General features: G+C 73.1%; 47 protein-coding genes and 2 pseudogenes (1 of these 49 cut by a window edge). 30 read left to right on the forward strand and 19 right to left on the reverse strand.

Annotated elements, in window-relative coordinates; all coding sequences use genetic code 11:
* Positions 1 to 361: 361 nt before the first annotated feature.
* Positions 362 to 1723 carry a transcriptional regulator gene (locus AB0E05_RS24000; RefSeq protein ID WP_361966803.1) on the forward strand — a complete coding sequence of 454 codons (1362 nt, stop codon included), beginning with the start codon at positions 362 to 364 and terminating at the stop codon, positions 1721 to 1723.
* 77 nt (positions 1724 to 1800) lie between these two features.
* Entirely contained in the window at positions 1801 to 3279 is a 1479-nt protein-coding gene (locus AB0E05_RS24005; RefSeq protein ID WP_361966806.1) for an alpha/beta hydrolase, read from the forward strand.
* 21 nt (positions 3280 to 3300) lie between these two features.
* Here AB0E05_RS24005 and vph read toward each other — a convergent pair whose 3' ends face one another.
* The 3 genes from vph to AB0E05_RS24020 form a co-directional block, all read right to left on the reverse strand.
* The gene (gene vph / locus AB0E05_RS24010) at positions 3301 to 4158 is read right to left on the reverse strand and encodes a viomycin phosphotransferase (protein ID WP_361966809.1); all 858 of its coding nucleotides are present in this window, start codon (positions 4156 to 4158) and stop codon (positions 3301 to 3303) included.
* 59 nt (positions 4159 to 4217) lie between these two features.
* Positions 4218 to 4895 carry a class I SAM-dependent methyltransferase gene (locus tag AB0E05_RS24015; RefSeq protein ID WP_361966812.1) on the reverse strand — a complete coding sequence of 226 codons (678 nt, stop codon included), beginning with the start codon at positions 4893 to 4895 and terminating at the stop codon, positions 4218 to 4220.
* Between the two features lie 89 nt (positions 4896 to 4984).
* The gene (locus AB0E05_RS24020; RefSeq protein ID WP_361967133.1) at positions 4985 to 5473 is read right to left on the reverse strand and encodes a hypothetical protein; all 489 of its coding nucleotides are present in this window, start codon (positions 5471 to 5473) and stop codon (positions 4985 to 4987) included.
* Positions 5474 to 5620: 147 nt separating this feature from the next.
* Here AB0E05_RS24020 and AB0E05_RS24025 point away from each other — a divergent pair, with 147 nt between their 5' ends.
* Complete coding sequence (locus AB0E05_RS24025; protein WP_361966814.1) at positions 5621 to 6400, forward strand: helix-turn-helix transcriptional regulator; 780 nt, start codon at positions 5621 to 5623, stop codon at positions 6398 to 6400.
* Between the two features lie 325 nt (positions 6401 to 6725).
* Complete coding sequence (locus tag AB0E05_RS24030; RefSeq protein ID WP_361966817.1) at positions 6726 to 7499, forward strand: phosphotransferase; 774 nt, start codon at positions 6726 to 6728, stop codon at positions 7497 to 7499.
* A 1-nt stretch (position 7500) separates the two neighbouring features.
* On the opposite strand, the gene AB0E05_RS24035 is transcribed toward AB0E05_RS24030, so the two are convergent.
* Positions 7501 to 8553: a helix-turn-helix domain-containing protein gene (locus AB0E05_RS24035; protein WP_361966820.1), complete on the reverse strand. Its 1053-nt coding sequence runs from the start codon at positions 8551 to 8553 to the stop codon at positions 7501 to 7503.
* Positions 8554 to 8748: 195 nt separating this feature from the next.
* Here AB0E05_RS24035 and AB0E05_RS24040 point away from each other — a divergent pair, with 195 nt between their 5' ends.
* The 5 genes from AB0E05_RS24040 to AB0E05_RS24060 all read left to right on the forward strand — a co-directional run bounded on the left by AB0E05_RS24040 (position 8749) and on the right by AB0E05_RS24060 (position 18842).
* Complete coding sequence (locus AB0E05_RS24040) at positions 8749 to 9333, forward strand: hypothetical protein (protein WP_361966822.1); 585 nt, start codon at positions 8749 to 8751, stop codon at positions 9331 to 9333.
* A 74-nt stretch (positions 9334 to 9407) separates the two neighbouring features.
* Complete coding sequence (locus tag AB0E05_RS24045; RefSeq protein WP_361966825.1) at positions 9408 to 11378, forward strand: flotillin family protein; 1971 nt, start codon at positions 9408 to 9410, stop codon at positions 11376 to 11378.
* Positions 11379 to 11947: 569 nt separating this feature from the next.
* Entirely contained in the window at positions 11948 to 16708 is a 4761-nt protein-coding gene (locus AB0E05_RS24050; protein ID WP_361966827.1) for a DNA repair ATPase, read from the forward strand.
* 94 nt (positions 16709 to 16802) lie between these two features.
* Positions 16803 to 17825 carry an erythromycin esterase family protein gene (locus AB0E05_RS24055; protein WP_361966829.1) on the forward strand — a complete coding sequence of 341 codons (1023 nt, stop codon included), beginning with the start codon at positions 16803 to 16805 and terminating at the stop codon, positions 17823 to 17825.
* Positions 17826 to 17930: 105 nt separating this feature from the next.
* A complete protein-coding gene (locus AB0E05_RS24060) occupies positions 17931 to 18842 on the forward strand; it encodes an NAD(P)-binding domain-containing protein (protein WP_361966831.1) in 912 nt (303 codons plus the stop codon).
* Between the two features lie 76 nt (positions 18843 to 18918).
* Here AB0E05_RS24060 and AB0E05_RS24065 read toward each other — a convergent pair whose 3' ends face one another.
* Entirely contained in the window at positions 18919 to 20436 is a 1518-nt protein-coding gene (locus AB0E05_RS24065; RefSeq protein WP_361966834.1) for an alpha/beta hydrolase, read from the reverse strand.
* 201 nt (positions 20437 to 20637) lie between these two features.
* On the opposite strand from AB0E05_RS24065, the gene AB0E05_RS24070 reads away from it, so the two are divergent.
* The 3 genes from AB0E05_RS24070 to AB0E05_RS24080 all read left to right on the forward strand — a co-directional run bounded on the left by AB0E05_RS24070 (position 20638) and on the right by AB0E05_RS24080 (position 22720).
* Entirely contained in the window at positions 20638 to 21096 is a 459-nt protein-coding gene (locus AB0E05_RS24070) for a MarR family transcriptional regulator (protein WP_361966837.1), read from the forward strand.
* A gap of 180 nt (positions 21097 to 21276) precedes the next feature.
* Positions 21277 to 22329 (forward strand): trypsin-like peptidase domain-containing protein, encoded by a 1053-nt coding sequence (locus AB0E05_RS24075; RefSeq protein WP_361966839.1) that lies wholly within the window; start codon positions 21277 to 21279, stop codon positions 22327 to 22329.
* 46 nt (positions 22330 to 22375) lie between these two features.
* A complete protein-coding gene (locus AB0E05_RS24080; protein WP_361966841.1) occupies positions 22376 to 22720 on the forward strand; it encodes a VOC family protein in 345 nt (114 codons plus the stop codon).
* Positions 22721 to 22747: 27 nt separating this feature from the next.
* Here AB0E05_RS24080 and AB0E05_RS24085 read toward each other — a convergent pair whose 3' ends face one another.
* The gene (locus AB0E05_RS24085) at positions 22748 to 23551 is read right to left on the reverse strand and encodes a Clp protease N-terminal domain-containing protein (RefSeq protein WP_361966843.1); all 804 of its coding nucleotides are present in this window, start codon (positions 23549 to 23551) and stop codon (positions 22748 to 22750) included.
* A gap of 406 nt (positions 23552 to 23957) precedes the next feature.
* Here AB0E05_RS24085 and AB0E05_RS24090 point away from each other — a divergent pair, with 406 nt between their 5' ends.
* Positions 23958 to 25049, forward strand: coding sequence for a magnesium and cobalt transport protein CorA (locus tag AB0E05_RS24090; protein ID WP_361967135.1), 1092 nt, complete (start codon positions 23958 to 23960; stop codon positions 25047 to 25049).
* A gap of 19 nt (positions 25050 to 25068) precedes the next feature.
* On the opposite strand, the gene AB0E05_RS24095 is transcribed toward AB0E05_RS24090, so the two are convergent.
* Together AB0E05_RS24095 and AB0E05_RS24100 are read right to left on the reverse strand one after the other, a co-directional pair.
* The gene (locus tag AB0E05_RS24095; RefSeq protein WP_361966845.1) at positions 25069 to 25284 is read right to left on the reverse strand and encodes a hypothetical protein; all 216 of its coding nucleotides are present in this window, start codon (positions 25282 to 25284) and stop codon (positions 25069 to 25071) included.
* A gap of 171 nt (positions 25285 to 25455) precedes the next feature.
* Positions 25456 to 26199 (reverse strand): hypothetical protein, encoded by a 744-nt coding sequence (locus tag AB0E05_RS24100; RefSeq protein WP_361966847.1) that lies wholly within the window; start codon positions 26197 to 26199, stop codon positions 25456 to 25458.
* Positions 26200 to 26206: 7 nt separating this feature from the next.
* Between AB0E05_RS24100 and AB0E05_RS24105 the strand changes: the two genes are divergently transcribed.
* Positions 26207 to 26344 (forward strand): hypothetical protein, encoded by a 138-nt coding sequence (locus AB0E05_RS24105; RefSeq protein WP_361966850.1) that lies wholly within the window; start codon positions 26207 to 26209, stop codon positions 26342 to 26344.
* Between the two features lie 42 nt (positions 26345 to 26386).
* The gene (locus AB0E05_RS24110) at positions 26387 to 27187 is read left to right on the forward strand and encodes a hypothetical protein (protein WP_361966853.1); all 801 of its coding nucleotides are present in this window, start codon (positions 26387 to 26389) and stop codon (positions 27185 to 27187) included.
* On the opposite strand, the pseudogene AB0E05_RS24115 reads toward AB0E05_RS24110, so the two are convergent.
* Positions 27179 to 27588, reverse strand: a pseudogene (locus AB0E05_RS24115) (IS5 family transposase); the annotation flags it as partial. The gene AB0E05_RS24110 and the pseudogene AB0E05_RS24115 overlap by 9 nt on opposite strands.
* A gap of 36 nt (positions 27589 to 27624) precedes the next feature.
* Between AB0E05_RS24115 and AB0E05_RS24120 the strand changes: the two are divergent.
* From AB0E05_RS24120 to AB0E05_RS24160, 9 genes are all read left to right on the forward strand, one after another.
* Positions 27625 to 28254, forward strand: a complete 630-nt coding sequence (locus tag AB0E05_RS24120) for a class I SAM-dependent methyltransferase (RefSeq protein WP_361966855.1) — start codon at positions 27625 to 27627, stop codon at positions 28252 to 28254.
* Between the two features lie 508 nt (positions 28255 to 28762).
* Positions 28763 to 29236 (forward strand): CU044_2847 family protein, encoded by a 474-nt coding sequence (locus AB0E05_RS24125; protein ID WP_361966857.1) that lies wholly within the window; start codon positions 28763 to 28765, stop codon positions 29234 to 29236.
* Positions 29237 to 29239: 3 nt separating this feature from the next.
* On the forward strand, positions 29240 to 31501 hold the full coding sequence (locus tag AB0E05_RS24130) for a trypsin-like peptidase domain-containing protein (protein WP_361966860.1): 2262 nt from the start codon (positions 29240 to 29242) through the stop codon (positions 31499 to 31501).
* 79 nt (positions 31502 to 31580) lie between these two features.
* On the forward strand, positions 31581 to 32552 hold the full coding sequence (locus tag AB0E05_RS24135) for a MoxR family ATPase (protein WP_361966862.1): 972 nt from the start codon (positions 31581 to 31583) through the stop codon (positions 32550 to 32552).
* A 2-nt stretch (positions 32553 to 32554) separates the two neighbouring features.
* Complete coding sequence (locus tag AB0E05_RS24140) at positions 32555 to 36034, forward strand: SAV_2336 N-terminal domain-related protein (protein ID WP_361966864.1); 3480 nt, start codon at positions 32555 to 32557, stop codon at positions 36032 to 36034.
* A 261-nt stretch (positions 36035 to 36295) separates the two neighbouring features.
* The gene (locus AB0E05_RS24145; protein WP_361966867.1) at positions 36296 to 37384 is read left to right on the forward strand and encodes an LLM class flavin-dependent oxidoreductase; all 1089 of its coding nucleotides are present in this window, start codon (positions 36296 to 36298) and stop codon (positions 37382 to 37384) included.
* A gap of 44 nt (positions 37385 to 37428) precedes the next feature.
* Positions 37429 to 38115, forward strand: a complete 687-nt coding sequence (locus AB0E05_RS24150; RefSeq protein WP_361966869.1) for an FMN reductase — start codon at positions 37429 to 37431, stop codon at positions 38113 to 38115.
* A gap of 150 nt (positions 38116 to 38265) precedes the next feature.
* Positions 38266 to 38952, forward strand: a complete 687-nt coding sequence (locus AB0E05_RS24155; protein WP_361966871.1) for an alpha/beta fold hydrolase — start codon at positions 38266 to 38268, stop codon at positions 38950 to 38952.
* A 99-nt stretch (positions 38953 to 39051) separates the two neighbouring features.
* On the forward strand, positions 39052 to 39429 hold the full coding sequence (locus AB0E05_RS24160) for a nuclear transport factor 2 family protein (protein ID WP_361966873.1): 378 nt from the start codon (positions 39052 to 39054) through the stop codon (positions 39427 to 39429).
* Here AB0E05_RS24160 and AB0E05_RS24165 read toward each other — a convergent pair.
* Together AB0E05_RS24165 and AB0E05_RS24170 are read right to left on the reverse strand one after the other, a co-directional pair.
* A pseudogene (locus AB0E05_RS24165) lies at positions 39428 to 39573 on the reverse strand (IS630 family transposase); the annotation flags it as partial. The gene AB0E05_RS24160 and the pseudogene AB0E05_RS24165 overlap by 2 nt on opposite strands.
* A gap of 66 nt (positions 39574 to 39639) precedes the next feature.
* Positions 39640 to 40308 (reverse strand): hypothetical protein, encoded by a 669-nt coding sequence (locus AB0E05_RS24170; RefSeq protein ID WP_361966876.1) that lies wholly within the window; start codon positions 40306 to 40308, stop codon positions 39640 to 39642.
* Between the two features lie 130 nt (positions 40309 to 40438).
* On the opposite strand from AB0E05_RS24170, the gene AB0E05_RS24175 reads away from it, so the two are divergent.
* A complete protein-coding gene (locus AB0E05_RS24175; RefSeq protein ID WP_361966877.1) occupies positions 40439 to 41830 on the forward strand; it encodes a PLP-dependent aminotransferase family protein in 1392 nt (463 codons plus the stop codon).
* A 76-nt stretch (positions 41831 to 41906) separates the two neighbouring features.
* Here AB0E05_RS24175 and AB0E05_RS24180 read toward each other — a convergent pair whose 3' ends face one another.
* Positions 41907 to 42305 (reverse strand): DUF732 domain-containing protein, encoded by a 399-nt coding sequence (locus tag AB0E05_RS24180; protein WP_361966879.1) that lies wholly within the window; start codon positions 42303 to 42305, stop codon positions 41907 to 41909.
* Positions 42306 to 42458: 153 nt separating this feature from the next.
* Between AB0E05_RS24180 and AB0E05_RS24185 the strand changes: the two genes are divergently transcribed.
* A complete protein-coding gene (locus tag AB0E05_RS24185) occupies positions 42459 to 45659 on the forward strand; it encodes an AAA family ATPase (protein WP_361966881.1) in 3201 nt (1066 codons plus the stop codon).
* Positions 45660 to 45903: 244 nt separating this feature from the next.
* Here the strand turns inward: AB0E05_RS24185 and AB0E05_RS24190 are convergent, their stop codons facing one another.
* The 4 genes from AB0E05_RS24190 to AB0E05_RS24205 all read right to left on the reverse strand — a co-directional run bounded on the left by AB0E05_RS24190 (position 45904) and on the right by AB0E05_RS24205 (position 48982).
* Complete coding sequence (locus AB0E05_RS24190) at positions 45904 to 46770, reverse strand: ABC transporter permease (protein ID WP_361966884.1); 867 nt, start codon at positions 46768 to 46770, stop codon at positions 45904 to 45906.
* Complete coding sequence (locus tag AB0E05_RS24195) at positions 46767 to 47786, reverse strand: ATP-binding cassette domain-containing protein (RefSeq protein WP_361966886.1); 1020 nt, start codon at positions 47784 to 47786, stop codon at positions 46767 to 46769. The genes AB0E05_RS24190 and AB0E05_RS24195 overlap by 4 nt, the downstream gene beginning before the upstream one ends.
* Before the next feature lie 135 nt (positions 47787 to 47921).
* A complete protein-coding gene (locus AB0E05_RS24200) occupies positions 47922 to 48476 on the reverse strand; it encodes an NAD(P)H-dependent oxidoreductase (protein ID WP_361966888.1) in 555 nt (184 codons plus the stop codon).
* A 128-nt stretch (positions 48477 to 48604) separates the two neighbouring features.
* Positions 48605 to 48982: a hypothetical protein gene (locus AB0E05_RS24205; RefSeq protein WP_361966890.1), complete on the reverse strand. Its 378-nt coding sequence runs from the start codon at positions 48980 to 48982 to the stop codon at positions 48605 to 48607.
* Positions 48983 to 49218: 236 nt separating this feature from the next.
* On the opposite strand from AB0E05_RS24205, the gene AB0E05_RS24210 reads away from it, so the two are divergent.
* Both AB0E05_RS24210 and AB0E05_RS24215 read left to right on the forward strand, forming a co-directional pair.
* A complete protein-coding gene (locus AB0E05_RS24210; RefSeq protein ID WP_361966893.1) occupies positions 49219 to 50094 on the forward strand; it encodes a hypothetical protein in 876 nt (291 codons plus the stop codon).
* Positions 50095 to 50314: 220 nt separating this feature from the next.
* Positions 50315 to 51352: an endonuclease/exonuclease/phosphatase family protein gene (locus tag AB0E05_RS24215; protein ID WP_361966896.1), complete on the forward strand. Its 1038-nt coding sequence runs from the start codon at positions 50315 to 50317 to the stop codon at positions 51350 to 51352.
* Positions 51353 to 51422: 70 nt separating this feature from the next.
* On the opposite strand, the gene AB0E05_RS24220 is transcribed toward AB0E05_RS24215, so the two are convergent.
* The gene (locus AB0E05_RS24220; RefSeq protein ID WP_361966898.1) at positions 51423 to 51833 is read right to left on the reverse strand and encodes an RNA-binding S4 domain-containing protein; all 411 of its coding nucleotides are present in this window, start codon (positions 51831 to 51833) and stop codon (positions 51423 to 51425) included.
* A gap of 138 nt (positions 51834 to 51971) precedes the next feature.
* Entirely contained in the window at positions 51972 to 54038 is a 2067-nt protein-coding gene (locus AB0E05_RS24225; protein WP_361966900.1) for a PhoX family protein, read from the reverse strand.
* Between the two features lie 251 nt (positions 54039 to 54289).
* On the opposite strand from AB0E05_RS24225, the gene AB0E05_RS24230 reads away from it, so the two are divergent.
* Both AB0E05_RS24230 and AB0E05_RS24235 read left to right on the forward strand, forming a co-directional pair.
* A complete protein-coding gene (locus AB0E05_RS24230) occupies positions 54290 to 54754 on the forward strand; it encodes a DUF3574 domain-containing protein (protein WP_361966903.1) in 465 nt (154 codons plus the stop codon).
* Between the two features lie 244 nt (positions 54755 to 54998).
* The gene (locus tag AB0E05_RS24235) at positions 54999 to 56954 is read left to right on the forward strand and encodes a VWA domain-containing protein (protein ID WP_361966905.1); all 1956 of its coding nucleotides are present in this window, start codon (positions 54999 to 55001) and stop codon (positions 56952 to 56954) included.
* On the opposite strand, the gene AB0E05_RS24240 is transcribed toward AB0E05_RS24235, so the two are convergent.
* Positions 56935 to 57109, reverse strand: partial view of an ATP-binding protein gene (locus AB0E05_RS24240; RefSeq protein ID WP_361966907.1) — the 3' portion only. The gene runs 1184 nt beyond the window's last position; 175 of the gene's 1359 nt are visible here — the last part of the coding sequence; its start codon lies beyond the right edge, outside the window — the gene reads right to left on this strand; the stop codon is at positions 56935 to 56937. The genes AB0E05_RS24235 and AB0E05_RS24240 overlap by 20 nt on opposite strands.

Genomic DNA, 57109 nt, shown 5'->3' on the forward strand with positions numbered 1-57109 from the left:
CCGATCTTCGACCTCGTCGACTACGGCGTCGTGGGCGACCTCCACACCGTCGTCCCCCAACTCACCGACGACATCAACACCCGCAAGAACTGAACGACTCGCACGGCACAAGGGGCTCCACCGTCACGTACGGGTGGGGCCCCTCGGTGTGACGACGCACGGACTCCCGCCCCCTTCCGATACGCCAACCAGCGAAGGGGCGAGTCAGCCGCTCCATCGGTACTGTCGCTGTGCCTCGACAGGGCCGGAAGGAGGTACGCCGTGTCCAGGTGCACCCTGGGCGTTACCAGGTGTTACCACCCCGGGGCCGTTCGGCTGAGACGCGCATCGGACGAGCCCGCAGTCGGGGCACCATGGAGGGGTGAGTAGCGACGCGCACCCGCTTGTCTACCTGCTTCGTCTCAACAGCTGGTCAGCGAATGACTACTTGGCGCGCCTGGACCGCGTGCACCAGCAGCTCGGTTACGGGCCGATCGTGCGGGACCGCAAGAGGATCACGCGGTGGACCCGGCACGGCGTCACGCCCGACCGGCACGCGCAGAAGGCGATGGCGGCTCTGCACGGCATCCCGGCGTACGAGATCGTCTCCCGGCCCTGGCCCGAGTGGTTGAAGGTCGCCTGCATCCGGGACAGGGACCTACTTGACGCGCCGTGGACACCCGAGGCGACTATGGAGTTGGCCGACCGCGTCGCCACCACCGGAGGTTCCATGGACCGCAGGGGATTCCTGGTCGTCACCGGCGTGACACCCGTGCTCGGGGGGAGCGCCATCGCCACGACTGTCGAGGCGAGCGAACAGGGCCGTCGCATCGGCGCCAGTACGTCCGCGGTGTTCGAGCAGTCGTTGGAGGCGCTGCGACGCCAGGACGACCTCCTCGGATCCGGCCAGGTCCATGCGTCCGCCCGGGCCCAACTCCAGTTGATCATCAGGACGCTGAAGAACACCGCGTATACCGAAACCACTGGTCGACGGTTGTACAGCGCCGCGGCCGAGGCGGCACGGATCTGCGGATGGACGGCGCACGACTCCGGGCATCACGGGTTGGCGGAGGAGTACTACCTCGTAGCGCTACGCGCAGCGGCTTCCGCCGGTGACCACGTGACCACTGCCAACACCTTGGCCTTCTGGTCCGGGCTGCGTTCCTCATCCGGCGATCCCCGCAGTGCGTCCGATCTCGTGACGCATGCTCTCCGCCGAACCACCAGAATCGGCTCCCCCAGGATGACGGCAATGCTCTACACCAAGCTTGCTCGCGCTCATTCCCATGCAGGTGAGCAACGCGCCTCAGCTCATGCGCTGAACACTGCATTCGACGCTTATGACAGCGTTCGCGACTGCCGTCCAGAGGAAGATCCAGACTGCGTCTACTGGATGGACTTGGGTGAGCTGTACATGCAAGCCGGCTCCTGTGAACTCAGCCTCGGCCGCCCCCAAGCCTCATTGAGGCACTTCACAGCAGCGGCATCTGACCTGCGGACCGCTGATGCCCACGACGAAGATGCCTTCCCCCGCGACGCCGTCATCTACCTCGCCCGCGAAGCCGAGGCCCGGGTCGCCCTGGGCGATCTCGACGGTGCCGTCGACACCGCCCGACGCGCCGTCGACAGCATGGGCGGCGTCTCCTCGGCACGGGGCACCTCCAGCCTGACCGACCTGCGAGCGAAGCTCGCGGTGCGGCGCGAGGTGCCCCTCGTACGGGACTTCCTGGAGCAGACCGCCTGAAGGGCCCATTGCCCCGGTTACGTTCCCGTCATCAACCCATCGCCCCGCCACCACGTGCGCCCGCCACAGTGGCGCGCATGAAACCGACCACCCGCGCACACTCCGGCCCCCGGGCCGGGCGTCAGGCCCTGCCCGTACTCCTGGCCCTGTCCGCCTCGGCCGCGTTGGCCGCGCCCGCCTCCGCCGCCGCCCAGACGGGCACCGCGGCACCGCCGGCCATCACCTGGGGCGCCTGCGTCAAGCCCGGGCCCGAGTTCCCCGACCCCAGCCCGAACGCGGAGTGCGGGACCCTGAAGGTGCCCGTGGACTGGTCCAAGCCGAACGGGGCGAAGACCGAGGTGCACCTCGTGCGGCACCGGGCCACCGACCCGAAGAAGCGGATCGGGGCGCTGCTCGTCAACCCGGGTGGGCCGGGGGCGTCCGGGGTCGAGAGCGTCATGTACTCGGGGACGGTGTTCGGGACGTACTCCCCGAAGCTGCTCAAGCGCTTCGACCTGATCGGGTTCGACCCGCGCGGCATAGACCGCAGCAACAGGGTGCAGTGCGACGAGACCATCGCCGACAAGATGCCGAAGCGGCCCCGCAACGCCGCCGAGTTCGAGAAGCTGCGCACCCTCAACGCCAAGATGGCCAAGAGCTGCCTCGCCGACGGCGGGCAGCTCGCCGCGCACATGGACGGGGTGAGCGTCGCGCGGGACATGGACGCGATCCGGGCCGCGCTCGGGGAGCGGAAGATCAGCTTCCTGGGGCATTCGTACGGCACGGTGCTCGGGGAGCGGTACGCGCGGCTGTTCCCGGAGCGGCTGCGGGCGCTGGCGCTCGACAGCGCCGTGGACACGGTCCGGCCGACCGCCGAGCGGCTCCTGACGGACGGCGCCGTCACCCTCAACAACGTCGCGAAGAAGCTCGCGGCCTGGTGCGAGACGGACGCGTCGTGCGCGCTGAAGGGTCAGGACGTGACGGCCGTCATCGGCGAGCTGTACGCCCGCGCCGACGCCGGCACCCTCCGCGTGCCCGGGCCCGACGGCCCGACGACGACCAAGGTCAGCTCCGACCGACTCGCCGCCTTCCTCACCCGGATGCTCTCCGACTACGCCCCGGAGGGGGCGGCCCGGGACCTGGCCGCGCTCCAGTCCGGAAAGGGCGAGGTGTACTTCGCCGAGGACTACCACGACCCGGTCAAGCAGCTCGTGCTCTGCCGTGACTTCGACTTCCGCATCCGGGACTACGCCGAGTACCGGGCGATCAGCGAGCGCGTCGCGAAGGCCGCACCGCACGTCCGCTACGACGACCAGGCTCTCGATTTCGCCCTCGGCTGCCAGGGCTGGCCCATGGCCCCCAAGCCCCAGCCCACCCAGGCCAAGGGCGCCCTGCCGCCCGTCCTCGTCGTGAACGCGACCCACGATGCGGCGACCCCGCTGCCGGGCGCCCGGCGCACCGCGGACGCCTTCCCGAAGGCGTCCCTGCTGGCCGTGGACACCGTGGGCCACGTGCTCTACGGCGACTTGGCGACGCGCCCCGCGATCGAGAACTACCTGATCAGCCCGAAGGGCTGAGCCCGTCGCGCCGCGGGCTGGTCAGCGGTAGCCGGCCAGCCCGTCGGCGAGTTCCGCGGCGTCGCCGTCGCGCTCGGCGTACCACGCCTGTTGGAGGGCGAACGTGCCGCGGATGGCCGCGATGCGTGCGGTCGTCGCCCCGTCGTCCCACCCGCCGAGCGCGAGCACCCGGCCCAGCAGGGCGTCCCCGTGACTCGCCCCGACCGCGGCGAGGTCTTCGGCCGGATCGCCCAGGCCGACCTCGTCCCAGTCGATGACCCCGCTCAGGCGCGGCAGCCCGTTCGCCGTCTCCCAGAGCACGTTCTCCCCACCGAGGTCGCCGTGGACCACGGCGGACGTGAGACGGGGCAGGGCGTCGAGCGCGGCGAGTTCACGGGCGGCCCGCTCCTGACCGGCCGCGGACATCAGCGGGAACAGCCGGGTGCGCACGTCGACCGCGAACCGCTGCCACTCCCCCTCGGGCGCGGCCCGCAGCGCCCCGCGCACCTCCCCGTCGGCGCCCGCCGCGGCGAGCCCGCGGAGGAGTTCGACGTACTGCCGCGCCACCGCCTCCGCGACCGCGGGGTCCCGCAGCGCCTCCGCGTCCAAGGGCGCCCCGGGGACCCGGCTCATCACCACGTACGACGCCTCCTCCGCCAGCAGCCGCGGGGTCCGGAAGCCGAGGTCCACCCCGTCGAGCACGCGCAACACCGCGGCCCGCTCGGGCAGCCGCCCCGCCGCGGCCTCCGTCCGCGCGAAGCACACCACCCGCTCCGCGCCGACCACCACACGGTGGAACTGGCCTTCGTGGACGGCGAGTCGATCCGGCGCGTCGTGCGGGAGGAGCCCGCTCAGCAGGGGACGGTGGGGCGCCAGTACATCCGTGTCGTGGGAGTTCATGACCCCCATGGGACCGCACGGGCGCCGCTCCCGGCCACCGGGTTCCGCCCCGGGCGGACCTAGGGTCTGACGCCCCGGACGATCAGGGTGCCGGTGCGCCGACTTCCCGAGGGCGGGGCGAGCACGGACGCCGACACGTCCACGTAGCCGTGTTCCTTGAGGATCACCGCCCACGCGTCGGGTTCGTAGTCCCATCGCTTGACGACAGCGGGGTCCTCTTCGGGCCCGCGCGGGATGTAGGACGCCTGGCAGCCATAGCACCCTTCCACCGGAGGCCGCTGGGAGAAGGCGAACACTCCGCCCGGCTTGAGGCTTGCACGGACGGTCGGCAGCAGTGGACCGGGGTCGGTGAACCAGGCGGCGCCGAACACGCTGTAGATCGCGTCGAAGACCGTGAAGGCGTCTCCGAGGTAGGCCAGGGCATCGGCCTGGTGGAGTTCCATCCCGTCCACGCCCGGCCACCGTTCGCGCGCCTTGTCGAGCTGCCGTGTGGAGAGATCGACGCCCACGGCCTTCATGCCGAGCGCGGCGAGGTGCGCGACGTTCCCCCCCGAGCCGCACCCGAGGTCGAGCGCGCAGTCTCCGACGCCGAGGTCGAGCAACTCGGCCCCCGGACCGTGGTCCGGGTACTGGGTCCAGTTGAACCACGTGGCCTCGCCCTTGGCGTTGGTCGTCCGCCGCTGCGGCTTGCTCTGCGAGTAGGTGTCCCATGCGGTACTGCGAGCGTCAATCACCATCTGTCCGATCTCTTCCACGGCGACAGCCGCCCGGCACGATACCGGGCGGCTGAAGCCTTGGTGGGTCAGTCGCTCGGCCTGTGGCGGGGCTACTTCGCGACGGGACTGTCGGAGCAGCCCGCGTAGCTCTGGGTGCAGTCGGCAGCGCCGTCGATCGGCCAGAACTCCGGGTCCACGTCGAAGCCGGCCGATCGGATCATCTCGGCTGTCCGACGCAAGGCGGCCCGTCCAGCAGCGGGGTCGTGGCCGTTGTTGCGGTCGGGAACGTGATGGATGAACCCGCCGCCGAGCGCCTCGCAGAACGCGGCGTAGTGCTTGGTGTGGAGCACGAGTGCGTGCCAGAAAAGGTCCACCCGAAGGCTGGGCGAGACCCTTTCCGTGGTGTTCGCGGCGACGGCGAGGAAGGCCGCCACCTGGTTGACGCCGCGCTCGGCCTGGTCGTCGGTCATCTCCGGCCAGAAGTCCTCCCGGACCATCGTGATGACGTCGACCCTCAGTGCCGGAGTGATGAGTCCATACACGGTCTTCGTCGTGTCGGTGATCGTCACGGCTGTGCCTTCCTGGTCGATGAGGAACATCGGGGGCACGCATGATGTTCCCTCCATCAGTCGGTCGGAACGACGACACTTCTGACGTCGTCCGAGCGTCACTCAGGGGGTGTCTATGACACCCCACAGGCGTCATTCCGGTGTCATTGCCTGGCTGTTCGGTCTAGCGTTGACGTCATGACGACGAACGCCTTAGTGCCGAATGACGTGCTGCGGGCCGTGCGCATGGGCCTGCGGCTGAGCCAGGACGAGTTCGCCAAGGCGCTCCGCCAGGCCGGTGCGGACCTGGGCGAGCGGAACGAGGCTTCCAAGCGGCTGGTGCAACGCTGGGAGTCCGGGACGAGCAAGACTCCCCGGGGCGTGTACGCCAGGGCCTTGGAACGGGTCACGGGCCGTCCGGTCGAAGAACTGGGGTTCGCCCTCCCGGTGCCGGCGGCGCGTGTCCACGCGGACGGGAAGGGAGGACATGACATGGAGACGGGTGCAACCGGTGTCGCTTCGGCCGCCGTAGGAGCGCAACCCACCGCGCAGACGGGTGCGGAGACGTTTTCGGGAGTGTGGCTCAGCGGATACGAATTCTTCTCTTCGAGCCGGGGCGACTCGTACGAGGGAAAGCACTACGTCGTGATCGTCCAGCACGAGAACAGGCTGACCGTTCAGAGCCTGCCCGGAGCGAGCAGCAATCCTGACAGCCCCCTCACTCTGGACCTGACCGTTGACCGCAACGTGGTCACGGGGACGTGGGTCGAGCAGACTGCCACAGACGGCTACTACAACGGGGCCCGCTACCACGGCGCCGTTCAGCTGTTGGTCGAGCCGACCGGCCGGCGCATGGCTGGGAAGTGGGTCGGCTTCGGCAAGGACTTCGACGTGAACACCGGCCCCTGGGAACTGCGGCTGGTGGACCGGTCCACGAGCAAGGCGACGCTGGAGAGGTACAGCCGGCCGCCGGGTTGAGGCGACGCTCAAGCCACGTGAAGAACCCAAGCATCCCTGCCCCGTCCGGCGGCGGCATGACGGCACAATCGGGCGGGGCTCCGCGCTGTTCGGAGGACCCGACGGGTACCTGGTGGGACCACGTGTGCCGGTGTGACGGCGCCACCGAACGCGGTGCTCGGGTGCGCCGGCGGGCGCGGGAGGCGCACACCTGAACGGCGGGCCGTAACCGAGCAAGAGGCGCACGGGGTGCGTACCACTCGACGGACAATGGGACCGCGAAGGCGCACGGGCTCCGGTGCCGTCCCACGGGCGGCGCCGGGGTCGACACGAGAGGAAAGAGCGCATGCCTGAGGGCGTCGGGTGGGAAGGGCTTCCCGCCGGCTTACGGGAGCAGGTCGAGGAGCGGACCGGGCGGGTGGTGGAGGCGACCGCCGTCGGCGAAGGGCTCGGCGGGTCCCTCGCCGCCGTCGTGCGCACCGAACGGCAGGGGCGGCTCTTCCTCAAGGGCGTACGGGACGACGACGGTGAGCGGGCCGCGGCGCTTGCGTACGAGCAGGTCGTCAACCGGGCCGTGGCCGGGGTGGGGCCGAGCGTGCGGCACGTGGTGCGGGGTTCGGGGTGGCTGGTGCTCGCGTTCATCCACGTCGACGGGCGGCACGCCGACTTCCGGCCGGGGACCGGCGACCTGGCCGCGGTGCACTCCGTGGTCAAGCGCATGGCGCGGTTGAAGGCGCCGCGCGGGGTCGTCGTACCGGCGCTCGTCGAGCGGTACGCGGGGCGCCTCGGGCCGCGGGACGCCCGACTGCTGGCCGGAGAGACGCTGCTGCACACCGACGTACGGCCGCGGAACGTGCTCATCGGGCACGCCGGCGGGCACGCGTACGTCGTCGACTGGGCGCGGGCCGCGACCGGGCCCGCCTGGGTCGATCCGGCGCAGACCGCGGTGGCGCTGATGACGGCGGGGCAGCCCGTCGACGACGCGCTCGGCTGGCTCGCCACGGTCCCGGCGTGGCAGCGGGCGGACCCGGCGGCCGTACGGGCCTTCGTCGACGCCGCAGGCGACGTCGGGGGCGACGGGGGCGGGGGCGACCGCCACCGGCATTTGTTGGACGGGTAGTTCACAGCTCCTGTTCCGGCCAGTCCAAGAGCCGCGCGCCGATGACCGCCGTCTGGAGCGTGTAGCGGTGCACGGGGTCGCTCGGGTCCGCGCCGGTCAGCTTGCGGATGCGGTCCAGGCGGTACGTCATGGCCCGCACGCTCAGCGAGAGCCGGCGCGCGGCCTCCGCCGAGACGCAGCCGGTGTCGAAGTACGCGGTGAGCGTGTCGAGCAGCGGGCGGGCGCCGCCGCGGGCCGACTTCAGCGGGCCGAGCACCGAGCGGACCAGGTCGGCCATCGCCTGGCGGTCGCGGGTGAGCACGGGATAGACCAGCAGGTCCGCGGCGTGCAGCACGGGGGCGTCGAGGTCCATGCGGGCGGCCAGGTCCAGGGCGTTCAGGGCCTCCTCGTACGAGTGGACGACGCCGCCGGCGCCGGGGTGGGCGCGGCCGATGGCGACCTGGCCGCCGTCCATCGCCGCGTACGCCTGCTTGGCGAAGAACCGCAGCACGTCGCCCCGGTCGCCGGGAGCGATGCAGATCACCCGGCCGTCCTTGGTGGTGAGCAGGATGTGGCGGTCTCCGAAGCGGGTCAGCAGGGACGTCTCGATGCCGCGGGTCACGGGGTAGCCGTCGTCGTACGGCTCGGCGCCCTGCGCCACGGCGACCGCGTGCGCCTGGGAGAGCAGCAGGCCGAAGCGTTCGGCGCGCTCGGCGACGCGGCCGAGGTCGCTGCGGCCGTACAGCAGGTCGTCGATGAACTCCCGACGGGCCGCCTCCTCCTGGCGCACGGCCAGGCGCTGGGCCCGTTCGTGGCCCTCGGCGAACGCGTCGACGGCCTCTTCGACGGTGGCGAGGAGGTCGCCGGCGGCGGCCCGGGGCAGTTCGGGGACGACGGAACGGGCGAGCGCGAGTTGGGCGCGGACCGCGGCGCGCAGGCCGAGGCCGGCTTCCGCGGCGCGTTCGCCGCGGGCCCGCAGCAGGGCGCGTTCGTCCCGGCTGAGGCGGCGCCCGGTCGCGCAGGCGTCCGTCAGGATCCCGGCGTATCCGTCGAGGTGGTCTTCCGGCAGTTGCATGATCGTTTCCCCCGCTCTGTGCACATCCGGCATTAAGAAAGCGTAAAGACTGCCGGCGAGCGGCAGTGTGGGTGGGGGGCTCACCGGGGCAAGATGGACCTCGTTGGCCGGGTACGGGAAGCGGCCGAGAGCCGACGCGGAGACCGCGGAGGGCCGGTCGGGAAACCGACGGGCGGGGGAAGAAGGGGGACCATCATGAATGCGTTCATGGCAGCCGCCATCGGGTTCCCCACGCTCTTCCTGACCGCCGCCCTCGTCGTCGTCATCGGCTTCTGGCTGCTGGTCCTCCTCGGCGCCGTCGACCACGAGGGCTTCGACGTCGACGTCGACGCGCACGCCCTCCACCTCGGCGGGGTGCCGATCGCCGTCTCGGGCTCCCTGCTGATCGCCGTCGCCTGGTTCCTGAGCCTGGCCAGCGGCGTGCTGCTCCTCGACGCCGACGAGGGCGGCGCGGACGCCGTGCTGCCGCTCGGCTTCGCCGCCCTCGGCTGGTCCCTGGTCGGCGCGTGGGCGCTGGTGCGGCTGCTCGTACGACCGCTGGCGAAGCTCTTCCCCGACGAACCCGGGCCGTCCCGGCAGGACTTCATCGGGCTGACCTGCACCATCCGTACGGGACGAGTGGACGGGCGCTTCGGCCAGGCGGAGGTCACCGCGCGGGACGGCTCCACGGCGCTCGTCCAGGTCCGACAGACCGATGCGTACGCGCTCGTGAGCGGCAGCACCGGGCTGCTGTACGCGTACGACGAAGCCGGCGAGTTCTTCTGGGTCGCGCCCTACTAGGGCTCCCACCAGGGTCTTCCTGCGGGCAGCCGCCGCCCCGCCTCCTTCTGAATTCACACGTGAGGTACCCCACCATGGACGCCATCACCCTGGGCGTCGGCGTGTTGATCGCCGTCGTCCTCGTCATCGCCGTCGTCGTCGTGCTCGTCGTCAGCCGGCTCTTCCGCAAGGTCGAGCAGGGCAAGGCGCTCATCGTCTCCAAGATGCGGACCGTCAACGTCACCTTCACCGGGCAGGTCGTGCTGCCCGTGCTGCACAAGGCCGAGGTCATGGACATCTCGGTGAAGACCATCGACATCTCCCGCACCGGCCGGGACGGACTGATCTGCCGGGACAACATCCGCGCCGACATCCGCATCTCGTTCTTCGTCCGCGTCAACAAGACCGTCGAGGACGTCGTGAAGGTCGCCCAGGCCATCGGCACCGCCCGGGCCAGCGACCAGGGCACCCTCCAGGACCTCTTCAACGCGAAGTTCTCCGAGGCGCTGAAGACCGTCGGCAAGCAGCTCGACTTCACGGACCTGTACACCAAGCGGGACGAGTTCCGGGACCGGATCATCCAGGTCATCGGCACCGACCTGAACGGCTACAGCCTGGAGGACGCGGCGATCGACTACCTGGAGCAGACGCCGCTCGCCCAGCTCGACAAGGACAACATCCTCGACGCACAGGGCATCCGCAAGATCACGGAGCTGACGGCCGTGGAGCACGTGCGCACCAACGAGTTCCAGCGGCACGAGGAGAAGGAGATCACCCGCCAGAACGTGGACGCGCGGGAGGCCATCCTGGAGCTGGAGCGCCGCCAGGCCGACGCCGAGATCAAGCAGCGCCGCGAGATCGAGACCGTACGGGCCCGGGAGGAGGCCGAGACGGCGCGGGTGGTCGAGGAGGAGCGGCTGCGGGCGCAGGGCGCGTTCATCAAGACCGAGGAAGTACTGGGCGTCCAGCGGGAGAACCAGGCCCGCGAGGTCGCCGTCGCCGCGAAGAACCGCGAGCGGGTGATCGCGATCGAGAGCGAGCGGATCGAGAAGGACCGGCTCCTCGAAGTCATCGCCCGGGACCGGGAGACCGAACTGACCCGGATCTCCGCGGACAAGGAGGTCGAGGCCGAGCGCCGCGAGATCGCCGAGGTGATCCGGGAGCGCGTCGCGGTCGACCGCACGGTGGCCGAGCAGGAGGAGTCCATCAAGCGGCTGCGCGCCGTCGAGGAGGCCGAGCGGCATCGGCAGGCCGTGGTCATCGCGGCGGAGGCAGAAGCGCAGGAGCGGCTGGTCAAGGACATCAAGGCGGCGGAGGCGGCGGAGCAGGCCGCGGTGCACCGGGCGGCGGAGGAGATGACGCTCGCCGAGGCCCGCACCAAGGCCGCGGACCTCGACGCCCGCGCCAAGATCCGCCTCGCGGAGGGCGTGCGCGCCGAAGCCGCGGCGGCCGGGCTCGCGGCGGTGTCCGTCCGCGAGAAGGAGGCCGACGCGATCGAGAAGGCCGGCCGCGCGGAGGCCACGGCGCTGGCCGAGCGCCTCAAGGCGGAGGCGACCGGCATCACCGAGAAGGCCGCGGCGATGGCGGCACTGGACGAGGCGTCCCGGGCGCACGAGGAGTACCGCCTGCGGCTGGAGGCGGAGAAGGACGTCCGCCTCGCGGGCCTCGAAGTCCAGCGGGAGATCGCGCAGGCACAGGCGCAGGTGCTCGCGACGGGCCTGGAGAACGCGGACATCGACATCGTCGGCGGTGAGTCCGTCTTCTTCGACCGGCTGGTCGGAGCGGTGTCGCTGGGCAAGGGCGTGGACGCGTTCGTCGAAGGCTCCACGACGGCACGGACCCTGGCCGAACCGTGGCTCGACGGCTCGCGCTCCTTCGCGGAGGACGCGACGTCCGTCCTTAGCTCGGTCTCCACGTCCGACGTCCAGAACCTGACGGTGTCCGCGCTCCTGACGAAGCTGATGCGGTCGGGTGGGGCGGCGGGGGCCGGCGTGGAGGCGCAGCTCGGCGAACTGCTGAACGCTGCGCGCGGCAACGGCAACGGCAACGGCAACGGTTCGGGGTGACCCGTTCCTCGACTCCGCCGCTGCCGCGCGGGGGGCGGCAGCGGCGGGCTTCGACGGGGCGCGCTCGATGCGCGCCCCACCGGGGCGTCTGCGGTTGCTGCGTGTGCCCGGCGCCCCTGGACGTACCCGCCGTTCCTCTGCGAGAGCGTTGGTCTCTGCGGGTGTGTTGTGGCTGTTCGCGCAGTTCCGCCCCCTACGCCCAGAGGGCGTGGGGGGACCCCCAGCGCCCCCAAACCCCGCCGTTCCCCTGCGGGAGCGCTGGTCACTGCGGCCCGGTGGTGGGTTGCTCGCGCAGTTCCCCGCGCCCCTGATTGCCCACGCCCTGCGGGCGTAGGGAAACCATGTGCGACTCGCAGATGACCGACGGGGGAGCGAGTCAGGGGCGCCGGGGGTCCCCCACTCCCTCTGGGCGTAGGTGGGGGTTCCCCCATACCCGCAAGGCACAGGGGGAGGAACTGCGCGAGCAATCCACCACCGGGCCGCAGAGGCCAACGCTCCCGCGGGGAGACGCCGCCCGGGGCACACAGCACACACACCACACCGCACCGGCGTGCGAGACAGGAGGGGTCATGGGGAGCGACACCGGAGACACCGGGAACTACGACGTGTTGCGCACGCGGCTGCGGCGCGGCGCAGCCGAGTTGCAGCGCCGCGCCGACGCGCTCAACTCCAGCCGCACCAACGCGTTCGGCGCCGCCGAACTGCGCCTCGCCCGGACCGCACCGCTGCGGAGCGACGCCCCCGCCACCCCCCGCGACGCCGTCGCGGTCGGCGGCGCGCTGCTCATCGCATGGGACCCGCCCGCCGCGCTGTCGCCGGAGACCTCCGTCGGGGACGTGTTCGCGCTGTACGACCGGGAGTTGCAGCGGCTGCCCGAGGACGCCGTCCCGGGCCTCCTCGACGACCCCGCGTTCCACGCGGAGTTCGCGGCGCTGTGCCGCTACTTCCGGGGTGCCCGCCTGGAGCGGCTGCGCGTCACGGGCGAAAGGCTGCTCGCCGTCTTCCGGACCGGGGAGAAGGACGTGCGCGTGCTGCGCTGGTCGCTGGCGCCCCGCGGGTTCTTGGACGCGCGCGGCGAGCGCGACCTCGCCGACGCGCCGCCGGCGCAGGACGTGGTGTGGACGGAGACCAGCCGCGACGACCACGTGCCGGGGCGCCATCCGCACGTGCGCGTCACGGACGGGGTGTTCGTCGCCGTGACGGGCGGCGCGCTGACGGTGAAGACCGTGGACGACACGGACGCGCCGGACGGCGTGCACGCCGAGCCCGTGGACGACCCGTCGCAGGCCCTCGCGGACGCGGAGGTCGCATGGGCACGCGTGGGCACGCTGGTGCTGCTGCGGGTGCGCCCGTACAACGAGGACGTCGTGCGGCACCTGGTGGTCGACACGCTCACCTCGTCCGTGGTGCGTCTGGACGGCGTCGGGGAGTCCTGCCGTCGCCTCCCCGACGACCAGGGCGTCGTCTTCCCCGGCGGCTACTGCCTGACCAACGGCACGGTGCGCACGTTCGAGACCGTCGACGCCAAGAGCGCGCACGAGCCGCTGGAGTTCGAGCGCGCGGTGCACTCGCCCGGGGGCGAGAACGTGCTGTACGTGTTCCGCGGCGACGGCCGGAGTCGGCTGCTGCCGTACGACACGATCCGCGAGGAGGTCGCGGCGCCGCTCGCCTGCGACGCGTACGCCCTCTTCGACGACGGGTCGCTCCTCGCCCTGCACGGCGCCGACGAGCCGTCCCGGGTCCACCAGGTGCGGCTGTGGGAGAGCCCGTACGTCGCCGAGACGCATCCGCTGCCCGCCGTCGACGGCCCGCTCGCCCGCATCGGCAACGCCGACCTGGTGCGGGGCGTCGCGGACGCGTTCGCGCTGGCGCGCCGGGCCGCGGCCGTCGGGGACGCCGAGGGGACGCCCACGGTCGAGCTGTACGAGGCGCTGGTCGCGGACTGCGAGCGGACCGCTGACCGCTACCCGTGGCTGGGCGACGCCGAGGTCGGCGATCTGCGCACCCCGCTGACCGAACTGCGCGGGACCGCGGGGCGGGCGCTGGAGGAGTTCGCGACCGTGCGGGCGCTGACGGCCTCGGCGGCGGAGGCGCTCGCCGAGGCCGCGGCGACCGTGGCGCGTCTGGTGCGCCGCATCCGCGGCGAGGCGCCGGCGTCCGCGGAGGAGTGGATCGCGCGGATCACCGAACTGCGCGCAGCCCGCGGCCGGTTGGTGACGCTGAAGGAGATGCGGTACGCGGACGTCGCGGCGATCGACGCGCTCGCGGGGGACGTCGAGGCGGACACCGCGTCCGCCGCGCGCCGGGCGGTGGCGTTCCTCCAACGGGAGGAGGCGTTCGCCGGCTACGCCGAGGAGGTCGCGGCGCTCGCGGACCGGGCCGCCGCGCTGACGACCGCGGCCGAGGCGGAGGAGGTCGTGGCGCGGCTGGACGAACGTGCCGCGGGGCTGCGCACGTTGACGGAGGTCGTGACCGGTCTTGAGGTGGCGGACGCGACCGTGCGCACCGGCATCCTGGAGCGGGTCGCCGGTGTCGTCGGCGCGGTGAACCGGGCCCGCGCCACGCTCGTGGGCCGCCGTCGGGAGCTGGCGGAGCAGGAGGGCCGGGCCGAGTTCACCGCCGAGTTCGCGTTGCTGGCGCAGTCGGTGACGGGCGCGTTGGCCGCCGCGACGACGCCCGAGGAGTGCGACGGGCAGCTCACCCGGCTGCTGCTGCACCTGGAGGACCTGGAGTCCCGGTTCGCCGACCACGACGGTTTCCTCGCGCAGATCGCCGAGCAGCGCTCGGAGGTGTACGAGGCGTTCTCGGCGCGCCGCCAGGCGCTCCAGGACGACCGGGCGCGGCGCACGGAGCGGCTGGCGCAGTCCGCGGAGCGGGCGGTGGAGACGGTGGCGCGGCGGGCCGCGGCGCTGCCGGACGCGGACGCCGTCCACACGTACTTCGGCTCCGATCCGATGGTGGCCCGCATCCGGCGCACCGCGGACGAGTTGCGGGCGCTCGGGGACGCGGTGCGTGCGGAGGAGCTGGCGGGACGGCTGAAGGTGGCCCGGCAGGAGGCGGTTCGGGCGCTGCGGGACCGCCTGGAGCTGTTCGCGGACGGCGGGGACACGATCCGGCTGGGCCGGCACCGCTTCGCGGTGACCGCGCAGGAGCCGGAGCTGACCCTCGTGCCGCGCGGCGACGGCATGGCGTACGCGCTGACGGGCACGGACTTCCGGGCGCCGGTGAAGGGCGAGGAGTTCGCGGCGGCCCGACCGTATTGGACGCGGTCGCTGCCGTCGGAGTCGCCCGACGTGTACCGGGCCGAGCACCTGGCGGCGCGGCTGCTGCCGGCGGCGGTGGCGGGCGGGGACCCGGCCGGTTTGGTGGCGCGGGCGGTGGCCGACGCGTACGACGAGGGCTACGAGCGCGGGGTGCACGACCACGACGCGGAGGCGCTGCTGCGGGCCGTGACGGGGCTGTGGCGCACGGCCGGGCTGCTGCGCTTCCCCGGCGGGGAGCGGGCGCGGGCGCAGCTGTTCTGGGCCGGGCTCGCCGACGCGGCCGTACGGGAGCGGTGGGCGCGGCAGGCGCGGTCGCTGGTGGCGGCGCGGGAGCGGTTCGGTCCGTCGTCGGCGCTGGCCGCGCTGCACGCCGAACTCACCGACGCGGTGGGCTCCTCGGTCGCCGCGGAGTACCTGGTGGAGGAGTTGGCGACGGGCGAGTCCTTCGCGACGGGCGGCGCGGCGAGGGAGTTGCTGGCCGGTTTCCACGACGCGGTCGACGAGTCGTACGACGTACGGGACGTGCTGGACGCCCTGGACGCGGGTGAGGCGCGGCGGCTGGTGGAGGGCTGGCTGGGCGCGTACGCGACGGACGCCGAGCCGGACGTGGTCGCGGAGGCGGTGGCGCTGGAGCTGTGTCCGAAGCTGGAGCGGTACGACGTGGCGGCGGCGCAGGTCGCGACGGTGACGGGGCTGCTCGGCGACCACCCCCGGTTGCGGCAGGGCTCCTTGACGGTGCGGCTGGACGAGTTCCTGACCCGTACCGCCGACTTCGCCGCCCGGGAGGTGCCGGGCTTCCGGGCGTACCAGAAGCTGCGGACCGCGCTGGTGGCGGCGGAGCGGGAGCGGCTGCGGCTGGCCGAGCACCGGCCGCGGGTGATGAGCGCGTTCGTCCGCAACAGGCTGGTGGACGAGGTGTACCTGCCGCTGGTCGGCGACAGCCTCGCCCGGCAGATCGGTGCGGCCGGCGACGACAAGCGCACCGACAGCGGCGGGCTGCTGCTCCTGCTGTCGCCGCCGGGCTACGGCAAGACGACGCTGGTGGAGTACGTCGCCCAGCGGCTCGGGCTGCTGCTGGTGAAGGTCGACGGGCCGGCGCTGGGCCGGGACACGGTCTCGCTGGACCCGGCGCAGGCGCCGGACGCCGCGGCGCGTGCCGAGTTGGAGAAGGTGGAGTTCGCGCTGACGGCGGGGAACAACGTGCTGCTGTACCTGGACGACATCCAGCACACCTCGCCGGAGCTGTTGCAGCGCTTCATCCCGCTGTGCGACGCGAGCCGGCGGCTCGGCGGCCGGGACCTGCGGGGCAAGCGGTTCGCGGTGTGCATGGCGGGCAATCCGTACACCGAGTCGGGGGAGCGCTTCCGGCTGCCGGACATGTTGGCGAACCGGGCGGACGTGTGGGACCTGGGCGACGTGCTGACGGGCCGTGAGGAGGCGTTCGAGCTGAGCTTCGTCGAGAACGCCCTGACCTCGCACCCGCTGCTGGCGCCGCTCGCGGGGCGTGGACGGGGCGACGTGGAGCTGTTGGTGCGGCTGGCGGCGGGCGATGCGTCGGCCGACCGCGGCGGGCTGGTGCACCCGTACGAGCCGGGCGAGTTGACGCAGGTCGTGGACGTGCTGCGGCACGTGCTGGCGGCGCGGCGCACGGTCCTCGCGGTGAACGCGGCGTACATCGCGTCGGCGGGCGTTTCGGAGGCGGCCCGCACCGAGCCGCCGTTCCGGCTCCAGGGGTCGTACCGCGACATGAACCGGATCGTGCAGCGGCTGAGTCCGGCGATGAACGACGCGGAGCTGACCGCGGTGGTCACCGACCACTACACGGCGGAGGCGCGGGCGCTGCCGGGCGACACCGAGGCGAACGTGTTGAAGCTGGCGGAGCTGCGGGGTGCGTTGGACGGGCCGGGCGCGGCGCGCTGGGCGGCGGTGAAGGAGGCGTACGGACGGGCGAGGGCGCGGGAGCGGGACCCGTTCGGGGAGTTGGCGGAGCGGATCGCGGCGGTGGAGGCGGCGATCGTGCGGGCGACGGAGCGTTCCCGGCCGGTGCTGCGGGACCCCAGGGCTTGACCTCAGGTTTGGTTGATGTCCGAGGCTCCTGGTGCGGCGTCGGCCGCGGCCGGGGCTCGCCCCGGCACCGCTCGCGTACACCGAGGAGTCCACGATGTCCGCCCAGGTCAACCAAGTCCCCCCGCTCGCCCGGCAGGTCGTCCCGTGGATCGAGGGGCGCGCCCACCCGCTCACCACGTTCGACCCGTCGGCGCCGCTGACCGACCTCCGGCCGCTGGTGCCGTTGGTCGGCGACGCCTCAGTGGTGGCGCTCGGCGCCGCGTCCCGCCAGACGCACGAGCTGTCCGCACTCGCGCACCGAGCCGTACGGCTGCTCGTGGAGGAAGCGGGGTTCCGCGCCGTCGCGTTGGAGGGGGACGACGCGGCACGGGTCGGGCTCGACGCGTACGTCAGCACCGGGGCGGGCGACCCGCGGGCGCTGTTGGCGGGGGCCCGGTCGTTCTGGCGCTCGCAGGAAGTGCTCGACCTCGTCGAGTGGATGCGCTCGTACAACGTTCAGCACCCCGACGACCCCGTTCGGTTCACCGCGACGGTGCCCGGCGCGGAGCCCTCGCCCCCGGAGGAGGGCCTGGCCGGCATCGAGCGGGACCTGGCGCACCACGTCATCCGCTGGCACGAGCACCCCGGGAACAAGGGCGCCAAGGTCGTCTACTGGGGCGGGCTCGTGCACACAGCGAACGGCGACCCGCGGACGCTCGCGCCCTCCTCGCCGCCGCTGACCCACCGGAACGCGGGCGGCTGGCTGCGTCGGCACCACGGGCCCGGTTACGTCTCGGTCGGCCTCACCTTCCACCACGGCACCGTCGTCGCGCCCGGCCCCGGCGCCGAGCGCGTCACCGCCCGGGTCCCGGCGCCGCCCGCGGAGTTCGCCGAGGCGGTCTTGGGGAGCGCGGAGCCCGCCGCTTACCTGCTGGACCTGCGCGGTGACGGGCCCGCGCCCGTGGCGGCCTGGCTCGACGGCGCCACCAGGACGCGGTTCGTCGGCCCCGGCTTCACCGCCGTCGACCACGCCGAACACCACATGACGGGCGGATCGCTACGGGACTGGTTCGACGCGGTCGTCCACGTCCAGGAGGTCACCCCGGACCGACCGCTCACCGACTCGCTCACGAACTGACGCCGACCAAGCCCTCCTCTAGATAGAACGCTCGCTCTAGCGCCGTGCTACTGTCGCGTCAGTGCTCTAAATAGAGCGCTCATTCTAGAGCCGAGGGAGACAGCCATGCCTGCCACCGCCGCGACCACCGCTGCCAGCACCGCCCGCCCCGTCACCGTCATCGGGCTCGGCCCCATGGGTCAGGCCATGGTCCGCACCTTCCTGGACCGGGGACACGAGGTGACCGTCTGGAACAGGACCCCGTCGCGCGCCGAACCCCTCGTCGAGCAGGGCGCCGTGCTCGCCGCGAACGTCAAGGACGCCCTGCGCGCCAACGAGTTGGTGGTCCTCAGCCTGACCGACTACGACGCGATGTACGCGATCCTCGACCCGGCCGCCGACGCGCTCGCCGGCCGGGTCGTCGTCAACCTCAGCTCCGACACCCCCGAGAAGACCCGCGAGGGCGCCCGCTGGCTCGCCGGCCACGGCGCGACGATGCTCACCGGCGGGGTCGCCAGCTCACCGTCCGGCATCGGCGACACCGAGAACATGAACACCTTCTACAGCGGGCCGAGCGCCGCCTTCGAGCGGCACCGGGACACCCTGGGCGTGCTCACCCGCCCCGACTACCTAGGTGAGGAGCCCGGCCTCGCCGCGCTGATGTACCAGCTCGGCATGGGCATGTTCTGGACGTCGATGCTCAGCATGCTCCAGTCCGTCGCCCTCGCGGACGCCCACGGTCTCAAGGCCGCCGACATCCTCGACCACGCCAGGGCCACCCTCGGCAGCCTGGAGTCCTTCACCGCCTTCTACGCGGAGCGGATCGACGCGGGGAACCACGAGGGCGACGTGGACCGGCTGGCGATGGGGGTCGCCAGCACCGAGCACGTGCTGCACACGATGGCCGACGCGGGCGTGGACACCACTCTGCCGTCGACCGTCGTGGAGCTCTTCCGCCGCGGCATGGCCGCCGGTCACGCGGCGGACAGCTTCTCCAGCCTGCTGGAGGTGCTGAAGGCGGACCGCCCCGCCGCGTGACGACGGGCCGCATGACCGCCCCACCGCATGACCGCCCCGCCGCGTGACCGTGCGACCATCCGACGCGCGGGGGCGGTCAGCCCGGGCAGGAGACGTCCCGCGCGGGCCGCTTCCCCGTCGTCAGGAACTCGGTCACCGTCCGGTCGCCGCAGGCGTTGCCCGTCCCCACGTACACCGCGTGCCCGCCCTTCTCGACGGTGACCATCCGGGCCCGGTCGCCCAGCGCCCGCCGCATCTCCAGGGCACCGAAGTGCGGCGTCGCAGGGTCGCGCCGGTTCTGGATCATCAGGATGTTGGAGGGCCCGTCCGACGTGATGCGGGTGGGCTCCTCCCGCTGGTCGTTCTTCCAGAAGGCGCAGGGGGTGATGTTCTGCGGCAGGCCGCCGGTGAGCGGATGGCGCGCCCGGTCGACGGCCACGGCCCGCTCGTACCCGGCCACCGACTCAGGCCAGTTCGACACGTCGTTGCAGACGACGCCGATCGACACGGCCACGTCGGCGTCCGGCAGCGGCTTCGTCTGGACCGGGTCGAGCACCGGCACGCCGGCCGGCTCGTGCGCGGCCTTGATCAGCTTCGCGAGGCCCTCGAACCGCGCGTCGTCGTAGAGCGCGTCCAGCACCGACTGGCGCAGCCCGTTGCCGGTCAGCTCCAGCTTCGGATCGGCCGTCGGCTTCGGCTGCCGGTCGAGGCGCGCCATCAGGTCGACGACCAGCTTCCGCACCTCCTCGGGGCTCTCGCCGAGCCGCAGCGTGGACCCCCGCGCCGGGTCCGACGCCCAGGCGGCGAAGTCGGGGAACCGCTCATCCACCGCACGGGACATGTTCGCCAACCAGCCGCGGGCCACCCTGCGGTGGTCCGGGTCGCCGCTGCTGTCCAGCACCACGCGGTCGGTGCGGTGCGGGAACTTCTGCGCGTACACCGCCGTGACGTACGTCCCGTACGAGATGGACCAGATCGACAACTTGCGCTCGCCGAGCGCCTGCCGCAGCCGGTCGATGTCCCGCGCCTCGTTCGCACTGCTCAAACTGCGCAGCACCGCACCGCCGTTGCGCGCGCACAGCTCGGCCGTGCGCGCGGACCGCTCCGCGCTCTCCTTGATGGAGCCGTCGGCGCCGGGCCAGAAGCGCACGGACGTCAAGTACCGATCGGCATCGGGAAGTCCGCACTCCGCCTTGGTGCTGCCGCCGACCCCGCGCGGATCCAGACTCACCAGGTCGTACGCGTCGCCCACCTGCTGCCGCAGGGCCGCGGCCTTCTGGGTCAGCCGCTGCACCCCGGAGGAGCCCGGCCCGCCGGGGACGATCAGGAGCGTGCCGCGCCGCTCGCCCGGGTCCTCGCTGCGCACCCGCGACACGGCGACGGACGCCTTCGGGCCGTCCGGATCCCGGTAGTCCAGCGGCACTTCCAACGTGGCGCACTCCTGCGTCGCCGGCCCGCCGGGCTGGGCGCACGCCTTCCACGCGAGGGCCGGCGCGGCCGCCCCGACGGGCGCGCGGGGCGTGCTCGCACCGGCGACCCCGGTGGCTCCGGTGAGGGTCGTGACGCCGGTGACGACGGAGAGGGTCAGGGCTGCTGCCTTGTAGTGAGTGGCCATGGTCCAAGGGTGATCGCCCGTGCCGTCCCGGCCCATCCGGCGACCCCGTGTGCGTCGAGGGGGGTTAACCCCCGGCCCGGGAAGTCCGGAGTGACCCTCAACACACTTGATCTCAACCACAGTTGAGGTTCTACGGTGCGGGAGGAGCCCGCCGACCGCGGCGGGCGAGGCCGGTGCGGCGCAAGCGGAAGAGGTGGCGTGATGGAGTACTCGCACAAGGACGCGGACCTGGTCGACCAGCCGGTCGGGTACTGGACGTGGGCCGCGAACAAGACGCTGCTGGCGTACGCCAGGGGCCGGCTCGCGGCGATCGGGGTCACCCAGCCGCAGTGGTGGGTGCTCCACCAGGTGCTGCACGCCGAGGACGGCGCCACCCGCGCCGAGGTGATCACCGCCCAGCAGGCCAACCTCGACGTCGGCGCCGGCGGCCTCGCCCCCGACGTCGACCTCCTGGTGGAACGGAAGTTGCTCGTCCAGGACGCGGACGGCCGGCTGCGCCTCACCGACGAGGGCCGCGCCCTGCACCGCCGCGCCGCCGAGACCCAGCGCGCCAACCGGGAGCGGGTGCACGCGGACGTCTCCGACGAGGAGTACCTGATCGCGCTGAAGGTGCTCCAGCGGATGATCCACAACGCGGGCGGGGACGTGTCACGGCCCTGACCGGGGTCGCCCGGGGTCGCCCGGGGGCCGCTTGGACCGCGGTTGCGTCACGCGTGTGCGCGAATCCGCACACGTGTGTCACGGGACGTCGACAGACCAGGCTGAGCAGGCGGAATCCCTCCTCCCGCCGCGCAGACTGGCAACCGTTCGCCGCCCGCACCAGCCGAGGAGACCGCCGCCATGACCGAGACATCGCCTTCCGTGACCCGGCGCCTGCGCGGCCCGGCCACGGGACTCGTCGTGGCCGGTACGGCCCTGGTCCTCGCCGCCCCGGTGCCGGCGATGGCCGCCACCGCCCAGGCGGACGCCACCGCGGCGAACCCGGTCTCCGTCCTGACGTACTCCGCGAAGGAGCGCCGGGACGCCCTCGCCTACTGGACGCCCGCCCGCATCAAGGCCGTCGGCAAGTCCGTGGACCTCGGGCCGACGGGGCCGATGGCGAAGCCGTGGCAGGGCACCGCGCTGAAGTCCGTGGGACGGCTCTTCTTCGTCAACGCGCGGGGCTCCGACACCTGGTGCACGGCCACGGCCGTCACCAGCGCCAACAAGTCCGCCGTCATGACCGCCGCGCACTGCGTGCGCCGGGGCTCCTCCCCCGTCAACACCAACACCACGATGGTGTTCGTGCCCGGCTACGCCAAGGGCAAGGCGCCGCACGGCGCGTTCGCGGTCCGCACCGTCGCGTCCCCGCGCACCTGGGAGGAGGAGTCCACCAACGACGTCGCCGCGCTCACCGTCGACGCCAACAAGGACGGCCGCAAGCTCACCGACGCCGTGGGCGGCCTGCCCGTCTCCTTCAACCGCCCCGTCGGCAGCACCGTCTCCGCCTTCGGCTACTCCGCCACCCGCCCGCAACGCGGCGAGCAGCTCCTGAGGTGCACCGGCAGGACCAAGAAGGAGGACGGCACCCAGGTCATCCCCTGCGACATGACCGGCGGCTCCAGCGGCGGCCCGTGGCTGGCCGACTTCGACGCCGCCACCGGCAAGGGCGTCCTCGTCTCCGTCAACGGATCGCTGGACTCCATGACCCCGACCAAGATGTACGGCGAAGTGCTCGGCGCCACGGCCAAGAAGGTGTACGACCGCGCGGCCCAGACCCCGGCCAAGCCCTCCCCCAAGCCCAAGCCCGGGGCCACTCCCGGGGCCACTCCCGGCGCCGCTCCCGGGGCCGAGGACTCGCGCCGCACGGCGTGGGAGCGCCTGATCGGCTCGTGGTGGTCAAAGCTGGTGTGACCGACCGACGCCACGGTCGGCACCTCGACCGCACCTGGAGGACGGCATGTCCCTGGACCTCTTCGCCGGCATCCCCGTCACCGACTTCACCACGGCGCTGTCCTGGTACGAACGGCTCCTCGGCAGCCAGCCCTCGTTCCTGCCGAACGACGTCGAAGCGGTGTGGGAGCTGGCCGAGCACCGCTACGTGTACATCGTGCAGGACCCCGAACGGGCCGGAAACGCCCTGGTGCTGTCGTTCGTCTCCGACCTCGACGCCCGGGTCGCGGGAGCCGCCGGCCGGGGCATCGCGCCCGCGCGGCGCGAGACGTACGAAGGCGGCGTGACCAAGGTCGTCTACCGGGACCCCGACGGCAACGAAATCAGCCTCGGCGGCGCCCCGACGACCTGAACCGCCGCCCGAGAGACTGCGGGCCCGCTACCCCGCGGGCCGCGGCCCGTACCGGAAGCGGCGGCCCATCAAGTTGCGCGGGGGCGGGGTGTGCGCGGACAGGACGTGGCGCACGACGTCGGGGGACACGTCCAGTTCGGTGAGGGCCACGCACGCGCGCGAGGACGGGTCGGCGAGGAGGACCGCGAGCAGGTGGTGGGTGCCGACGACCACCGGGGTGCCTTCCGGGGTGGTCTCCACGGCGTGCAGCTCCGCCGCCGCCACCGCGGTCCTGGCCGGCGCCGAGTAGCCCTGGAGCAGTACGTCCCGCGGCCTGGGGTCGGCCATGCGCAGCCACGCCCTCCGCACCCGCTCGCGCGTCACGCCCAGGGAGCCCAGGACCGTGGCCGCGGTGCCGTCGACCCTCAGCAGGCCCTCCAGCAGGTGGTCGGTGTCCACGTCCGGGCCGCGCCCCTCCACGGTGGCCCGGTGCGCCGCGGTCAGGGCGGCCACCAGCTCCGCGCTCCTGGTGACGCCGGGCGCCGGGTCCTGGAGGAAGACCTGGCCCCGGTCGTACTCGTGGCGCGCCTGCTGCTCGGTGAGGCCGAGGCGTTCGCCGATCTCCGCCCAGGAGTGGTCGGCCTGGACGGCGTCCTGCACCGCCTTGTGGAAGGCCGTCTCCATCTGCACGGTCAGGTCCCACGCGGTGCTGATGACGATGTCGAGCCGGTCGAGGGCGTCCAGCTCGGCGAGGAGTTCTCCCTCGTCCTCGCCCAGTGCCTCGTCGATCCAGTTCCCCGAGTGCTCGTCGTCGTCGAAGGGGTCCGGGAGGTCCGGGTCGCTGCTGCTCACGGCGTCACCGTACGGTCGTCGCCCGGCGACGCCAAGGGACGAGGAGCGTCCGAATCGTGCAAGACGCGCCCTGACCGGCGGCCTACCGTCCCGGTATGGGCACACCGCGTCCCGGCCGGACAGCCTCGCCCGGGCGTGGTTCAGCGCTGCGGAGATGGCGCGCGGCCTGCGCCACCCGGCCTCCCAGCAGCAGGAGGACGGCGGGTGGCCGATCCGCTGGGCGCACTGGACCGCCACGACCGAGGTGGAGGCGCGCCCCGGGGTGACACTCGCCGCGCTGCTGACCCTGCGCGCGCACGCGGCCCTCCGAGCGCGCCGCGTATCCGGCTCCCGACCTGGGCACAACTCCTCCACCAGTCGGCCGTCAGTGGGAGACTGGCACGTCCCGAAGGAGCCCACCGTGCCGATGATCCGGACGCTTCGGCGCGCGATGCGCCGTGCGCACCGCCGCCGTCCCGTCGACCTCTCCCACCCCGCCCGCTCGCCGCTCGGCAGCGCCGTGGTGAACTGCGTCGTGTACGCGGACGGCGTGCGCCAGCGGTGCGACGGCGACGCCCGCGAGGCGCTGCGGCAGGTCCGCAAGAGGGGCCGGGGCTTCGTGTGGGTGGGGCTGCACGAGCCCACCGAGGTGGAGTTCGCGGTGTTCACCGAGGTGTTCGGGCTGCATCCGCTCGCCGTCGAGGACGCCGTCCACGCCCATCAGCGGCCCAAGGTCGAGCGGTACGGGGACACCCTGTTCGCGGTCCTCAAGCCCTGTGTGTACGTGGCGCACGCCGAACTCACCGCGACCAGCGAGGTCGTCGACACCGGCGAGTTGATGGTCTTCGCCGGACCCGACTTCGTGATCACCGTGCGGCACGGGCGGCACGGCTCGCTCGGGCCGCTGCGCGAGGCCCTGGAGGAGCACCCCGCGCAGCTCGCCAAGGGGCCGGCCGCCGTGCTGCACGCCATCGCCGACCAGGTCGTGGACGACTACCTGGCCGTGGTGGACGCCGTCCAGGAGGACGTGGACGCGGTGGAGAACGCCGTCTTCAGCGCGTCCGCCGGCCGCGCCGACGCGGGCCGGATCTACCAGCTCAAGCGGGAACTCCTGGAGCTGAAGCGGGCGTCGGGGCCGCTGGAGCGCCCGCTGCTCGCGCTCGCCACGCAGCAGCCGCCCGCCGCGCCGATCAGCGCCGCGATCCAGCCGTACTTCCGGGACGTCGTCGACCACCTCGCGCGGGTGGGCGAGCAGATCGCCGCGTACGACGGGCTGTTGGACTCGATCCTCCAGGCGCACCTGGCGCAGGTGACCGTCGCCCAGAACGAGGACATGCGCAAGATCACGGCGTGGGCGGCGATCATCGCCGTGCCCACGATGGTCTGCGGCGTCTACGGAATGAACTTCGACCACATGCCGGAGCTGCGCTGGACGTACGGATATCCGCTGGTCCTCGGCGTCATGGCGACGGCCTGCTGCGTCATCCACCGGGCCTTCAAGCGCAACGGCTGGCTGTAGGTCGTGTCCCGCCGCCCCGCTATATCACCGTGACGAACAGGCTCAGCGACACGACGGCCGCCCCGCACCCGTAGAGCGCGAGCGCCAGCGAACGGGCCTCGTCCGACGGGTCCGTACGGCCCGCGCTCGACAGGCGGAGCGCGGCGACACCCAGCAGCAGCAGCGCCATGACGGTGAGCGCGGCGACGGTCATTCCGGCGCCGGCCTGCACCGCGGCGATCAAGGATTCCCTCACCCGGCGAACGTCTCACGGCCGGTCGGAGCCCGCATGCCGGCTTAGTCCGTACCGGTGGGGCGGTGCCTCAGACACGGGGGAAGCCGTGCGCACAGCACCCCTGTCCGGCCCTGATGCTCCTGTGGGTGAACGATCAGACAAACGTCTCATTCATCAGTCCAAGTGATAGTGCTACCTGTGTCCTGGCTTGCGCCCATAACGTGCTGATGTGGCCCGATGGGAGCAGTTGAGCGCACTGGTGGCCGCGACGGTCCTCCTCGGTGCGCAGGGGGTGGGTGTGGCCGTCGCCACGGGTGGGGACCCGGGGGGAGGTGGGGGACGTGAGTCCGTAGCTGTGAGCGTGTCCAAGGCGCCGTGGTCGCAGTCGTCCCGGCCCGCCCCTTCGGCGTCGCCGCTGGCCTCACCAGCCGTACGTACGGACGCCGTTCTGCCGTACGCGGTCAGCCGACCGTGGCCGGTGCCGTCGTTCCACGTCTCCGTCGACGCGCGCGTGGACGTGCCGGGCGTCGTGTGCGCCTCGGCCGCGGTCTCCGCGTCCGGGCCGCGTCCGGTGCGGGTGTCCGTGAAGGTGTCGGTGCAGGTGCTGCGCGGGTGCCCGACCAAGCCGCCGAAGCCCACGCCGTCCCCGACGCCGAAGCCGACTCCCACGCCGACCCCCACGCCTTCGCCGACGCCGACTCCGTCGCCGACCCCCAGCCCGACGCCCTCGCCTTCGCCGACGCCGACGCCGACGCCGACGCCGACGCCGACGCCGACGCCGACCCCGCCTTCACCTCCGCCTTCGTCGAGCCCGCCCGTCGCACCCGCGGCTCCGGGGCCGGACGTCGCACCCGCCCCCGTGCCGGTGCCGGTCGTCGTCCCGTCCCGTACGGCGCCCCGTCCCGCGCCAGCGCCACCGCGCGTCCAGCCGATCACCCGGACCGTGCAGCCCGTACGGGCCCACCGGCCGCTCCCGGCGAAGCCGCGGCACGACGGGATGTCGATCGTCGTCCTGATGCTGGTCACCACCACGCCGGCCGTGCTCGCCGCGGCGCTGCTCAAGCCCCGCCGGGGCCGCTGACGGCCCGGGCGCCGCCCGCCCCCCTGAAGTACGGAGACACCCATGTCCGAATGGCTGGTCCTGGCCATCGTGATGGCCGCGGCGTGCGCCGTCGTGCTCGCCGTCACCCTGCTCAACCACCGCAGACGCCGCACCAGTGCCGCGCTTGCCGGCGACGGCGACCGCGCCGGGGTGGAGACCCCGGACGTGCTGGAGTACATGACGATGATGGTCGGCGTCGTGTACGCGATCGTCCTCGGCCTCGCCATCGCCGGCGTCTGGGAGGCGCGCAGCGCCGCGCAGGACGACGCCCGGCGGGAGGCGCAGGCACTGCACGAGGTGGTGCAGCGCGCGGAGGTCTTCCCCGCCGACTTCCGCGCGGCGCTCCGCGACGACGTGGACGCGTACGTCACGCACGTCGTGCGCCAGGAGTGGCCGCGGATGGTCGAGGGCCGGGAGGTGAACGGGCGGGGCGCGGAGCTGCTCGCGGAGGTCCGCTCGGACGTCGCGCAGCACACCCCCGCGAACGAGTTGGAGGCGCACGCGTACCAGCCCATGCTGGACCAGGTCGCGGTCGCGGACGCGGCACGCAACTCACGGGTGGCGAGCGCGGGGGCGACGCTGCCGGGGGTGGTGTGGTTCGGCCTGATCATCGGCGCGCTGGTGACGGTCGGCCTGATCTTCACCATGAACATCGGCCGCAGCTACCAGGAACTGCTGCTGGCCGGCTTCTTCACCGCACTGATCGCCTTCCTGCTGTTCCTGGTCTGGGACTTCGACGCACCCTTCGGCCGCTCGGGCACGGACTCCGCGGACGTCTTCCGCGCGCTGTTCCCGTCGGTGTCGTCCCCGTCAACGGGCTAGGGCCTGACGCGCCTGCGAGCGGCCCGGATCTTCCGGTTCGTCCCCGTCCGCGGCCCCTTTTTGCGGGCGCCGGCCGCGTGCTGGTGAGTTCGGTTGATCGTGGAGTCGACAGCGACGGTCCACTCCACCCTGCCCATCGCGTCGTGGCGGACCTGGACGTGTTCCAGCAGCTTTGCCCAGGTCCCGTCCGCTTCCCGGCGGGCGAACCGCTCGTAGACGGTCTGCCAGGGACCGTACCGCTCGGGCAGATCGCGCCACGGGGCCCTGGTCCGCAGCCGCCACAGCACCCCGTTGACCACCTGCCGGTGATCACCCCACGGACGACCGCGTCCGCCCGCCCGCGGGAACAAGGGCTCCATTCGCTCCCACGCCGCATCCGTCAGCTCACCTCGACCTGCCACAAGATCAATGATCAGACCGGCTATAGGCTCCCGCCTGTGGCGAATCATCAAGACGAGACCAGGGCGGCCTACGACGGAGTCGTCGAACTGTACGCATCACTGTTCGCGGACCGGCTGGAGGCATGGCCGCTTACCCGGGCCATGATCGGCACCTTCGCCGAACTGGTTCGCGCGACAGGCAACCTGCAGACAGCGGACGTCGGGTGCGGTCCTGGACATCTGACGGCCATGCTGCACGAACTGGGCCTGGACGCCTTCGGACTCGACCTCTCCCCTGGCATGGTCGATCATGCCCAGCGGGCCCATCCGGCACTGCGCTTCCAGGAGGCGCGGATGGAGTCCCTGCCGATCGAGGACGGCGTACTCGGCGGCGTACTGGCCCACTACTCGATGATCCACACCCCTCCGGGAGAACTCCCGAAGCTGCTCGCCGAGCAGGTACGCGTCCTGATTCCGGGTGGCCTGCTCCTGGTCTCGTTCTTCGGGACCGACGGACCAGAGCCGGTCCAGTTCGACCACAAGGTGACACCTGCCTACAGCTGGCCGGCAGACCGCCTCGCCGAACTGCTGGCCGATGCCGGGCTTGTTCCCTTCGCCAGGCTGCTCCACGACCCGGTCTCTGAACGGGGCTTCCTCGACGCCCACCTGCTGGCCCGCCGTTCGTAGGTCCTGCTCGGCGATGCCCGCCGGGTGGTCGACGCACCTCCGGGCTGCCAGCCAGGCGGGCGCTCGCTGACCCGACGAGAATGGTCAGACAGGCCCCGGCGCGTTTGCCCCGGCCGCGCCTATGCGGCCTCACCGCAAGACGGTGGTGGGCGCCGCCCGTAGGGTGTGGCACCCCCGGACAACCTCGCCGTTGCGCTACGGGAACGTTGGTCTCCGCGGCCCGGTGGTGGGCTGTTCGCACGGTTCCGCCCCCCCCGCCCCAAGGGCGTGGGGGCCCCTAGCGCCCCTGATGCGCTGCCCCTGCCATTCGTCTGCGGGGCCAGGGAGGAGGTTGGGGGCGCGGGGAACTGCGCGACAAACCCACCACCGGGCCGCGGGGACCAACGCTCCCGCAGGGAAGCGGCGAGGTTGTTCACATGGCGCAGGACTTCCGCAACGGAACTGAATCCAGGGCGCGTTGTCGCGCGGTTTCGGCCATGTGCGACGCAGTCGCCGCGCACAATGGAGTGTGGCCCACTCCGCTGAACTCCAGTTCCCGGACGGCACCCCCGTCCGCTTCCTCCTCGCGCCCGCGGCGACCGACGCGTACGACGACGTCAGCGACGACGCGTACGAGGTCGCCGAGGAGGACCTGCCCGACGGCATGGGCCCCTCCGTGCCCGTCGCCCGCGGCGACTCCCGCGGGGCGTGGCGGAGGCGGCCCGCCGGCGAGGTCGTCGCGGACGTCGCCACGACCGCCCTGCGCGGCACCCTCCGGCCCCTCGGGCCGCTCCTCCAGGAAGTGCACGACGCCGTCAGCGCCGCGCCGGTGCCGCCGTCGGAGATCACCGTGACGCTCGGGGTGCAGGTGGGGCAGGACCTGAAGTTGGGGATCGTCGGCGGCACGGGCAAGGCGCACCTCACGGTCACCGCCACCTGGTCACCCGCAGGCCAAGCCGCAGGCACCCGCAGGGGCGCTGCCGACGCGTCCCCGCCGGAGTGACACGTGGGCTGGTTCCGGATACCCGACGCCCAGACCACGGAAGACCCCCTCGCGTGTCTGGCGACCGTGCACCGGGTGGCGGGCGGAAAGGCGGCCGGCGGCGGGGTGCTCCTGGACGCGCGTTCCGTGCTGACCTGCGCCCACGTCGTCAACGACGCCCTCGGCAGGCCGCTGTTCGAGCCGCGGGCGCCCGGCCCGGACGAGCTGCGGCTGACGGTGCAGGGCAAGCACGGCTTGACGGCGTACTCCGCCCGCGTCTCGCACTGGATCCCGCCCCGCCCCGTCACGGGCGCCGGCGCCGTGCGCGAAGGGACCCGCGAGTGGCTCGGTGACCTCGCCGTACTCCGTTTCGAGGCCGAACCGGGCTACGACCGGGGCCCGCAGCGCTTCGCCCAGCGGCTGCCCATGGAGCAGGGGCGGCTCGTGCGGTCCTGGCACGGCAGCGGGAACAAGTCGACCTTCGCCACGATGCGGGTGGAGTACGTCGCCGGCGCCGTGGGGTACTTCGACGGCGAGCCCACCGGGATGGCCGTCGGCCGCGGCTACAGCGGCGGCCCGATCTGGTCGCTCCGCGACGGCGCCGTGGTCGGCGTCCTCATCGGCCACTTCATGCCCCCGGGCAGCGACGGCCCGGAGCCCGCGCCGCACAGCCCGCAGCACCTGATCCGCCGTAGCTGGGGCGCGCCCTGGCAGCACGTCGAGGCCGAGCTGCGCGCCGTGGGCGCCCTCGCGCCGGACCTCGCGGCCGGCGGACACGACGCGGACGACGCCGACCCGGCGCGGCAGTTGCTCGTACGGGCGCTGGGCGACGTGCTGCCGTCGAGCAGCAGCCTGTCGGACCTCGGGCGGCAGCTCGCCCGCGCCTTCGGCGGCACCGGGGCCAGCGAGATCACGCCGCCCACCGTGGCGGAGTTCGCGGACTTCCTGCTGGCGCAGCCGCGCGCGCTCGCCCACTTCACGGAGTCGATCCGGCGCTCCGACCCCGGCGCCTCGGACCGGCTCCTGGCCGCGGGGCGGCTGTCGCCGGTGCCGCTGCTGCTCTCGCCCGGGGAGTACGACCGGCTGCACGTACTGCTGCGCGAGACCGACCGAAGCGTACGGATCCGGTTCGCCGAGGCGGCGCGGGCCGCGCTCCCGCTGACGGCGTCGTTCCCGGTCGCGGGGGACGAACCGACGGCGCCGGGCGGCGGGGGCGACGACGGCGCGCCGGTCGAGGTGGACGGCGCCGCGGGCGGCGTCGGGGCCGTCGGCCGGGCGCAGACGCTGGACGAGCTGATCGACCGGCTGGAGCGGCTGCACGGCGACGGTCGTTCCGAGGACGGCCCGCGGGTGCCGGCGCTGCTGCGGTTCGTCGAGTACCTGGGCGTGCTGTGCACGGCGCCGCAGTACGCGCGGCTGCGGATGTGGTCGGACCGGGTCGCGTCCCGGCTCGGGATCCCCCACTCGGCGCTGAAGGAGCGGCGCGGCGACGCCCAGGAGTGGGGCAGGGCGCTGCGGGAGCGCACGGGCCGGGTGCGGGTGCTGGTGCAGGTCACGCCGAACGGCCGGGACCGGTACCGGCTGCGGATCTGGTGCGACGAGGGCGCGGGGCCGCGGCAGGTGTCGACCGCGTCCACCGGTTCGTACGCTGGTCCGGAGGCGGCGCGGGAGCTGCTGCGCGTCCTGGAGACCCTGGATCCGGCGGCGGTCGCGGCGCAACGGCCGCTGGTGGAGGTGCTGGTGGACCGGACGGGGCTGAACCTGCCGATCGACGAGTGGGAGGGGATGAGCCCCGGGGAGATCGTGCCCGGCGTGCTGGGGGCGGAGTTCCCGCTGGTCGTGCACTGCCCGGAACTGTTGCGGCGGCACGAGCGTTTCCTTCCCGACTGGCGTAGGAGATGGCAGCAGTTGGACTCGGGGACGACCCTGGTGTTCTCCGACACCGGTCTCGACGCCCGCGCCATTTACGCCACCTTGATGGACCGGTTGGACGCGGTGCGGGTCTCGGTGGACGTGCCCGCCGCGCTGCGCGACGACATCGTGCAGGTGTGCCTCGCGGTGGGGGTGCCGGTGGTGGTGTGGGACCGCGAGCGCGGGGAGACGTCGCACGCGGTCGGCGAGATGGCCGACGTCGCCACCCGCGAACTGCCCGACGGGGTCCGCTCGTACCGGGCCAAGACGATGCAGCGCCCCCGGGAGTACACCGGCCGGCCCGTCCTCGCCTGGGCCGACGCCGACCGGACCGTACCCCGGCTGCATCTGTCCGAGCCGACGGAGGGCGGATGAGGGCGCGCGGCGGGGCGGAGCCGCGGGCGAGCAGAGCCGACACGGCCGATAAAAGAGGGACGGACAGGGGAGAGAGCGCATGAGCAGCACACCCGGCGCCGCCGACTGGCGGCTGTTCCGCGGGGACGGCCGGCCGCGGCCCGTCGTCTTCCCGCAGGCCCCGCCGTGGCGCCGCTTCACGCCCGAGGCCCGCGCGGCCACCGACGGCGCCGCCCGCGCCGCGCTGCCGTATCTGATCGAGCCCCGCCACGCCGACGTGGTGAACGCGGCGCTGCACCTGCGCCGTCCACTGCTGGTCACCGGCCCGGCCGGGACGGGCAAGTCGTCCCTGGCGCGGGCGGTGGCGCACGAGTTGAGCCTGGGCGAGCTGCTGCGCTGGCCGGTGAACAGCCGCTCCACGGTCCGCGACGCCCTCTATCAGTACGACGCGATCGGCCGGCTGCGGGAGACCACGCTCAGCCGGGACCGGGGCGCGGCGGAGCCGTCGATCGGCACGTTCGTACGCCTCGGTCCGCTCGGCACCGCCCTGGTGCCCGCGCCGTCCCCGCGGGCCCTGCTGATCGACGAGATGGACAAGGGCGACGTCGACCTGCCGAACGACCTGCTGACGGTCTTCGAGGAGGGCGTCTTCGACGTCCCCGAGCTGACCCGGCTGCCGGAGGACCAGACGGACGTGGAGGTGCAGACCGCGGACCGGCGCGGCGCCGTCCTGGTGCACCGGGGCGTGGTGCAGTGCTCCGAGTTCCCCGTCGTCGTCATCACCAGCAACGGCGAACGCGACTTCCCGCCCGCCTTCCTGCGCCGCTGCATCCGGCTCGACCTGGAGGTGCCGGGCGAGGAGCGGCTGCGCGCCATCGTCGCGGCGCACCTGGGCGAGGAGGCGCTGCGGGAGGCGGACGACCTGATCGAACGGTTCCTCCAGCGGCGGGCGCCCGGGGAGCTGGCCACGGACCAGTTGCTGAACGCGGTGTTCCTGCGCAGCGGCGGGGTCGACCTGGACGCGGACGGGCTGCTGGACGCCGTGCTGCACCAGCTCACCGGGGCGATGTAGCCGTGTCGGGCGGGGGCGGCCAAGGAGGCGGCCAAGGGGACGGGCCCGCAGTCGGCGCGGTCGACCCGGCGGGCGAGCGGCTGACCGCGGCGCTGCGGGTGCTCCGCGCCTGCGGCCACGACCTGGACGCGGACCAGGTCCTCGACGTCCTGTGGCTCGCCCGGCTGCTGCCCCCGTCCGATGCTCGCGCCCCGCTCGTCCCCGTACGCCCGTCGCCCGTCGCGGCGCCCGACCCCGTCGAGCCGGGCGGCAGGGACGACACGGCGGAGGAGGCCGTCCCGCCCGCGCCCGACCCCGAAGACCTGCCCGATCTGACGGCGCCCTCGCTGTACGCCGCGGCCCAGCCCAAGCCCGTGCCGGACGTGGAGCTGTGGCGCGCCGCGGACCGGCCCCGGCCGGCGCTCCCCGTCCGGGTGCCCGAACGGAAGGCACTGGCCCAGCAGTTGGAGCTGGGGCGGGCGCTGCGTCCGTTGCGCCGGCGGCTGGCCAGTCGGGACCGGCTGGAGATCGACGTGGAGCGCACGGTCTCCGCGCTCGCCGAGACCCGGGTGCCGGACGTGGTGCAGCGCCCGGTCCGGGAGCGCTGGCTCCATCTCGTCCTCCTCGTCGACGACGGCCTGTCGATGCTGCTGTGGCACCGGCTCGGCGCGGAGCTGCGCACCCTGCTGGAGCGCCTCGGCGCCTTCGCGTCGCTCCGGGTCCACGGCCTGGACACCCGCGCCCCGGACGGCCCCCGGCTGCGCGCCCGCCCCTTCCGCCGGGACAGCCCCGAGCTGCCGACGAGCAGCGTCAACGACCCCTCGGGCCGCACCCTGGTCCTGGTCGTCAGCGACGGCATGGGCGCGGCCTGGCGCCGCGGCGACATGCACCGGCTGCTGGAGCTGTGGGCCGCCCGCGGCCCGGTGTCGGTGCTGCACACCCTGCCGCCCGAGATGTGGGAGGCGTCGGGCGTCACCGCCGACCGCTGGCAGGCGACGACCCTGCGCAGCGGCGGCGCCAACACCTCCTGGCAGATCGCCGACCCGGTCCTGCCGCGCGGCCTCGCCGACTTCGACGGCGTACCGGTCCCGGTGCTGGAGCCGACGGTGGAGGCGCTGGGCCGGTGGGCGCATCTGCTGGTCTCCCCCGGCGCCACGGTCGAGCTGCCGCTGCTGGCCCGCCCGAGCCGGCGGGCCCCGGTCGCCCCCGGCCGTGCCGCGCAGGGCCCCCAGCACTTCAAGGACGCGGCGACCCCGGAGGCGTACCGGCTCGCGGCGCATCTGGCGGCGGTCGCCCCGCTGTCCGTCCCGGTGATGCGGCTGGTGCAGGGCGCCGTGCCGTGGCCGGCGCGGACGTCGCACCTGGCGGAGGTGTTCCTCGGCGGTCTGCTGCGTCCGCACCCGGCGCCGGTGCCGGAGCCGGTGCCCGCCAAGCACCGGGTGTTCGACTTCACGGCCGAGTCGAAGGCGGCGCTGCTGGACGCGGTGCCGCAGGCGGAGCTGTTGCGCACGGGCCGCACCATCGGCCGGCAGTTGGAGCGGTTGGCGGGGCGTTCGCCGGACTTCCCGGCCTGGCTGGCGCATCCGGCGGGCGGCGCGGAGGTCGCCGGCGGACAGCGGCCGTTCACAAACGTGGAGCGCCGGCTGTTGAGCCGCTTCGGCGTGGCGGTGGACCGCCCCGAAGCGGACGGGCCGGCGACGGCGGACCCTTCGGCCGGCGCGCGGCCGATGGCCGCCGCGGAGCACGGCTGGGAGCCCCTGCTGCCCGACGACCCGACCCGGCTGGGGCAGTTCCGCCTCACCGGACGGCGGCGCGGCCGGCGCACGATCGTGTACCGGGGGTACGACGAGGTCGGCGCGGCGGTGGTCGTGCGCGTCCCCCGCCCCGACCTGCCCGCCGCCGCCCGGCTGATCGAGACGGAGGCGGAGGCGCTGCACCGGCTCGACGGGCGGTACGCGCCGCAGTTGCTCGGCGCCAGCCTCAGCGGCTCTCCGCCGTGGCTGGCGATGACGCCCGTCGAGGAGTCGGACCCGCCGGCGCAGCCGCTGCGGCTCAGTGACCTGGTGGACCGGGCGACGCCCACCGCCGCCGCCCCCTTCGACAAGCTCGCCGGGCTGTACGCGGCCTGGCAGTTGGCCACCGCGCTGGACGTCTGCCACGTCAACGGGCTGGTGCCGGCCGGGCTGGGCGCGGAGAGCGTGTTCGTGCTGCGCCGCTCGATCGTCCTGGGCGACCTGTCGGACTGTGCGATCGACGGGGAGTACGCGGGCAGCGGCCCGGTGCCCACCCCGTACGACAACGTGCTCGCGCTGGGCGACCTGCTGCGGCTGATCAGCAGCCGGGCCGGCCTTGAGGTGCGGGGGCTGCCGGAGGGCATGCACGTGTGGCAGGGCCCCACCTGGGACGCGCTGCGGCTGATGGTGCTGCGCTGTCTCGACCCGGACCCGCGCGAGCGACCCACGCCGGGCGAGGTGGCCGGGCTGCTCTCGCAGTACCTGGCGACCGCCCGGGTGCAGGGCGTCGGCGGGGTGGGCGCGACCGCGCCGCCGAAGGGTGCGGGCAGGGACGACGCGGCGGCCCGGCTGCCGTTCGCCCCGCTGCGCGTCGAGCCGCGGGAGGACCTGCTGCCGCTGCGCCGCTTCGGCCGGCGCGGGGTCCAGCAGCGCGGCCGGCGCGGCGAGGAGGACCAGGCGCGGCTGACGGCGCTGCGCACGCCGCTGGCGTACGGCCGACGCGTGACGCTCGTCGGCCCGGCGGGCGACGAGCGGGGGGCCCTGACGGTCGCGCTGGGCTCCCTGCTCGCGGCGGTGCGGGGCGAGCCGGTGCTGGCGGTGGACGGCTCCCCCGCAGAGGGGGCGCTGGCGCGGTTCCTGCGCGCGCGCAACGAAGCGTCCTGGAAGGACCTGGCGGCGCTGCCGCCGGACGCGTCGTACGAGGACGTCCGCGGCTGCGCCACGGTCCTGCCGTCCGGCCTCGAAGTGGTGGCGCACCGCCGCTCCGGCTACTTCGGCGTGAACCCGGGGCACGCCCAGGAGTACATGCGCGTCCTCGCGATGACCGCGCCGCACTACGCGTTCGTCCTCACGGACTGGGCCCCGCCGGCCCTGGACCAGACGGCGGACGTGGTGCTGAACCACACGGACCGGCTGGTGCTGTGGTGCCGGGACGACCGCTTCTCGCGCGATGAGACCGTGCGGAAGCTGGCGCGGCTGCGGGACGCGGGCCACGGGGCACTGGCGGACGGGGCGGTCGTGGCGCTCGGGACCAACGCCAAGGGGCGGCCGTACGACGCGTACGAGCCGGACGACTTCGCGCAGGACGCGGGGATCCCGGCCGCGTCGATGGCGACCGTGCCCGCCGATCCGGTGTTGGTGCACGCCGGGTACGCGCTCGGGGGGATGCAGCCGGCGACGGTGCGCGCGCTCCTGGACCTGGCGCGGCTCCTGGTCGACGGCGCCGCTGACGCCGGGGACGCCGGGGACGCCGGAGAAGCGGCGGACTGAGGCCGGTCGCGGTCTGTGGCGGGGTGGCGACAAAGGGCGTGCGCCGCTCTGTCGTCGAGCCGGGTCCGCGGATCACCGGGATCCGCCCGTACCACCTCTGACCTGTGAGGATGCTGATCCTTCAGCCGGGCCGACAGGCGCCGGGACACCCCCGGGCACACCCTGGAATAGACGCGAGGGGGTCCCCGTTGTAGGGTTTAGTTCAAAGTTCAACTAATGAATCCGGGGCAGCCCGGAGGCTGCACGCGAGAGGTGAGCTTCATGCAGTTCGGCATCTTCACCGTCGGCGACGTCACGACCGACCCGACCAACGGCCACACGCCGAGCGAGCACGAGCGGATCAAGGCGACCCTGGCCATCGCGCAGAAGGTCGAGGAGGTCGGCCTGGACGTCTTCGCGACCGGCGAGCACCACAACCCGCCGTTCGTGCCCTCGTCCCCCACGACCCTGCTCGGCTACGTCGCGGCCCGGACCGAGAAGCTGATCCTGTCCACCTCGACCACCCTGATCACCACCAACGACCCGGTGAAGATCGCCGAGGACTACGCGTACCTCCAGCACCTCGCGGACGGGCGCGTGGACCTGATGATGGGCCGCGGCAACACCGGCCCCGTCTATCCGTGGTTCGGCCAGGACATCCGGCAGGGCATCCCGCTCGCCATCGAGAACTACGCGCTCCTCCACAGGCTGTGGAGGGAGGACGTGGTCGACTGGGAGGGCAAGTTCCGCACGCCGCTCCAGTCCTTCACGTCGACCCCGCGCCCGCTGGACGGCGTCCCGCCGTTCGTCTGGCACGGCTCCATCCGCTCCCCGGAGATCGCCGAGCAGGCCGCGTACTACGGCGACGGCTTCTTCCACAACAACATCTTCTGGCCCATGAGCCACACCAAGAAGATGGTCGACCTGTACCGCAAGCGGTACGCCCACTACGGGCACGGCACGCCGGAACAGGCGATCGTCGGACTCGGCGGACAGGTGTACATGCGGAAGAACTCGCAGGACGCGGTGAAGGAGTTCCGTCCGTACTTCGACAACGCGCCGGTGTACGGGCACGGCCCGTCGCTGGAGGAGTTCAGCGAGCAGACGCCGCTGACGGTGGGCTCCCCGCAGCAGGTGATCGAGCGGACGCTGTCCTTCCGCGACGCCGTCGGGGACTACCAGCGCCAGCTGTTCCTGATGGACCACGCGGGACTGCCGCTGAAGACGGTGCTGGAGCAGTTGGACATCCTCGGCGAGGAGGTCGTGCCGGTGCTGCGCAAGGAGTTCGCGAGCCTGCGGCCGGCAGGAGTGCCGGAGACGGCGCCGCTGCACCCGGCGGTGCGGGGCGCGGGCGAGCCCGCGAAGGCGTGACGGCGCCCCGTCACGTACGAGAAACCTGAGGAGAGTAGAGAGTCATGACCCTGAAGCTGGTGGCCGTATCGGCCGGTCTGAGCGTGCCGTCCTCGACGCGTCTGCTCGCCGACCGGCTGACCGAGTCCGTACGCGGCTTCCTGGGCGAACTCCCGGGCGCCGGGGACGCCTCCGAGGTCGACGTGCGCGTCATCGAACTGCGCGAACTGGCCGTGGCGATCGCGAACCACCTGGTCACCGGCTTCCCGTCGGCGGACCTGGAGGAGGCGATCGACGCGGTCACGGAGGCGGACGGCCTGATCGCCGTGACGCCCGTCTTCTCCGCGTCGTACAGCGGCCTCTTCAAGTCCTTCTTCGACCTGATCGACCCCGACGCGCTCACCGGCAAGCCGGTGCTGGCGGGCGCGACGGGCGGCACGCCCCGCCACTCGCTGGTGCTGGAGCACGCGCTGCGACCGCTCTTCGCCTACCTGCGGGCGGATGTCATCCCGACGGCCGTGTACGCGGCGTCGGAGGACTGGGGCGGCAACGGCGACCCGCTGACGGACACGCTCCCGACCCGCATCACCCGCGCCGGCCGCCAGTTGGCGCAGGCGATGCTGGACGCCGCGAAGTCCCCGACCGCGGCATCGCCCGCGGAACCGGACCTGAGCGCCCTCCTCAGCGCGGTCTCCCCGCGCCGCGGATCCGGCACGGACGGCGCACCGCTGGACCCGCTGCCGTCGGCCTGACCAGCCTCGGTTCGGCCGAGGGGATGTCGGCCCCGGTCTCCAACGGCCCCGTGGGCCCTGGAGACCGGGGTCGTTCGGTTCGGCGGTTCGGCGGTTCGGCCGCTGGTGAACGCCGGCCCCCGGCCGCCCCCGTTCACCTATCGTCCGACCATGGCTGATCAACGCGCGGTCGACGTCGGCGGCATCCGGCTGGCCTATCGGACGTCCGGCCCGCCGGACGCCCCGCCGCTCGTCCTGCTGCACGCGCTGGGCGAGGACGCCACCGACTGGGACGCGGTCCTCCCCGCCCTCGCCCGAAGCCACCGGACGTACGCCCTCGACCTCCGCGGCCACGGCCGCAGCGACTGGCCGGGCGCGTACTCCCTCGAACTCATGCGGGCCGACGTGCTCGGCTTCCTGGACGTCCTGGGACTCGCCCGGGTGGATCTGATCGGCCACTCCCTGGGCGGGGTCGTGTCCTACCTGCTGGCCCAGGACCACCCCCACCGGATCCACCGCCTCGTCCTGGAGGACGCCCCGCTCCCCCGCCCCCGAGAGCCGACCACCCCGACCAGGCCGGACGGCGCCCTCACCTTCGACTGGGACATGGTGCTGGCCGTCAGGCGCCAACTCGACCGGCCCGCCCCCGACTGGCTGGCGCGCCTCGCCCACATCACCGCCAAGACCCTGGTGCTCGCCGGCGGCCCGGCCAGCCACGTCTCCCAAGACGGCCTCGCCGAACTCGCCCGCCGCATCCCCGACGGCCGCATGACCACCATCCCGGCCGGCCACCTGATCCACCGCGAGGCGCCGAAGGAGTTCACGGAGGCGGTCTCGGCGTTCCTGGCGGACGCCTGACCGAGGTGGGCGCTCCAGGGCCGTGACCGGGATGGTTCGCCGTGACCGGAAGGCGGCTCGTGGGGCGAGTGCACGCGAGACGGCTGGTATTACTGGGGCATGCAGGAAGAGACCGCACGCTCCGCGATCGACATGTTCATCTCTGCGTTCAACGCCTCGGACGACAGTTATGTGACCGCCCTGCTCTCCCAGTCCCTGACCTCGGACGTGGTCTTCTGGGGACCTTTGGGTCGCAGCGAAGGAATCGCGGCGGTCGAGCGGTTCGTGCTGGACATCCGGCGCCACCCGGCGGGGACCGGCACGATGGTGCGCTGCTCAGCGGTGGACATGCCCGACGAATGGGCCCGGTACCAGTGGGTCTTCACCACGCCTGACGGAGACCCCCTCCTGGCGGGAACGGACGTCGTCCATCTGCGACGGAGCCTCATCGACCAGGTCATCGTCTTCGCGGGGGAGATCGAGCCGTCCGCCTCCTGACCGGCACCCGGTTCCCGGCTGCCGCGGCGAGCAGCATCATCGCGCGCCGGTAGCGCACCGAACTCGTGCTGCCCGGGCGCACGACCTGCCGCAGCTTCCGCCCCTCCTGGCGGTCAGTCTGCGGACACGGACAGGCTCAGCCACCGCACCTCCAGCAGCCGGGGCGCGATCGCCCGTCGTGCGGCGAGGAGCCCGGCGTCCACCCGGTGTTCACGGCGTTCGGCACGCCGACGCCGTCCTCCGGTCGCGCAGCGGGCCCGGTCCGGGCGCCGGCAGCCGGACCGTCACCCGTGGCAGGAAGAACCCGACGAGGGGTCCCGTGCCCAGGACGACGAGCACGGTGCCGAAGCCGACGGTGCCGCCCAGCAGCCAGCCGGCGCTGGCGACGGACACCTCGATGCCCGTGCGGACCGCGGCGACGGGGAGGCGGGTGAGGCGGACGAGCCCGGTCATGATGCCGTCGCGCGGGCCCGAGCCGAACTGCGCGCCGAGGTAGAGCGCGTCGAAGAAGGCCAGGGCGACGAGGCCGAGCAGCAGGTAGCCGAGTTGTGCGGGGGCGCCCTGCGGGGCGGGGAGCACGGCGGCGGTGGCGTCCGCGGCGAAGCCGACGACGGCGACGTTGAGGAGCGTGCCGACCCCCGGCAGCTCCCGCAGCGGGATCCACGCGAGGAGGACCAGTACGGAGATCAGGTTCGTCGCCCAGCCGAACGAGATCCCCAGGGTGCCGGCGGTGCCCTCGGTGAGCACGTTCCAGCCCGCGGCTCCGAGCCCGGACTGGACGAGCGTCATCACCGCCGCCCCGTACCCCACCAGGCCGATCAGCAGCTGGGGGATCCGGCGGGCCTTCCGCCCGGCCCTGACCTGCGCGGATGCGGTCATGCGCAGGAGTACGGGCCGGTCGGGGGACGACGGGGAGCAGGAGCGTCGAGGGGGCGCGGGAGGTGTCATGGAGCAACCCTGCGAACGATCTGGCCTTCGATTCCATAGCCAGATCGCCTACCCTGGTCCGGTGAAGATCAGTGCGCACGCGGTGGCCCGGATGCTGGGGAGCTGGCAGGAAGGCGCCGGGCCGGCGCACCAGCGCCTCTCCGACCGGCTCCGGCTGCTGATCCTGGACGGCCGCCTCTCCCTCGGCGCAGCCCTCCCCGGCGAGCGCGACCTGGCCGCGGCGCTCGGCACCAGCAGGACGACCGTCGGCGCCGCGTACAGCACCCTGGTCGACCACGGGTACCTCGCCACCCGGGCGCGGGCCAGGGCGACCGTACGGCTGCCCGACGACGCGCCGCCGCAGCGCCGGGCGGGTGGGGCGCCGTCCACGATCGACCTGTCGTTCGCCGCGCCTCCCGCGCCGAACGAGATCCTCCACGCCGCGTTCGCGACGGCCCTCGAACAGCTCCCGCGACACTTCGCCCGCCACGGCTACGACCGGTACGGCACCGCCGAGCTACGAGAAGCGGTCGCCGACTGGTACGGGCGCCGGGGGCTGCCCACCCGCCCCGACCACGTCCTGGTCACCAACGGCGCCCAACACGCGCTGGCGCTGCTCGCGCGCACGCTCCTGGCGCCGCGCGACAAGGTCCTGATCGACCACCCGACCTATCCGCACGCCATCACGACGTTCACCGAGGTACGGGCCCGGCTGCTGCCCGTCGCGGTGACGCCGTCCGGCTGGGACGCCGCACAGCTCCGCGCCGCGGGGCGGGCCGCGCACCTGGCGTATCTGATCCCCGACTTCCACAACCCGACCGGGCTGTGCATGTCCGCGAGCGTGCGCCGCGGCCTCAAGCTGGCGTGCCCCACCGTCGTCGACGAGACGATGGCCGACCTGGCGCTGGACGGGACGGAACCGGAGCCCTTCGCGCTGCACGCACCCGCCGCCATCAGCGTCGGCTCGGTCTCCAAGAGCATCTGGGGCGGTCTGCGCATCGGTTGGATCCGCGCCGCGCCCGCCGTCCTGGAGCGGGTCGAACGGGCCCGTTCCGCAACGGACCTCGGCACCCCCGTCGTCGAACAGCTCGCCACCGCCGTCCTCTTGAACCAACGACAGACCCGCCGGCCCGAAGCGCTCGACCGGTTGAGGGCGCAACGGGACGCGCTACGACAGGCCGTCGCCGCGCACCTGCCCGACGTGGACGCGCCGGAACCGCCCGGCGGGCTGACGGTCTGGGCCACGTTCCCCGAGCCCGTCAGCTCACGGCTGGCGGCCCTCGCGCCCGACCACGGGGTGACGATCGCGGCCGGCCCGCGCTTCGGCGTCGGCGGCGCCTTCGAACGTCACGTACGCCTCCCGTACACGCTCCCCGCGGAGCAGCTCACGCGCGCGGTGCACGGACTCGCCCGCGCACGCCAGGCGCTCGTCGGGGGCGCGACCGGACGGCACACGCCCGCGCCCGTCGCGTGACGGCACCGGGCCGCGGCAGGCGGCCTCACGGGGCTCAGGGGCCTCAGGGCCTCACGAACTCACGGGCTCACGGGGCTCAGGGGCAGAACGACTTCTTCACCGCCGCCACGATCGCCGCGGCCTGCTCATCGGTGAGCTTCGGCACCGCGCTGCCCTCGAACCGCGCCTTCGTGTTGGGCTGCACCGCCTTCTTGCTCTTGCCGTGCTTGATGTCGTTGCACACCTTGCGCGCCCTGCTCACCGCCCGGTCCTCCTTCGCGACGAGCCCGGCGTCCACCGCCTTCAACGCACGCAGCAACGCCGTGCGCTGCTGCGCGGTCGGCGTCGGCACCCCGCTGCCCGGCTTCACCGACGCCCCCGCGGACCCCTTCGCCGCGGGGGTGCCGGCGGCGGCGTCATCGTCGTCGCCCGGCGAGGTCACCCACACCAGCGCGAGGACGGCGATCCCGATAATGATCCACGTTTTCCGGTCCACGCCGCCCCCAATCACCCGACCCTGTGAGCCCATTACACACAGCGCACGCACCGTGCACAGGGCGCACGCGACAGCGCGCCGGAGCAAGGGGCTGGCGCGGGCCGGGCATTTTTCCCGGGGCGATTGTCAGTGGGGCCTCCTATCGTTTGGGGCATGACCCCTGCACTGATCGGGCGGGCGCTCCCCACCCGCGTCCTCCGCACCGAAATCGGCCGGGTCACCGACAGCCACGGGGGCCTCGTGCTGGTCACGGGCGAGGCGGGCATCGGCAAGACGTCCCTCGTCACGGACGCCGCCGACGAAGCCAGACGGCGCGGTGCGCTCGTGCTCGGCGGCTCCTGCTGGGACTCCGACAGCGCCCCGGGGTACTGGCCGTGGGTCCAGGTCATGCGCGGACTGCGGCGCGCCGTCGGCGACGGCTGGCCCCGCATCGAGAAGGCCGCGGAGGGACGCCTCGCCACACTGCTGGGCGAAGAGGTCGCCCGCGTCGCGCCCGGCGAGGCCGCGGACGCCTTCCCGCTCTACGACGCCGTGACGACCGCCCTGGTCACGGCCGCGCAGCAGCGCCCCGTCGTGGTCGTCCTGGACGATCTGCACTGGGCCGACCCGGCCACCCTCAAGCTGCTCGAATTCATCGCGCGCCACGCCTGGTTCGAGCGGGTCCTGCTCATCGGGACGTACCGGGACGCCGAAGTGGAGGCCGCCGACCACCCGTTGCGCCCGCTGATCCTGCCGCTCGCCGCGCGTGCCACCGCCACGGTCACGCTCACCGGCCTCGACCGGGCGGACGTCGGCGCGCTGATAGCGCTGTTCGCCGGCAGCGAGCCGGAGGCCGCCCTGGTCGACGAGGTCCACCGGCGCTCCGGCGGCAATCCCTTCTTCATCGAGCAGACCGTGCGGAACTGGGCCGGCGGCAGCCCCTTCGGCACCGTCGCGCCCGGCGTGCGCGAAGCCGTGCGGCGACGGCTCGCGCTGCTGCCGGCGGCGGTCGTCGAGCTGCTGGACGTCGCGGCCGTGCTGGGGCGGGAGTTCCACCGCCAGGTGCTGGCCGCCGCCTCCGGGGTCCCCGTGGCGCACGCCGAGCGGCTGCTGGAGCGGGCGACCGCCGCCCGGCTGGTCACCGTCGGCAGCGCCGGCCGGTTCGCCTTCGTCCACGACCTCGTCCGGGAAACGCTCTACGACGAACTGGACGAGCAGCAGCGCCGAGCCCGTCACGCCTCCGTCGTACGGGCCGTGGAGGGCTCCTCCGCGCTCCGGGCCAAGCTGCTCCCCGCCGACGTCGCGCGCCACGCGTACCTCGCCGGCCCCGAGCTGGACCGCAAGGCCCGGGTCGCCCTGCTGACGGAGGCCGCCGAGGACGCTTCGGGCCGACTGGCGTCCGAGGAGGCCGTGGCGCACTACCGCCGCGCCCTGGAGGTCACGGGCGACGACGACGTCCAGCGGGCCACCCTCATCCGGCTCAGCATCGCCACCGAGATGCACCACCACGGCGACGAGGAAGGCTGGCGCATCTACGAGGAAGCCATCGCGCACGCCCGCCGCGAGCGCGATCCGGAGCTGCTGGCCCGGGTCGCCATCACGATCCACCAGAACGACTTCACCGCGGGCGGCGCCTTCGGCACGGGCAGGCGCAGCGTCGAGCTGCTGCGCGAGGCGCACCGGGCGCTGATCGGCGACGACGGGGAGCCGGTCGCCCGGCTGTCGGTGGAGGAGGTCGCCCAGGACCTGGCCGTACGGATCACGGCCCTGGCCCGCCGCGCGGACGACGACGACACCCTCGGCTTCTCCCTCTGGGCCCGGCACGACTCCATCTGGGGCCTCGGCACCGCCCGCGAGCGGCTGGCCCTCACCGACGAGATGGCGGCCGTCGCCCGGCGCACGCACAACCGCGACATGGAGATGCACGCCACCTCGATGCGCTGGGTCACCCTGCTGGAGCTGGGCGATCCGAGCTACTTCGAGCAACTGCGCTCCTTCAACGGCCTGGTGGGCCGGCTGGGGCAACGCCGCTTCGAGCTCTCCCGCGCCATCGACAACTCCCTCATCTCCGCCTTCACCGGCCGGTTCACCGACGCCGTGGACCTGCTGTCGGCGGCCAGCGCGCTCAAACGGGACCACCCCACCTTCGGCTACGTCACCTCCCACATGCAGTGGTCGCTCTTCCTGCTCCAGGGGCGTTACGAGGAAGCCCGGATCCTGCTGGCGGAGATGAACGACCTGGGCCACCCCTATCCGCAGATCGGCATCGGCATCACCGCCGTCGAGACCGGGGACACCGCCCTCGCCCTGCGGATGCACGAGGAGCTGGCGGCGCTGTCCGAGCCGGTGCCGCGGCTCTTCGCACCCCTCCAGATGCGGCTGCGCGCCCAGGCCGCGGCGGCTTCCGGCGACCCGGCCCGGGTGGAGGACGCCCGGGCGGCCCTCGCACCGCACGCCGGCGAGTGGCTCGTCTCCCTCTACGGCTGTGACCTCAGCGGTCCGGTGGACCTGTGGCGGGGGCTGCTGGAGGCGGCCCGGGGCGACCGGGCCGCGGCCGTCGCCGCGCTGACGTCCGCCGCGGAGTCCGCCGACCGGATGCGGGCCCGGCCCTGGGCGCTGCGCTCCCGTGCCGCCCTCGTCGACGTCCTCGGCGAGGACGCCCCCGCCGACCTGGTCACCACCGTCCAACGGGCCGCCGAAGAGCTACAGATGACGCACCTCCTCCGCCCCCGCCGCCCCGCCCCGGTGGCCGCGCCGGCGCCTGCGCCCGGATCCGGACCTGAGCCGGCCGTGGCGGACCGTCCGGCCGCGGACGTCTCGGACGGCCCGTCCGCGCAGTTCCATCGGGAGGGCGCCGTATGGGCGTTGGTCTTCGAGGGCCGGGTGGCGCACATGCCGGACGCCAAGGGCCTACGGGACCTGCACGCCCTGCTGACCCACGCCGGTGACGACCTGTCCGCCGTCCACCTGCTCGCCCCCGAAGGCGGCGCCGAGGTGATCGCCGCCCGCGGCCTCGGCGGCGACCCCGTCCTCGACGAGGAGGCCAAGGCCCGCTACCGCCGTCGGCTGGAACGGCTGGACGAGGAGATCGACCACGCGGCCGACCTGGGCGACGAACGCCGCGCCGCCGAGTACAGCCGCGAACGGGACGCGCTGCTCGACGAGTTGCGCACCGCCGCCGGCCTCGGCGGCCGTACGCGTCGACTGGGCGACGAGGCCGAGCGCGCCCGCAAGACGGTCACGGCCCGGATCCGCGACGCCCTGCGCCGCATGCAGCGCCTCCACCCCGAACTGGCCGGGCACCTCAAGGAGTCGGTGACCACCGGCGCGCACTGCTCCTACCGTCCCGCCCGCCCGGTCCACTGGCGGCTCTGACCTTCCCGGAAGTGTCTGGGTGCGCCCCTGCTCGCTGCGACAACCACCCCCGATCGTGTGTATGATCTTCCTGTAACTCCGGTTCACCGAACTTCGGTTCAACGACTGGACGTCACGCGTCTGTGGTCCAAGGAAAGACGCCCATCTGCCGATGGGAAATGTAGGTGCAAGGCCTGCCGGGCGCTCCATATGCGAAGGCCCCCTCTTCGGAGGGGGCCTTCGTCGTGCCAGGGCACGCCCCGTCCTACTTGCGGTTGTACAGCCGCATCGTGATCGCCCCGAAGACGACCGTCAGCGCGCCGGCCCACCCGAGCGACCACGCTATGTCCGCCGCGGGCCACTCGCCGGCCATCAGTTCGCGGACCGCCGTGGAGACGTGCGTCACCGGGCTGTTGTTGACGAACGCCTGGAGCCAGCCGGGCATGGTCTTCGGGTCGACGAAGATGTTGCTCATGAAGGTCAGCGGGAAGAGGACCATCATGCTGACGCCCATCACCGACTTCTCGCTGCGCAGCAGCAGGCCGAACATCGTCCAGGTCCAGGAGAAGCCGAAGGCGAAGACCATCAGCAGCAGGATGCCGAGCACCACGCCGACGATTCCGCCGTCCGGTCGGTAGCCGACGATCATGCCGACGCCCAGCATCACGACCGAGGCGATGACGTAGCGCACGAGGTCGCCGAGGAGGTAGCCCACCATCGGGGCCGGCCGCCAGATCGGCAGCGTGCGGAAGCGGTCGAAGACGCCCTTCTCGATGTCGGTGTTGACCGCGACGCCGGTGTACATGGTGATCATGACGATGCTCATCGTCAGGATGCCGGGGAGCAGGAACTGGATGTACTCCTGCGTGGAGCCGGCCAGCGCACCTCCGAAGAGGTACGTGTACATCAGCACCATCATGATCGGGAACGCCGTCACGTCGAACAGCTGCTCCGGGACGTGCTTGATCTTGAGCATCGCCCGCCAGCCGAAGGTGACCGAGGCGGAGAGCGCGCTGGGCTTCGGTGGTCGCTCCTGGCCCACCAGCACCGAGGCGAGGTGCTCGGCCCTGGGGGCTTCGAGGGAGATCTCGTCGAGGTCCTTGGTCGCCTTGGTGGTCGTCGCGGTGCTCATGCTGCCGCCCCCTTCGTCACGGTCGCTGCGGTGGTGGTGTCGGTCGCGGCGCGCGTGGCGCCCTTGTCGGTCAGGGCGAGGAAGACCTCGTCCAGGCTGGGCTGGCCCAGGGAGAAGTTGTCGACGGTGATGCCGGCGCGGGCCAGCTCGGCGAGCGCCCGGCCGGCCTGCTCGGCCGCGTCCTGTCCGGAGTCGGAGCCGCCGGCGCGGGCGGTCAGGGCGACCGGGTCCGAGTCCAGCTGTACCTCGCCGCCCAGCACGGCGCTGAGCAGTCGCTCGGCGTCCGGTCGCTGGGCCGCGTCGCGCAGCCGGACGTGGACCGCGCCCGAGCCGACCGACGCCTTCAGCTCGCCCTTGGTGCCCTCGGCGATGACCTTGCCGTGGTCGATCACGGCGATCCGGGACGCCAGCTGGTCGGCCTCGTCCAGGTACTGCGTGGTCAGCAGCACGGTCGTGCCCTGGGAGACGACGGCGCGGACGATGTCCCAGACCTGGCTGCGGCTGCGGGGGTCGAGCCCGGTGGTGGGCTCGTCGAGGAAGAGCAGGTCGGGGGTGTTCAGGATGGAGGCGGCGATGTCGATCCGGCGCCGCATGCCGCCCGAGTAGTTCTTGATCTGCCGGTCGCCGGCCTCGGTGAGGCCGAAGGCGTCCAGCAGCTGCTCGGAACGGATGCGGGCGGCGGCCTTGGAGTGGCCGAGGAGCCTGCCCAGCAGGATCAGGTTCTCCGTGCCGGTGAGGTCCTCGTCGACGGACGCGTACTGCCCGGTGAGGCTCACCCGGCTGCGGACCTCGTTCGCCTGGGTGAGGACGTCCTTGCCGAAGATGCGTGCCTCGCCGCCGTCGGGGCGCAGCAGGGTGGCGAGCATCTTGACCGTGGTGGTCTTCCCGGCGCCGTTGGGGCCGAGGACGCCGTAGACCGTGCCGGCGGGCACGGTGAGGTCGACGCCGTCCACGGCGCGGTTCTCACCGAAGGTCTTCACCAGACCCTTGGTCTCGATTGCCAGCTCTGTACTCATGCGTCAGTCCTTGTTCCTTCTGGTCCTCAAAAATCGAAAACATCTTCGGTGTGATGGCGGGAGGTGGACTCGGCCAGTTGCCGAAACTCATCGGTCGCCCGGCACGACGGATCGCCGCAGCCCTGGGCGTACCCCCTAGGAGGCGTACGGGCGGACGGCCCGTGCCTCACGAAGGGCGATGCCCCACCAGCCGAGCTGGTCGAGCATCAGGGCGACCGCACGGTCGCGGTCGTCCCAGGGCTCGTCGAGGAGGTCGATCGCCACTCCGTTGCGCAGGGTCACGGTGTGCAGCTCCGCGAAGACCGAGCGCAGGTGCTCAACCGCATGTATCCCGCACGAACCATGCCCATAGCTTACGAAAGCGACAGGCTTGGCGTGCCACTCGTCGTACGCGTAGTCGATGGCCTGCTTGAGCGAGGCGGGATACGAGCGGTTGTACTCCGGGGTGACGATCACGAATGCCTCGGCGCTGGCGATCCGGTCGGTGAACGCCTGCATCGGGGCGGTGGCGTGCCGGGGGTAGTGCGCGGGGAAGTCGAAGTCGATCAGGTCGATGACCGACAGCTCCAGGTCCGTGCGCGCGGATGCCCGCTCGGTGAACCAGTCGCCTATCTTCCCGCCGACCCGCTCGTCCCGCGTGCTTCCGATGATGACGGCCACCTGGAGCGGCGCCGTGCCCCCGTCGTCCATGTCCGTACCTCCCTTCACCCGGGAGGCGCTAGACATGCTCGCGCGGTCGCCAGATCGGATCTGGCGACCGCGCGAGATGCGCACTGACGGCTCGGTCAGGGCCGGGTCGGGACCCTGGCGCGGCCAGATCAGGGCTCGCGGGTGTGGAAGACGTAGAACGCCGCCGCCCCGATCGCCCCGCCGACGATGAGTCCGAGCACCGCCGAGCCGTAGACGCTGTCGCCGGTCAGGCTGTGCAGGAACCCCACCGCGGCGCCGCCCAGCGCGCCGTACGCCGTCGCGCGCACCTCCTGGAGGAGGGAGCCCTGGATCCTGCCCAGGCCGAAGACCAGCGCGGTGAAGACGATCCCGGCGACCACCCCGTACAGGACGTCCCACCAGGTCACCGGGGAGCCGGTGCGGTGGAGGAAGCCCGCGTAGAAGCCGAAGAGCAGGCCCAGGCCGAGAGGTACGGCCCACTGGAGGGATCCGTGGTGGCGCATCGGCGCCGTTGCGTGCGTGGCCATGGCGGAAGCTCCTTCCGTACCGCCGGGGCAGGTCGGTGCGCCGCGCCGCGCGCCGCGCGCTCGCCGCCTCCGCGCGTTCCTCCTCCAAGAGCACACCCGCGCCCCGCACCCGGCAACTCGGCCCGGTGCGTCGCCCGACCGGCGGATGGCCCGACCGGCGGTCCCACCGGGCGCGGGCGCGCCCGACCGGCGGCGCACCGCTCGCGCCCGGCGGCGGCCCCGCATTCCCTGGAGGAGTGCGGAGCTTCCTCTCGACCGTGCTGATCGTCCTCGTCGCCGTCCTGACCCCGCTGAGCGCACTCGCCGTCTGGGCCGACCGGGAGATCGGCGACACCGACGGATACGTCACCGCCATGGCTCCGCTCGCTTCGGACCGGGACGTGGAGGACGCGGTCGCCGACCGGGTCACCGACGAGGTGATGAAGGAGTTCGCGACGTCGGACGCCGCGGACGAGGTGCGGAGCCTGGTGCACGACGCCGTGCTCTCCTTCGCCGGCACGGACGCGTACCGGACGGCCTGGAACACGGTGAACCAGGCGGCCCACACCGCCGTCGAGAAGGCGCTGACCAGCTACGAGGGCGAGACGGCCAGCGTCGACCTGGCCCCGGTGATCGAACAGCTCAAAGCACAGCTCAGCAAGGACGGGGTGCCGTACGCGCACGAGATCCCGGTGGGCGACGCCACGATCACCGTCCTGGACCACGACACGCTCGGCTCGGCGCGCGAGGTGTTCGACACGCTCCAGCTCGCCGGCGTCTGGCTGCCGCTGCTGACGTTGCTGCTGATGCTCTCGGTGCTGCTGGTCGCCCGGCACCGGCTCCCGGAACTCGCGCTGTCGCTCGCCGCGGGCGGTCTGCTGCTCCTGCTCGCCGTGGCGCTGGCCCGCTTCCTCGCCCTGAACGACCTCCCGCTGCGGGTGAACCGCCCCGCGGCCGACGCCGCCTTCGACGCACTGACCGCGACGCTGCGGCTCACCGCGTGGTGCCTGATGACGGCCGGCGTGCTGGTGGCGGCGCTGGTCCGGCGCGGCCGGCGCAGGAGGGCCGGTGCGCGCCCGGCGGTCGGTGCGGGCTCAGGAGTTGAGGACTCCGTTCCGCATACGGCGAGTTGACGCCACGGCGGGGACAGCGGGAACGATCTCGTCGAAACTGAAGTCATCACAGGTGAGGACAGAGCGGCACAGACGCAGCAGACACCGCAGACAGCCGCAGGAAGTCACAGACACCGCGACACCGCATGACCTGAACACCGCACGACCCAAGCACCGCAAGCACAGTCGACACATCACATACCGCAGACAGCACAGACGACACAGACAGCCGGAGGCCGGAGTGGACAGCGCCATCTCGACGGCGGCGGACGCCGCCGCGCAGCGGGACGTCGACGCCCCTGGCGAGCGCCCGCAGGGCGGTGGCGGCCGTCGGGTGGCCGCCTGGTTCTCCGCCCTGCTGCTGCTCGTGCCGACGGTGGTGGTGGCCTGCCGGGTCGCCGACACCGACGCCACGACACCCATCCCCCAGCTGTTGGCCTTCCTGCCCTGGCTGCTGGTGCCCGCCGGCGCGGCCCTGCTGCTCGCGCTCCTCGCCCGGTGGCGTACGGGCATGATCTGGGCCGCCGCGGTGCTCGCGGTCGCCGGCTGGTTCGTGCGGCCGTACGACACCGGGCTCACCGAGAAGCCTTCGGGCAAGGTCATAGCGGGCGTCGAAGTCCTGACGTCCAATGTGGAGTTCGGGAACGCGACGGAGGACCTGCTCGCCGCCATCAAGCGCGAGCAGCCCGACCTGGTGTTCGTCCAGGAGTGCGCGGAGGAGTGCTCCGAGGGCCTGGCCCGGGAGATACCGCTGGCCGACTACCCCCATCGGAACGTCGTCGAGGGCAAGCTCGCCTTCGGCTCGGCCATCCTCAGCAAGTACCCGTTGCGCACCGCACCCGGCATCGACTCCACGCTGGCGCAGCCCAACTCCGTCGCCGAGATAGCGGGCCGCGAGGTGCACCTCCAGTTGGCGCACCCGATGCCGCCGGTGCCGAGCGGCCTCGACGACTGGCGCCGCGAGCTGGGACAGCTGCGGACGTACGCGGCGACCGTGAAGGACGCCCCAGGCATCATCGCGGGCGACTTCAACTCCTCGCAGGACCACGCCGCGTTCCGCCGCGTGCTGGACGCGGGCAAGCTGCGGGACGCCGCGGTCCTCGGGGGTGCGGCGCGCACTCCGTCCTGGCCGACGATGGTGAGCCGACCGCTGGGCACCCAGATAGACCACGTCCTCATCAGCGAGGAGTTCTCGGTCCGCTCGGCGCGCTTCCTGGAGCTGGCGGACACCGACCACCGAGCACTGCTGACCAAGCTGGAGCTCCACGACGCCCGCTGACCCACCCGCCCCGGGAGGTGCCCGGGCCGAGGAGCCACGGAAGGGGGCGGTCCCCGGCGCTCGGCTCCGGTCAGCGCTTGGCGACGCCGCGGAGGCGGTCCATCTGGCGGCGGTCGCGCTTGCTGGGGCCGCCGGCGCCGCGGTCGCGCACGGCGACCGGCGCGACGAACTCCCTCGGCGGGGGCGGCGGGCTGTTGTCCACGTAGCACTGGACGGCGACCGGCGGGCCCACCCGCTTGCGGATGAGCTTGGAGACGACGACGAGCCGTTCCCGGTCGGCGTGGAAGAGTCGGACCTCGTCGCCCACCTTGAGGGCGTGGGCCGGCTTGACCCGCTGTCCGTTGACCCGGACGTGGCCCGCCTTGCAGGCAGCCGCCGCCTGGGAGCGGGTCTTGGTCAGACGTACGGACCAGATCCAGGCGTCGATGCGCTCGGACCCGCCGGTGGGCGGCGGTGGTGCGGACGAATCCTGGGAAGCCATGCCTCGACTGTACGACCCGGCGCGCCCCGCGCGGCGGGGGTTTTCCCGGCGGGCGCCCCGCCCGGGGCACGGACGGGACGGGCCCCCGCCCAGGTGGGGGCGGGGGCCCGTGCCCGGGCACGGGCCGGGCAGTGCGGATCAGACGCCGATGTCGCGGCCGTCCTTGCGCCAGACCGCCACGACCGACGGGCGGACCAGCCGGCCGGGGCCGTCGGGCCAGGCGCTCGCGGGCTGCTCGACGGAGGCGCCGTCGACCTCGCCCGGGTGCTGGACCGCGACCAGCACCCGGCGCTGCTGGATGACCGGACCGCAGGTCTCGGCCCCCTTGGGCACGGTGAGGAACTGCTTCAGTTCACCGCGCCGCTCGCCGTGGGTGGCCACGCCGTACAGCCCGTCGTGGGAGCCGAGGGCGTTGCCGTCGGTGGAGATCCACAGGTTGCCGTACGGGTCGAAGGCGACGTTGTCCGGGCAGGAGATCGGGCTGACCTTCTCCTTGGGGAAGCCGGCGAAGTACGTGGACGGGTCCTTCGGGTCGCCCGCGACCAGGAAGAGCCGCCAGGCGAAGCCGTCGCTCGTCGGGTCGTCCCAGTTCTCGGCGAGCTCCAGGATCTGGCCGTGCTTGTTGAGGTTGCGCGGGTTGGCCTCGTCCGCGCCGGGCTTGCCCGGCTTGCCGCGGTCGCTGTTGTTGGTCAGCGCCACGTACACCCGTCCCGTGCGCGGCGAGGGCTCCACGTCCTCGGGGCGGTCCATCTTCGTCGCCCCGACCTTGTCGCCGGCGAGGCGGGTGAAGACGTACACCTCGTCCGCGGTCATGCCGGGCACGTGCGAGGTGTCGCCGGTGGCGAGCGGGATCCACACGCCGGAGCCGTCGAACTCGCCGTCGTTCGGCAGCTTGCCCGAGCCGTCGACCTCGCTCTGCGGGCTGTCGCCGGTCAGCTTCGCGACGTACAGGGTGCCCTCGTCCAGCAGCGTGCGGTTGTGCTCGCGCGCGGCCCGGGACTTCCCCTTCATCATCCGCTTCGACGACACGAACTTGTAGAAGTAGTCGAACCGCTCGTCGTCGCCCATGTAGACCACCGGGCGGCCGTCGTCCGTCATCCGCGGCTGCGCGGCCTCGTGCTTGAAGCGGCCCAGCGCGGTGCGCTTGCGGGGCGTGAAGTCGGGGTCGTACGGGTCCAGCTCGACGACCCAGCCGAAGCGGTGGGACTCGTTCGGCTCCTGCTGCACGTCGAAGCGCTTGTCGAACCGCTCCCACTTGCGCTCGGAGGCGCCCGTGCCGATGCCGTACCGCTTGTCGGTGGCGCTGGAGCCGTTGGCGAAGTACTGGTTGAAGTTCTCCTCGCCGTGCAGCGTGGTGCCCCAAGGGGTCTCGCCGCCGGCGCAGTTGTTGAGGGTGCCGAGGACACGGGAGCCCGTCCGGTCCACCGAGGTCCGCAGCAGCGGGCTGCCCGCCGCCGGGCCGGTCACCTTGAACTCGCTGGTCGCGGTCAGTCGACGGTTGAGGCGGTGGCGGGTCACCGGTGTCAGCCCGCCGGACTTGCGCTCCTCCTCGACCACGACGACGGACAGGCCGTGCGCCGCCCAGGCGATCTCCACCTGCTCGCGGGTCGGGTTCTCCGGGTCGTACCCCCGGAACATCAGCACCTCGTCGGTGTACTCGTGGTTCGCCACGAGCACCTGCCGGCCGCGCTCGTCCGGCAGCGGCAGCAGCGACAGGAAGTCGTTGTTGTAGCCGAACTGGCCCGCCTGCGCCTTCGCCGTCTGCTTGTTCGCGTCGAACTTCGGCGCACCCCGCAGGATCGGGTCGCCCCAGCGGATCACGATGCCCTGGGTGTAACCGCCCGGGACGGTGACCTTGTCGTCCTTGTTGGGCGCGACGGGCGAGAAGCGCAGGCCGCGGGCGCCGTCGCCGCTGCCGGCGCCGTGTCCGCGGCCCCGGCCGGCCAGCGGCGCGGCGGTGGCCTGCGCGCCGCCGCCCACGTTCGCCACGGTCGCGGCGCCGGCCGCGGTGGCGACGGTCACGACCGCGGCGGCCCGCACCATCGAACGGCGCGAGAGCGCACTCGCGATGATGTCGCCGGCGTACTCGTTGTCGCTGGTGTTCGGCACTTCCTGGAAGCAGGCGTCACCACAGCGGAAACGACAGGTCAGCGCGGAACGTCCACCCGCGTGCGGCTTGCTCAACAACGGCAGCAGCTTGCGCACTTCGTCCTCCTCCGGCGCGCAGCGCGCCGACAGCGTGTCGGAATCTCTCCGGGCGTGACGTTAGGGGGGAACGTGTGCAAAGTGGCGGACGTTGAGTGAACGGTGGATGAATCCGGGACGTGGACCGTACGGTCTCGGCCAAGCGAGGCGCGATCCGGTGCGGTGCGGGGGTGATCGCGAGGCGTGACGACGAGGCGGGATCGGGCGTCGTGGGGGTCGTGACCCGGCCGCGCCCGGGCCGTTGGTGGGGCATGAGAACGAAGATCACCACCACCACGCTCGTCGTCGGCGCCGCGCTCGCCCTGGGGAGCCCGCTGGTGACGGCCTCGGCCGCGGTCCCCGTCGCCGCGCCCGCGCCCGGCTCCGTCGCCGGCTCGTCACCCTCGACCGCGTACGTCGAGACACAGCTCTTCTTCGGCACCGCCCGCCCGGACGGCGGCCCCGCAGTGACGGCCCGGCAGTTCCAGGACTTCCTCGACCGGCAGGTCACGCCCCGGTTCCCCGCCGGCCTCACCGTCCAGGAGGGCCACGGCCAGTACCGCGACCGCTTCGGGGTCATCGAGTCCGAGCGGTCGTACGAGGTGATCCTGCTGTACCCGGCGTCGGCCGCGCCCTCGGCCGATCCGAAGATCGAGCAGATCCGCAGCCGCTACAACGAGCAGTTCGCGCAGGAGTCGGTGGCCCGGGTCGACCAGGACGCCCGCGTCGACTTCTGATCCCGCCTTCCGGTCCCGCCTTTTGGTCCCGCGTTTGGTCCGGTTTCCGTTTCCGTCCGAAGGGCCCGTCGGATCCGGCGAATCCGCTGGATCCGGCAGGTCGACGGCGAGCGGGTCGCCCCTGCCGGGCTGGCGGGCGCGCGGCGGATAACCTTACGTGTCCGCCCTGGCCAGGGGAGTACTGGGACAGTCTGCCCCGAGCGCGGATAAACAACGCATTCAACTCATGCGAAAGGGCTCACTCATGGGCATTCGGAGTTTGCTGCGCAAGGTGTTCGGTCTCGACCGCGCGGAGACCAGCGGGTCGGCGTCGGCGTCGGCCTCCGTTCCGCCCCAGTCCGACCGTACGGATCCGGCCACTTCGGCTTCGGAGCCGCGCGAGTCCGCGGATGCGGATGCGGATGCGGCCACGGCCGCGAAGCCGGCAGCGTCCGCGTCCGGTTCCGGCGCTGGAGCTGGAGCTGGAGCTGGTTCCGGTGCATCGGCGAAGGCGGCGGCGTCCGGGAAGGAGTCCACCGAGAGCCACGCGGCGGACCTGGTGTCGGCGGCCTTCGACAACCCCCGTCCGCGTTCGGCGTCCGTCCCGGCCCAGACCCGCTCGGAGCCCACGCCTGCGTCGGCTGACGCGGACGTGGCCACGGGCGCGGGCGAGGGCGAGGGGGAGGGCACTGCGGGTGCCGCGCCGGCGGCACCGGCTCCCGCTGGCGCGACCGCCGACGAGACGCCGAGCACGGCCGACGACACCAAGGACCAGGCCCCGTCGGCCGGCACGGCCGACGCGACCGCCGCGGACGACAACGCACCGGCTGGCGACGCTGCCGAGGCCGCGCCCGCCGCGTCGGCGAACAAGGACGCGGAGACGACCGCCGCGGTCGAGCCCGAGCCTGCGAAGCCGCAGGCACCGGCAGCGGCCGACGCCGACGAGACGCCGGCCGCCGAAGCGAAGAGCGCCACCGACGAGCCCCAGCAGCCGGTGGCCGCCGCGCCCGAAGCGGCGCAGGACGACGACGCCCCGGCCGGCGCCGACGACGAGACCAAGGCCGCGCCCGACAGCGCCACCGCTGCCCCGTCCGCGGAAACTGCGCCCGCCGCCGAAGACGACGCTGCCCCCGCGCAGCCGGAAGCCGCGACTGAAGCCGCACCCGCGGAAACCACCGCTGCCGCACCGGCACCCGCGGAAACGCCTGCGGACACCCGTACCGACGACACGGCACAGGCACCCGCGCCCGCCGCAGCGGCGAACGACACCGCACCCGCGGAGCCGGAGGCCGCCAGCGACACCCCTGCCGCCGACGTCGAGACCAAGGCCGCGCCCGACAGCGCCACCGCTGCCCCGTCCGCAGAGGCTGCGCCCGCCGCCGAAGACGACGCTGCCCCCGCGCAGCCGGAAGCCGCTGCCGAACCGACACCCGCGGAAACCACCGCTGCCGCACCGGCACCCGCGGAAACGCCTGCGGACACCCGTACCGACGACACGGCACAGGCACCGGCCCCCGCCGCGCCCGCCGCCGAAGCGAGCGAGGTCGCACCCGCGGAAACCACCACGCCCGCCGAGCCCGCCGCGGGCGACGCCCCCTCCGTCACCTCCCACTCCTCCGCCGCCGCGGCGGCCGTCGCGCGGGCCGGGGTCGAGGGCGGGCGGGCCGCCGTGTACCTGGTGCTCGACCGGTCGGGGTCGATGCGCGGGTACTTCAAGGACGGCAGCGCCCAGAAGCTCGGCGAGCAGTCGCTCGCGCTCGCCGCGCAGCTCGGACGGGCCGAGGTCTCGGTGGTGTTCTTCTCCACGGACGTGGACGGCACCGGAACCCTCACCGCCGAGGCGTACGAAGGCAAGATCGACGAGCTGCACGGCTCGCTCGGCCGCATGGGACGGACGAACTACCACCTCGCCGTCGAGAAGGTGCTCGAACTCCACGCCGCGTCCGCGGACCCCGCCGCGCCCGCGTTCGTCGTCTTCCAGACGGACGGCGCGCCCGAGTCCCGCACCGCGGCCACCGCCGCGCTCACCGCCGCCGCCGACCGCCCGGTGTTCTGGCAGTTCGTGGCGTTCGGCGAGCATGACGCGAAGGCGTTCGACTACCTGCGGAAGCTGACCGCGGAGAACCCGCCGAACATCGGCTTCTTCCACGCCGGCCCCGCCCCGAAGGACCTCTCCGACGCGGAGCTGTTCGACGGACTGCTCACGCTCTGGCGCCCCTGACGCGCCCCGTGGGGCGGGCCGGTCGACCGGTCCGCCCCGCGCCGCGCTCCGCACGGGACTCCGGCAGCCGCACGGTGACGGAGAGCCCGCCCGACGGCCCCGGCCTGGCCGTCACCGTCCCCCCGTGCGCCTCCGCGATCGAGCGCACGATGGAG

This window comes from Streptomyces sp. NPDC048057 (assembly GCF_040653095.1).
Classification (GTDB): Bacteria; Actinomycetota; Actinomycetes; order Streptomycetales; family Streptomycetaceae; genus Streptomyces.

Excerpts from the sequence above, each read along its gene's own strand:
- AB0E05_RS24170 (WP_361966876.1), bottom strand. The coding sequence starts at position 40,308 with ATGACCGCATCCGCGCAGGTCAGGGCCGGGCGGAAGGCCCGCCGGATC.
- AB0E05_RS24220 (WP_361966898.1), bottom strand. The coding sequence starts at position 51,833 with ATGGCTTCCCAGGATTCGTCCGCACCACCGCCGCCCACCGGCGGGTCC.
- AB0E05_RS24200 (WP_361966888.1), bottom strand. The coding sequence starts at position 48,476 with ATGGACGACGGGGGCACGGCGCCGCTCCAGGTGGCCGTCATCATCGGA.
- AB0E05_RS24185 (WP_361966881.1), top strand. The coding sequence starts at position 42,459 with ATGACCCCTGCACTGATCGGGCGGGCGCTCCCCACCCGCGTCCTCCGC.
- AB0E05_RS24075 (WP_361966839.1), top strand. The coding sequence starts at position 21,277 with ATGACCGAGACATCGCCTTCCGTGACCCGGCGCCTGCGCGGCCCGGCC.
- AB0E05_RS24005 (WP_361966806.1), top strand. The coding sequence starts at position 1,801 with ATGAAACCGACCACCCGCGCACACTCCGGCCCCCGGGCCGGGCGTCAG.
- AB0E05_RS24190 (WP_361966884.1), bottom strand. The coding sequence starts at position 46,770 with ATGAGCACCGCGACGACCACCAAGGCGACCAAGGACCTCGACGAGATC.
- vph (WP_361966809.1), bottom strand. The coding sequence starts at position 4,158 with ATGAACTCCCACGACACGGATGTACTGGCGCCCCACCGTCCCCTGCTG.
- AB0E05_RS24135 (WP_361966862.1), top strand. The coding sequence starts at position 31,581 with ATGAGCAGCACACCCGGCGCCGCCGACTGGCGGCTGTTCCGCGGGGAC.
- AB0E05_RS24030 (WP_361966817.1), top strand. The coding sequence starts at position 6,726 with ATGCCTGAGGGCGTCGGGTGGGAAGGGCTTCCCGCCGGCTTACGGGAG.
- AB0E05_RS24160 (WP_361966873.1), top strand. The coding sequence starts at position 39,052 with ATGCAGGAAGAGACCGCACGCTCCGCGATCGACATGTTCATCTCTGCG.
- AB0E05_RS24045 (WP_361966825.1), top strand. The coding sequence starts at position 9,408 with ATGGACGCCATCACCCTGGGCGTCGGCGTGTTGATCGCCGTCGTCCTC.
- AB0E05_RS24235 (WP_361966905.1), top strand. The coding sequence starts at position 54,999 with ATGGGCATTCGGAGTTTGCTGCGCAAGGTGTTCGGTCTCGACCGCGCG.
- AB0E05_RS24035 (WP_361966820.1), bottom strand. The coding sequence starts at position 8,553 with ATGCAACTGCCGGAAGACCACCTCGACGGATACGCCGGGATCCTGACG.
- AB0E05_RS24050 (WP_361966827.1), top strand. The coding sequence starts at position 11,948 with ATGGGGAGCGACACCGGAGACACCGGGAACTACGACGTGTTGCGCACG.
- AB0E05_RS24145 (WP_361966867.1), top strand. The coding sequence starts at position 36,296 with ATGCAGTTCGGCATCTTCACCGTCGGCGACGTCACGACCGACCCGACC.
- AB0E05_RS24070 (WP_361966837.1), top strand. The coding sequence starts at position 20,638 with ATGGAGTACTCGCACAAGGACGCGGACCTGGTCGACCAGCCGGTCGGG.
- AB0E05_RS24090 (WP_361967135.1), top strand. The coding sequence starts at position 23,958 with ATGATCCGGACGCTTCGGCGCGCGATGCGCCGTGCGCACCGCCGCCGT.
- AB0E05_RS24155 (WP_361966871.1), top strand. The coding sequence starts at position 38,266 with ATGGCTGATCAACGCGCGGTCGACGTCGGCGGCATCCGGCTGGCCTAT.
- AB0E05_RS24020 (WP_361967133.1), bottom strand. The coding sequence starts at position 5,473 with ATGTTCCTCATCGACCAGGAAGGCACAGCCGTGACGATCACCGACACG.
- AB0E05_RS24080 (WP_361966841.1), top strand. The coding sequence starts at position 22,376 with ATGTCCCTGGACCTCTTCGCCGGCATCCCCGTCACCGACTTCACCACG.
- AB0E05_RS24025 (WP_361966814.1), top strand. The coding sequence starts at position 5,621 with ATGACGACGAACGCCTTAGTGCCGAATGACGTGCTGCGGGCCGTGCGC.
- AB0E05_RS24040 (WP_361966822.1), top strand. The coding sequence starts at position 8,749 with ATGAATGCGTTCATGGCAGCCGCCATCGGGTTCCCCACGCTCTTCCTG.
- AB0E05_RS24150 (WP_361966869.1), top strand. The coding sequence starts at position 37,429 with ATGACCCTGAAGCTGGTGGCCGTATCGGCCGGTCTGAGCGTGCCGTCC.
- AB0E05_RS24110 (WP_361966853.1), top strand. The coding sequence starts at position 26,387 with ATGTCCGAATGGCTGGTCCTGGCCATCGTGATGGCCGCGGCGTGCGCC.
- AB0E05_RS24065 (WP_361966834.1), bottom strand. The coding sequence starts at position 20,436 with ATGGCCACTCACTACAAGGCAGCAGCCCTGACCCTCTCCGTCGTCACC.
- AB0E05_RS24015 (WP_361966812.1), bottom strand. The coding sequence starts at position 4,895 with ATGGTGATTGACGCTCGCAGTACCGCATGGGACACCTACTCGCAGAGC.
- AB0E05_RS24060 (WP_361966831.1), top strand. The coding sequence starts at position 17,931 with ATGCCTGCCACCGCCGCGACCACCGCTGCCAGCACCGCCCGCCCCGTC.
- AB0E05_RS24195 (WP_361966886.1), bottom strand. The coding sequence starts at position 47,786 with ATGAGTACAGAGCTGGCAATCGAGACCAAGGGTCTGGTGAAGACCTTC.
- AB0E05_RS24055 (WP_361966829.1), top strand. The coding sequence starts at position 16,803 with ATGTCCGCCCAGGTCAACCAAGTCCCCCCGCTCGCCCGGCAGGTCGTC.
- AB0E05_RS24205 (WP_361966890.1), bottom strand. The coding sequence starts at position 48,982 with ATGGCCACGCACGCAACGGCGCCGATGCGCCACCACGGATCCCTCCAG.
- AB0E05_RS24230 (WP_361966903.1), top strand. The coding sequence starts at position 54,290 with ATGAGAACGAAGATCACCACCACCACGCTCGTCGTCGGCGCCGCGCTC.